The sequence below is a fragment of the Streptomyces sp. NPDC107521 genome (assembly GCF_055598485.1).
Genome location: NZ_JBVKAT010000003.1, coordinates 186099 through 239968, shown reverse-complemented (window position 1 = coordinate 239968; position 53870 = coordinate 186099). Strand labels below are relative to the sequence as shown.

Sequence of the window (53870 nt, the reverse complement as noted above, 5' to 3'; positions counted from 1 at the left end):
CCGCCTCCGGCTGTCGCCCGCTGCCCGGCCTGTTGCCTCCGGCTGTCGCCCGCTGCCCGGCCTGTTGCCTCCGGCTGTCGCCCGCTGCCCGGCCTGTTGCCTCCGGCTGTCGCCCGCTGCCCGGCCTGTCGCCTCCGGCTGCCGCCCCGCTGCCCGGCCTGTCGCCTCCGGCTGCCGCCCGCCGTTCCTGACCTCCGCCGACCCCAGCCCGGCCCGGCCGCTCCGGCGGAGGCTCCGGTCGTGGTCCCGGCCCACGCCTTCGGTCGCCCCGTCCGCCCGTCCGCCCGCCCGCCGGTGCCTCGGTCCGGTCCTCCGGGCCCCTGGGGTTGCGTCTTCGGTGTCCCGTCCATCCGCCTCGTGGGTGGGGCCCGTTCAGGCCCCGGGGCTCCGTCGCTGCCCCGGAAGCGGTCCCGTGGTCTCCCGGCCCGCCCTCCCGCGCCGGGCCCCGGGCGCAACACGGGTGCGCCGAACGTGGGGTGGGGCGGGGCCGTTGGAGGGGCCTGCCCCGAACGGCGGTCCCGCCCCTCGCGGTCCCACGGGATGCTCATGGTCTTATGCGACTGTTCACGTCCCCGTCCCCCCGCCGGTCCGCGGCGCCCCTCCGCCGGCCGACGGCAGCCGCTTTCCTCGCCGCCCTCGCCACCGCCTCCGTCGCCGCGGCCACCGCCGCTCCCGTCTCCGCCGCTCCCCGCACCCGGGCCCCCGCCGATCCGGCCCCCCTCGCCCCGCTGCCGGCCTGCGCCGCGTCCGGGGACCGCGGCTTCCCCCTCACCGCACGGCTGCGCGGCGGGCCCGACGGCTACCGGCCCGGTGGCGGACCCGCCGTCTGGTACCTGGACCTCACCAACACCACCTCCCGCTCCTGCGAGGGCGTGCACCCCGTGCTGGTCCTCGTCGACGAGCGGCGGGCGCTGACCCCGTCCCAGCCCCGGCTGGAGTTCGAGGACGGTGCCCGCGCGTACCCCGTGGCCTTCCGCGCCACCGACCGGGACGAACTGATCGGCCCCTTCGACGGCGAGGGCCCCGGGGACGGCGGGACCCCCGGGGACGGCGGGACCCCCGGGGACGGCGGGACCTCCGAGGACGGACGGGCCGACGCGCCCTTCCCCGGCTTCACCGTCCCGTCCGGCCGGACCGTCACCGTGAGGCTGCGGCTCGCCGTCGCCCCCGGCACCCTGCCCAACGAGGTCACCGCGACCGCGGCCGTCGTCCAGCGGCGCGGCGACGACGGCGAGTGGATCGGCCGCTCCAACGACTACCGCTTCCGCGTCGAGGGGACGGAGGCCGCCGCCCGGGACGGCGACCCGATCGCCCCCTCCGTCGCCTCCACCCCGGACCTCCCGGGCGCCGGGCTCCCCTTCGCGGACGAACTCGCCCGCACCGGAACGCGCCGTGCGGGCGCGGCGCCGGCCGCCGGTGCCCTCCTGGTCGCGGCGGGTGCCACGGCCGTCCTGCTCGCCCGCCGACGCCGCTGACCCCGGTACCACCCCCCGGAACGCCGCCGCCCCGGCCGCCGCCGAGCTCCGGCGGTTCCGGTCCCGTCCGGCGGCCGTCCTCCTGTGGCACCGGTCGGCCGGGGCGGCGCCCCGAGGAACGTCCCGGCCCCGGCTCCGGCCGAGGACGCCGCCCACGCGGGCCGTCCCACGGGCCCGTCCGGGCGGACCGTCCGCGAGGAGGACGGCCGCACGGCTCCGCCACCGCGAACCTCCGACGCCACGCGGGCGCGGACACCGCGGACCGCCACCCGCTTCCGCCCCCTCCCGCGCAGGACGACCCCGGTGCGAAGCCCGCCTCCGCCCCCGCCCCCGCCCCCGCCCCCGCACCTTCGCCACCGCCCCTCCGGCTCCTCGGCACACGGTCCCCAGCCCCGGCAATCGGCCCCCCGGCCCCGGCACCCGCACGCCCCGGCGCCGGACACCCCACGTCCCCCGCCCGCCGACGGACCCCGCCCCGCTAACGGACCCCGCCGCCCCGACGGCCGGACCAGCCGCGGTCCCCGCCCTCCGTCCCCGCCCCGCCACCGGCCGGTCACCCCCGCGTCGCCCCCTGTGCGCCGAAGGCTCACAGGACCCGCACCGTTCCCTCAAGATCCGGCTCTGTCTAGGCTGGGGCGCAGGCAGGACCGCGTACGGCAGGAGATCCCGCACATGGCAGACCGCAAGCCCATCGAGTCATGGCTCACCGACATGGACGGGGTGCTCATCCACGAGGGCGTCCCGATCCCCGGCGCCGACGCCTTCATCAAGAGGCTCCGCGAGTCCGGCAAGCCGTTCCTCGTGCTCACCAACAACTCGATCTACACCCCGCGCGATCTGCACGCCCGGCTGCGCCGCATGGGCCTGGAGGTGCCGGTCGAGGCCATCTGGACCTCGGCGCTGGCCACCGCCAAGTTCCTCGACGACCAGCGGCCCGGCGGCTCGGCGTACGTCATCGGCGAGGCCGGTCTCACCACCGCGCTGCACGACATCGGGTACATCCTCACCGACCACGACCCCGACTACGTGGTGCTCGGCGAGACCCGCACCTACTCCTTCGAGGCCATGACCAAGGCGGTGCGGCTGATCAACGGCGGCGCCCGGTTCATCTGCACCAACCCGGACGAGACCGGCCCCTCCACCGAGGGCCCGCTGCCCGCGACCGGCGCGGTGGCCGCGCTGATCACCAAGGCGACCGGCAAGCAGCCGTACTTCGCGGGCAAGCCCAACCCGCTGATGATGCGCACCGGGCTCAACGCCATCGGCGCGCACTCCGAGGCCAGCGCCATGATCGGCGACCGGATGGACACCGACGTGCTGGCCGGCATCGAGGCGGGCATGCAGACCTTCCTGGTGCTCACCGGGCTGACCCGGCCCGAGCAGGTCGAGGACTTCCCCTACCGACCGTCCCACGTGGTCGACTCCATCGAGGACATCGTCGGCCTCGTCTGAACCCCCGGTCGCGGGCCCCGAAACCCGGGGGCCCGCGACCGCACCCGTTCGGCCCAGCGAAGCCCCCGTACCGGATGCGGCGGCCGGGCGGTCGGGGGAGCCTCCAGATGACTGGAGGTGCACGATGGGCTCAACGAAGGTCACTCTCTGTGCCGCGGCCGCGCTCGCGGCGCTGCTCACCACCCCCGCGCACGCCGCGGACGGGGTCTCCGTGACCCCCTCCTCCCCGGCACCCGGCGGCGACGTCACGCTCCGGGTGCCCGGCTGCACCGAGCGGACGGCCGTCGCGGTGTCGGCGGCGTTCGAATCGGACGTACGGCTCACCCTGACCGCCCGGGACGGCGTGCTGACCGGCTCCAGCCGGGTCCGCACCTCGGTGTCGGCCGGTGTCTACGCCGTCCGCGTCACCTGCGGCGACCGGGCCCGCCAGGGCACCCTCACCGTCACCGAACCGCGGCACCGGCCGACCGGCTCCGCCACCCCCGTCGCCCCCGTCGACGCGGGCGGCGGCGGCACCGCCGGGCTGGCCGCCGCGGACGCCGGTGACGGTGCCCGCGCCGACGGCCCCGGCACGTCCCACACCGTGACCGGTCTCGCCCTCGGCGGCCTCGCCGCGCTCGCCGTCGCCCTGCGCGGACTGCGCGGCCGCCGGCGCGGGACGCGCTGACCGTGCCAGGCCCCCGCCCCCCGGCGGCCCCCGCACCGGACGGACCGGCCGCCGCCGGACCGGGCACCCCGGGAACCGCCCCCGCCCGCTCCGGCCGGGTGGTGACCGGTGTCGCCTGGGTGGTGCTGCTGCTCGGGCTCTGGCTCTGGGGCCGGGACGGCGCCGGGCTCCCCGGCGGCCCGTTCCGCCCGGCCACCGGCGACATGGCGGCGGCCGGACGGCCCCCCGGCGTCGCCCTGCCCCCGGCCCGCGCGCCACTCGGCGACGCGGTGCCGCAGCGGCTGGAGATCCCCGGCCTCGACGTCCGGGCCCCCGTGATGGCCCGCGGCCTGAACACCGCGGGCGCCGTCGAGCCCCCGCCGTTCGACCTGCCCGGCACCGTCGGCTGGTACTCCCCGGGCGTCACCCCGGGGGAGGCGGGCACCGCGCTGATCGTGGGCCACGTCGACACCGAGACCCGGCCCGCCGTCTTCTACCGGGTCTCCTCCCTGGAACCCGGCGACACGATCCGCGTGGTCCGCGGCGACGCCGGGGTCGCCGAGTTCACCGTCGACGACGTCCGCGTCCTGGACCGCGACGGCTTCGACGCCCGCCAGGCGTACGGCCCCCGCGCCGAGGGCCGCGCCGAACTGCGGCTGATCACCTGCGGCGGCACCTACGACCGCACCGCCCGCGCCTACACCGCCAACGTCGTCGTCTCCGCCTACCTCACCGCCGCCGACCCCGCGCCGCCGCCCGGCAGGGCCGCCTAGGGCCTCTCGTCCGGATCATGCCGGGCTCGCGGGCCCTGGCACCCACCTCGCCGCGTTGGCGTCGGTCACCGGGGCTCCGCCCCGGCTCCCTCCTCCGCCTCGCGACGCACGGCGCCGGACCCCGCTCCCCGATCCGGCCCGAACGAAAGACCCTGGACCGCCGCGCCCGTGCGGCGCCCGGCGTCCCGGCCCCCGGCGGACCCGGCCCCGACGGCCCGTCGGGCCCGTATGCCAGGATTGGGCACTCGGGACGGCGCGCGGGGGGTTGGATGAACGGCGGCAGGCGGCGGGGCACGGCGTCGGCGGGACGGATGTCCGCAGCGGTGCTCGGGGCGGCGCTGCTGCTCGCCGGGTGCTCGTCGTCCGGCGGCGCGGACGGGGCGGACGCGGGGATCACCCAGCGGCCCGAGGAGACCGCCCCCTACTGGGTCAACCCGGACAGCACCGCCGCCCAGCGGGTGGCGGAGCTGGAGAAGTCCGGCCGGGAGGAGGACGCCGGGCGGATACGCCGGATAGCGGAGCAGCCCACCGGCGAGTGGATCGGCCCGGAGAACCCCGAGGAGCGGGCCCGCGACTTCACCGAGGCCGCCGAGCGGGCCGGACGCACCGCGCTGCTCGTCCTCTACAACATCCCGCACCGCGACTGCGGCCAGTACTCGCGCGGCGGGGCCGCCGACGGCGACGCCTACCGCGCCTTCGTCGACGCCGTCGCCCGGGGCATCGGCGACCGCCCGGCCACCGTGGTCCTGGAACCGGACGCGGTGCTGCACCTGGTGGACGGCTGCACCCCCGAGGAATACCACGGGGAGCGCTACGAACTGCTCAGGGGCGCCGTCACCACCCTGAAGACGCTCGGGAACACCAAGGTCTACCTGGACGCCGGGAACGCCGGCTGGGGCCACCCCGACCAGATCCACGGCCCGCTGACCCGGGCGGGCGTCGGCCGGGCCGACGGCTTCGCGGTCAACGTCTCGAACTACTACGGCACGTCGGAGTCCATCGCCTACGGCAAGCGGCTCTCGGCACGGGTCGGCGGCAAGCCCTTCGTCCTCGACACCAGCCGCAACGGCAACGGCCCCTACGACGGGGGCGACCCCGCCGAGCGCTGGTGCAACCCCCCGGGCCGTGCCCTCGGCGAGGCGCCGACGGTCCGCACCGCCGACCCCCTGGTCGACGCCTATCTGTGGATCAAGCGGCCCGGCGAGTCGGACGGCGAGTGCAAGGGCGGCCCGAAGGCGGGCGAGTGGTGGCAGGAGTACGCCCTGGAGCTGGCGAGGACCGGGGACACCGGCTGAACCGCCGGGCGGACGGCGGGAGGGGGCGCGGCCGGCCGGCCGCGCCCCCTCCCCGTGCTCCGCGCGCACGCCCTACGGCACGCGCACCCACTGCGCCCTGGACGGCGTCCCGTCGCCGTCGACGGCGAACAGCATGTACCAGCCCGACTGGACGAGGTTCTTGCCCCGGGGCACCGTCACGGTCAGCCGGTCGCCCTCGGCGGTGAAGTCCACCGCGACGGACCGCTGGTCGATGTCGGTCACATGGGTCGAGGCACTCGGCCGGATCAGCCGCATCCTCGTGACCGTCGACGCCGCCCGCGAGGTGAACGTCGCCGTGCCGCCCCGCTCGACGGTCTGCGGACCGCCCGCGAGATCGGGCCGCGTATCCCGGTACAGGTACGGCGGGGTGTAGATCTCGACGCGCTGCTCGAACCGGCCCGGCTTGGTGTTGGCCTTGTCGGCGTAGAGCGAGTCCGAGCCGAAGAACATCACGCGCCCGTCCGGCAGCAGGATCGACCCGGCGTGGTAGTTGCGGCCCACCAGCGGGTCCGCGACCCGGTCGAAGGCGTTGCCGCCCGGGCGGTAGAGACGGGCCTCCAGGATGTTGGAGTCGCCGCGGCCCCGGTAGTCCCCGGAGCCGCCGGAGACGAGGACGCTGTCGTCGGGCAGGATCGACGCCTGCGGGTAGCGGGTGCCCTTCGCCAGCGAGGGGCCGTCCTCGAACCGGGGCTCGTCGGCCCGCAGGTCGACGATGCGGGTCTTCTCGCTGGCGAGCCGGGACTCGCCGACCCCGCCGCCGCCGATCACCATGTACCGCTCGTCCTGCGCGGGCGGCAGCAGCACCGTGCCGGACGTCTCCAGCATGTCGGGGTCGCTCAGTCCGGGGACCTCGGTGAACCGGTTGGACTCCACGTCCCACACGCCCGGGTCGCGGCCGACGTCGTCCGGGCCGTACCCGGCGTTGGAACCCGAGTAGAAGACCTTGCCGTTCCGCATCAGGAACAGCGCCGGGTACGTCGGGAACTGGCGGACCGTGTCGGTGTAGGTCCACTTCCCGGTGCCGGGGTCGAAGACCTCGTTCTTGCCCGGGACGAGCTGGCCGATGTCGTCGAGGCCGGAGACGCTGAGCACCTTGCCGTCGCTCAGGGTGGTGAGCGTCGGGTACCAACGGGCCTCGTTCATCGGGTCGACCTTGATGTACTTCTCGGCGACCGGGTCGAACTCGAAGGCGTCCCGGATGCCCTGGAAGTCCTTCTTGTCGAGGGCGAGCTTCTGCGCGATGCCGTAGGTGTTGCGGGCGTCGGCGCCGGTGAGGCCCCCGATGCGGTAGTTGTCCTCGGTGCCCGTCTCGTGCTCGGAGCCGCTCTCCTGGGCCTCGACGTAGATCCGGCCGTAGCCGGGGTCGTTGCGCAGGAACGCGCCGGTCCCCTTGTCGAAGACCTTCTCGGCGCGCGGCACCAGCACCGGGTCCTTGGAGACGAAGGTCTTGCCGTTCTCCTTGCCGGTGAACCTGGTGCCCGCGGGCAGGGTCATCGGCTTGTCCGGGTTCTCGTTGTGGACGATCATCAGGCCGCCGGCCTTGGTGACGTCGCCCTTGAGCTTCTCGTACCGCTTGGTGCCGCCCGCGATCAGCAGGTTGCCGTTGGCGAGCTGGGTGTGGCCGGTGCAGAACAGGTCGCTGGGCGTCGGCACCTTCTTGATGGTCCCGTTGGCGGGGTCCCAGATCCGGGTGTCGTACTTCTTGCGGTCGAAGTTGTCCTGGTTGTTGCCCGACCCGGCGACGAGCAGCACCTTGCCGGTGTGCAGCAGCGCCGCGTGGATGGTGTTCTGCCGGTACTGCTCGGGGAACTCGACGATCTCCCACTTGCCGTTGGCGGCCTTGTACTCCGGCTTGTTGATCTTGTACTGGTGGTATTGCGCGGTTCCGAAGCGGTAGAGCCACGGCCCGTTCATCCCGGCCAGCGCGACTACCACCGCCGTGCCTATCGCGAAGCGACGGGCCCGGCGGCGGCCGGCACGGTCCTTCATTCCTTACGTCCCCCAAGTCCGCCCAGGGCGATTTGCATGGTCTCGTCGTCCCCGCCGGCCGGTCCGGTCCGGGGGGACTGCGGTCGCGGCGCGTACGTCCCCGCGGGCGCCGTGTCCGGCCTCTCGGCACGCGGCTCCGCGGGAGCCGCCGCGGAGGGCTTCTTCCTCGCCTCCCGCAGGGAGTGCCGCCAGGCGAACATCGGGGAGGCGGTGATCAGCAGCGCGAAGGCCGCCCAGACGATCATCGCGGGATGGGCGTGGCCGAGGACCAGACCGGCGGCGATGGAGCCGCCGAAGACCGCGATGAAGTACCAGTGGTAGCGGAAGGTGCCGAACAGGGTGTCCGGGCTCGCGGAGTCGCCCTTGGGCGTCACCACGAACTTGCTCTTGCGGCGCAGCGCCGCGTCGATCAGCGCCTTGGCGTACAGCGGCGCGGAGAGCGCGGACATGACCATGCCGGCCACGCCGCCGGAGCCCTCCGGCTCGTGCGGGGAGACGTTGTGGCGCCGGTTCCAGACGTACAGGCCGATCTGGAGGGCGGAGGCGTTGCCGTAGAGCATCAGCCAGACCACCGGGTCGATGTTGACGCCCGAGGCGCCCGCGCCCAGGAACAGGGCGCAGCTCACCGCGGCGAGCAGCCAGTTCAGCGCCGACATCGGATAGAAGATGATCATCATCGTGTAGTTGAAGAGCTTGCTCGGCGGCAGCGAGTACCAGCCCTTCCAGTACTGCTTGAGGATCGTCTCGTACGTCCCCCGCGACCAGCGCATCTGCTGGGTGAAGAAGTCCGTCCAGGCGTTGGGCCCCTCACCGACGGCGAGCACGTCCGGGGTGTAGACCGAGCGCCACCTGCGGCCGGTGGCCGGGTTCTTGTGGCGGTGCATCTCGAACCCGGTGGCCATGTCCTCGGTGATCGAGTCGTACAGGCCGCCGATCTGCTTGAGCGCCGTGATGCGCACCGCGTTGGAGGTGCCGACGAACATCGGGGCGCCGTAGCGGTTGCCCGCCCGCTGGATGAGGGCGTGGAAGAGGAACTGCTGGGACTCGGCGGCCTTGGTGATCGGGTTGTCGTAGTTGCCGTAGACCTGGGGGCCGATGACGAAGCCGACGTCCGGGTCGCGGAAGAAGCCGAGCATCCGCTCCAGGTAGTTGGGCAGCGGCACGTGGTCGGTGTCGACGGAGGCGAAGAAGTCGTACGCGTCGCCGTGCGCGTCCAGCCAGGCGTTGTAGTTGCCGTGCTTGGTCCTGGCGCGGTGCGGGCCGCTCGGCCGGTTCCACCGGGCGACGCCCTTGCGGGAGAAGTGGTGCACGCCCAGCCGGGCGCAGACCTCCTTGACCGCGGGGTCGTCGCCCTCGTCGAGCAGCCAGACGTGCATCGTGCCCCGGTGGCGGATGCGCACGGCCGCCTCCAGGGTCCGGGTGACCATCTCCAGCGGCTCCTTGCCGGGCACGAAGGAGGTGAGGAAGGCGACGCGGGTGCCGGTCTCGGGCACCACCGGGACGGGGTCGCGGGCGACCAGGGTGGCGTGCGCGTTGGAGAGCACGTTGAGACAGCGGAACAGCTCGATCAGACCGATGGAGACGAGCATCACGATGTCGAGGGCGGGCAGCCAGGCGAAGGACGGGTAGTCGCGCTCGGTCCAGTGCCGGGGCTGGAGCAGCCAGACCAGCAGCACCACCGACAGCAGGGGGGCCGCGACCAGCATCAGGGCGACGCGGAGGCGGTGCGGCTCTTGGGAGAGCAGCGAGCGGTAGCGCACCCGGTACGGCCGGTGCGGATCGGGCTGGGTGAGGGGGCCCGCGAGCCGGCTGTAGTGCTCGTAGTCGTACTTGGGCAGTGTCTTCTTTATTCGCCGGAAGGAACCCGTGTTCCCGCTCCGGGGCGACACCACCCTGAGCCGGGTGGTGTGGGACGGGTCGGTCCGGTCGTCTCCGGCGCCCGACGGCGTCGAGGTCATGAGTCATCCCCCCACACGCGGTCCGCGCGTGATTCGTCGCTTGCTCCGTGTGCGCTTGCCGCGACTGCCCGGGTCCGGGTCCCCTCAGCCGCCGCAGTCGCCTCAGTGGTGCACTGCCGTCACCACGGCATCCACACTTTATCCAGACCTGGAACAGCGCCGACCGGTTGCAGTGGTATGCGTCGCATGGCGCGATCCCGCCCCCGGCCCGGGTCCGGCTCCCCCCGAACGACACAGGGTTCTACGGCCGCGGTCATGATCGCAAGGCGCCCGTCGGCCCCGCATGCCGAAGGCCCCTCGTGGTCGCGAGGGGCCTTCGGTCGTCGTGCGCCGCCAGGGACTCGAACCCCGGACCCGCTGATTAAGAGTCAGCTGCTCTAACCAACTGAGCTAGCGGCGCCTGCCGACCCGGACAACCCTACCCGACGCCGGGGGGTGCTCCGGACCGACGCCCCGGCCGCCTCCCCCGGACGGCACCCGCCGTACATCATTCGGACCGTCAACATGCGCGTGAGGAAGACAGTTGAGAAACTGCCCGGGTGAGTGGCCGCGATGCTTTTCACGCGGACTTTTCCGGCGGGAGCGAGGGGAATCGCATGGAGAATCCGGTATTCGGGAAGACGGTTTCCGGAGTTCCGGTGTTCGAGGAATTCGAACCGGCGGGGGACTGCGGCTGCCGGGGCTGCCGGGCCCTTCCGGGGGCCCCCGCCGGCCGCCTCCCCGGCCGGCCCGCGGCCCGTCCGGTGCTGGTCGTGGCCGCCGCGGCGACCGCCGGGGCCGTCCTCGGCACCGTCCCGGCGGCGGCGGTCCCGGCCGCCTGGACGCCCGCCCCGCCCGGTGTCCCCGCGCCCGGGGAGGGTGCCACGGGGCAGGGGCCGCGGGGCCCGCTGTTCGGGACGGCGGGGCTCCCGGCGGTGCAGACCGCGAGCGCCGCGCTGCCCGCCACCACCCGCGCCGAGATCATCCAACGGGCCGAGAAATGGGTCGCCGCGAAAGTCCCCTACAGCACCACGGCCCACTGGTCGGACGGTTACCGGCAGGATTGCTCGGGCTATGTGTCGATGGCCTGGAACCTTCCCGCGAACGAATGGACGGGAAGCCTCGCGGCATTCGCGGACCGCATTTCCCGGGACGAACTCCAGCCCGGCGACATCCTCCTCTTCCACAATGCGGCCGACCCGCAGAACGGCTCCCACGTGGTGATCTTCGGCGGCTGGACCGACGCCGCCCGCACCCACTACACCGGCTACGAGCAGACCCCGCCGGGCACCCGCCGGCAGACCACGCCGTACGCCTACTGGAGCAATTCGGCGCAGTACGTCCCCTACCGCTACAAGGGCGTCGCCGCCGCCACCACCACCGGCGGCGCCCCGTCCCGCGCCGCCTACCCGGGGGCCCCGGCCTTCGGGCCCGGCGCCGTCAACGCGCACATCACCGAGCTGGGCCGGATGCTCGTCGCCCGCGGCGCCAGGGGCTACTACACCTCGGGGCCGGGCCCGCGCTGGACGGCGGCCGACCGCGCGGCGACCGGGGCCTTCCAGCGGGCCCAGGGCTGGCGCGGCGCGGACGCCGACGGGCTCCCCGGCCCCGCCACCTGGCGGCTGCTGGTGACGGGCGGCGGCCGGGACGCCACCGCCCCCGCCGCGGCGCCCGGGGTGCCCGGCTACCCGGGCCGGGACCACTTCCGCCCCGGCGCCGCCGGCGACCACATCACCCGGCTGGGGCGACAACTGGTGAGGAAGGGATACGGCAGGCACTACACGACCGGGCCGGGACCGCGCTGGAGCGAGGCGGACCGCCGCAACGTCGAGGCGTTCCAGCGCGCCCAGGGCTGGCGCGGCGGCGCGGCGGACGGCCGTCCCGGCCCGGAGACCTGGCGGCGGCTGTTCTCCTGACCGCCCGCCCGGTGATCACCCGTCCATGACGCGTCTGGCGCGGAGGCTGGAGCACGCATGAGCACGACCCCGTCATCGATCCCCCCGTCCGTCCCCACCCCCGATCCCCCGACCACCCCCGTCCCCCCGCCCGCTCCTCCGGCCGCGCCGGCCGCCGCCCCCGCCGCCCCCGCCGGGCCGCCCGCGGCCACCGCGGCCGTCCCGGGCGGCGCCGCCGTGCCCGGGCCCGGCGCGCTCCCCGTGGACGGGGCCGCCGCCCGGCCCGTGCGGCTGATCCACAACGAGGCCACCACCGAGATCCCCGTCCACCTCCTCTTCCGCGACGACCCCGTCCCCGCCCCGGTGCCGCTGCGCCCGGCGGTCGTCGGCCGCCGCCTGGGCACGGGGGAGCAGCCCCGGCTGCGCCGCCCCGCCGCGCCGCCGCCCCGCCCGGCGGCGGCGGTCGCTCCCGGCCCGGCGGAGCACCCGGCGCGGGTGCTGCCCGGCGCGGCCGGGGTGGCCGCCGGGATCTGCGGGGCGGCGGGCTGCGCGGTCACCTCCTGGTGGGCGGGGGTGCTGCCGCCGCCGGTGGTGTCCGCCTCCGGTCTGCCCGCGTTCGCGGGGGCGGGGCTCGGCCCGGCCCAGTGGGCCGCGTACGCGGCGGCCGGGGCGCTGGGGCTGTTCGGCTTCGGCGGGCTGGCCCGCGGTCGCACCGGGCGGGCCTGGGTGCTCGGCCTGTTCGGCCGCTACCGGGGCACGGTGCGCCGCACCGGCCTGCTCTGGGTCAACCCGCTGCTGCTGCGCCGCCGGGTCGACGTGCGGCTGCGGCACTGGCGCGGCGAGCCGGTGCCCGCGGCGGACGGCGACGGGGTGGCGCTGCGCGTGGTGACCCTGGTGGTGTGGCGGGTGCGGGACACCGCGCGGGCCGTGCTGGGGGTCGACGACCACGAGGCGTATCTGGCGGAGTGCGTCGAGGCGGCCCTGGCCCGGGTCCCGGTGGACCCGCCGGGCGCGGCGCGCGGCACGGCGGACCCGGCCGGCGAGGCGCTGACCCGGCTGGTGGCGGCGGACGCGGCGGCGGTCGGCCTGGAGGTGTTCTCGGTGCGGCCGGTGCGGGTGGAGTACGCCCCCGAGGTGGCCGCCGTGATGCACCGGCGCCGGATCGCCGAGCTGGACGCGGCCCGGCGGGCCCGCGCGCTGTCCTCGGTGGTGGACTCGGTGGAGGACACGGTGACCCGGCTGACGGTGCGGGGGCTGGTCGAGCTGGACGACTACGAGCGGAAGGCGCTGGTGAAGGACCTGACGGTGGCGTTCTGCGCGGGCCGCGCCGAGCCGGGAGTGTGAGCGGAGCCGCTCCCGGGGCGGGCCGGCCCTCCGGGTGACCCCGCTCCACCGGGCGGACCCGCTCCACCGGGCGGACCAGCTCCCGGAACTGGAACTGGGACTGGGGCTGGAGCCTTTACGGGGACCCGGGCGGCGGAGGGGACCGACCCGCCCGGCGCTCCGGAACGGCCCCGGCTTCCGTACCTCCCGCACCTCCCGCATCTCCCGGGCCTGGCTCGGCCGTGGGTCTCGGGACCCCCGGAGAGGCGGCCCGCCCGCTCTCCCGGCCCCGGCGCGCGGCCTCCCGGACGGTGGGCTTCCCCGCCCCCGGGCGAAGCGGCTCCCCGGTCCTCCGGCCGCCGGGCATCCCCGGCGGGGCGGCTCCGAACGGCTCGGCGGGGCGGCTCCGGCCTGTCCGGCGAGGAGGCTCCGGACGGCCCCGGAACACCGGGAAGGGGCCCGCCGGGCACCCCCGTACCGTTTCCCTTTTTTTGGTATGGACATGTTCAACTCGCGCCCATAACCTGAGTCTTGGTCTAGACCAGCATGCAACGCCTCACTGCACTTCCCCCACGTCACAGGAGCAGCAGTATGCGCACAAGGACCAAGATGTACGCCGCCGCGGTGGGCATGGCCACCACCGGGGCCCTCCTCCTCTCCTCCGGCGGCGCCACCGGTCACGGCTACACCGACTCGCCCATCAGCCGCCAGAAGCTCTGCCAGAACGGCACCGTCACCGGCTGCGGCGGAATCCAGTGGGAGCCGCAGAGCGTCGAGGGCCCCAAGGGGTTCCCGGCCGCCGGACCGGCCGACGGCCGGATCTGCTCCGCGGGCCGCGGCGGGTTCGCCCCGCTCGACAGCCCCAAGCGGCCCAACGGCCAGGACTGGCCCACCACCCAGGTGAACGGCGGCCAGAGCTACTCCTTCCGCTGGCAGTTCACCGCGCGGCACGCCACCACGGACTTCAAGTACTACGTCACCAAGCCGGGCTGGAACCAGGACCACAACCTGTCCCGCTCCGACCTCAACCTCACCCCGTTCTTCACCGTGCCCTACGGCGGCAAGCAGCCCCCGGCCACCCTCTCCCACAGCGGCACCCTGCCGACCGGGCTGAGCGGGCACCACGTGATCCTCGCGGTGTGGACGATCGCGGACACGGGCAACGCGTTCTACGCCTGCTCGGACGTGAAGTTCTGAGCAACGAACGAGGGCCCCTCGCGTGTGCGAGGGGCCCTCATCTGTGCGCCGCCAGGGACTCGAACCCCGGACCCGCTGATTAAGAGTCAGCTGCTCTAACCAACTGAGCTAGCGGCGCATGACTCCCGCCGTCCGCTTCCCGCGTTCGGCGACAGGAAAAATACTACCCGCTCCCGGGGGGTGCTCCCGACCACCCCGCGGCCCGCCCTCCCGCCCCCGGGCGGGTCCCGCCCGGGGGCCCCGCCGCGCTGCCCCCGGGCGGGCGAGCGCGCGGCCCCGGGACGGCCCCGCGCACGCCGAGGGGGCGCGGGGCCGTCCCGTGCGGGGTCAGAGCACCGCGCTCAGGAACTCCCGGGTCCGGTTGTGCTCCGGCTCGCTGAAGATCTTCTCCGGTGGACCCGCCTCGATGACCCGGCCCGAGTCGAACATCAGGACCTGGTCCGAGATGTCCCGGGCGAAGTTCATCTCGTGGGTCACGCACAGCATGGTGATGTCGGTGCTGCGCGCGATGTCCCGCAGCAGGTCCAGCACGCCCGCGACCAGCTCGGGGTCGAGCGCCGAGGTCACCTCGTCCAGCAGCAGCACCTTGGGCCGCATCGCCAGCGCCCGGGCGATGGCCACCCGCTGCTGCTGGCCGCCGGAGAGCTGGGCCGGGCGGGCATCGCACTTGTCGGCCAGGCCCACCATGTCCAGCAGCCCCCTGGCGCGCTCCACCGCCTCGTCCCGGGACATGCCCAGCACGGTGACCGGCGCCTCGGTGATGTTCCGCAGCACGCTCATGTTCGGGAACAGGTTGAACTGCTGGAAGACCATGCCGATCCGCTTGCGGACCTCGCGCCGCTGCTTCTCGCCGGCCGGGTGCAGCGGCTGCCCGTCGACGGTGATCGTGCCCTCGTCGGGCTTGAGCAGGGTCATCAGCAGCCGCAGGATCGTCGTCTTGCCCGAGCCGGACGGGCCGATCAGGGTGACGTGCCGGCCCGCGTCGACGGAGAAGTCCAGGTGGTCGAGGACGGTGTTGTCGCCGAACCGCTTGGTCACCCCCTCCAGCCGGATCAGCTCGCCGGAACGGCGCTCGGGACTCTTCTCGGGATGGGGGAGGGTGTCAGTGGGCAAGGCGTCGCTCCAGGGCTCGCAGGGCAAGGGAGGCCAGGTAGGAGACGATGACGAAGGCCACGCCGATCACCGTCAGGGGCTCGGTGAACTGGAAGTTCTGCTGCGAGAACAACCGTGCCTCGCCGAGCATCTCCAGCACCGTGATCGCCATCAGCAGGGGCGTGTCCTTCAGCATCGAGATCACGTAGTTGCCGAGGGCGGGCACCACCCGGCGGACAGCCTGCGGCAGGATCACCGCGGTCCACGTCCGGGCGAGCGGCAGGTTCAGCGCCGTCGCGGCCTCCCACTGGCCGGCCGGCACCGCCTCGATCCCGGCCCGGTAGACCTGCATCGTGTACGTCGAGTAGTGCAGACCGATGCCGACCACGCCCGTGGTCAGCGCGGAGAACGTCAGTCCCCACTCGGGCAGCACGTAGAACAGGAAGAAGAGCTGCACCAGCAGCGGGGTGTTGCGGACGAACTCCGTGACCACACCGACCGGCCAGGTCACCCAGCGGGACGGCACCCGCATCAGCAGCGCCCACACCAGGCCCAGCGCGAAGGAGATCAGCGACCCCAGGACCAGGATCTGCAGGGTGACCAGCAGTCCGTCCCAGAGGTGCGGCATGAACTCCGAGACCGCGTTCCAGTCCCAGGTCATCGGACACCTCCGGCCCCGGCCGGCTCGGCGGCGGGGGCGGACCCGCTCCCCGACGCCGTCCTGCCGACACCCGCCTTCAGCCGCTTCTCCAGACCGCGCATCCCCCGCGTCAGCAGGAACGCGATCACGAAGTAGAGCAGCAGGACGTACGTGTAGATCTCCGCGCTCTCCTGGAGCGCCAGGCGCACCAGGTTGCCGCTGAACGCCAGGTCACCCATGCCCATGACCGACACCAGGGCGGTGCCCTTGAGCAGCTCCACCAGCAGGTTGGAGAAGGGCGGGATCATCTCCGGCACCGCCTGCGGCAGCAGGATCAGCCTCATCCGCTGCCAGGGCGTGAAGCTCAGCGCGATGCCGCCCTCCCGCTGCGCCGGATCGACCGCGCCGAGCGCGCCGCGCACGATCTCCGAGCCGTACGCCCCGTAGGTCAGGCCCAGCGCCAGCGTGCCCGCCCACATCGGGACGAGCTGCCAGCCGAAGGCCGGGGGGAGCACGAAGAACACCCAGAAGATCATCACCAGCGCGGAGGTGCCGCGGAACACCTCGGTGTAGAAGCCCGCGAGGAAGCGGACGATCCACAGCCGGTGGGTGCGCGCGACGCCCGCCACGAAGGAGACCGCCGTCGCCAGCAGCGCGCTGAAGAAGAGGAGCTGGACCGTGACCCAGACGCCCCGCCATACGAGTTCCCAGAGTCCCGAAGTCATCCGCCGCACAGCTCCTTCGCGGTCAGATCGGTCATCTCGTCCTCGGTGAACCCGAACGGCCGCAGGATCCGGAGCAGTTCACCGCTCCGCTTGAGCTTGCGCAGCTCGCCGTTGAAGGCGTCCCGGAGGTTGGTCTCCGTCGGCCGGAAGGCGAAGCCGCCCCCGTCGACGTGCGGTTCGCCGTCGACGAGCGGCTTGAACGCCTCCGTCGCCTCGGCCTTCCCGGACTTCCTGACCACCTCGCGGGTGGTCAGCGCCGTCCCCGCGAAGACGTCCACGCGCCCGGCCTCGACGGCGTTGAGACCGGCCACCTGGTCGGGGACGATCAGGATGTCGTCCTCCTCGTACCCGGCCTCCACCGCGTAGGCGATCTCGGCGTAGCCGGTGCCGGTGGCGAACCGGGCCTTCTTCTCCACGACGTCCCGGTAGTCGTGCAGACCGAGCGGATTGCCCTTGCGCACGATGAAGGAGTCGAGCATCTGGTAGTCGGGGTCCGAGAAGATCACCTGCGCGCACCGGTCCGGGTTGATGTACATCCCGGCCGCGACGACGTCGAACTGCTGCGAGGCGAGCCCCGGTATGAGGGAGCCGAACTCCGTCGGCACCGGCTGCACCCGGTCGACCCCGAGGCGCTTGAAGACGACCTCCGCGAGCTTCGGCGCCTCGCCGGTCAGCTCACCGTTCCGGTCGATGTACCCGAAGGGGATCTCGCCCGCGATGCCGAGCCGGGCGACCCCCTGGGCCCGCAGGCGGCCGAGCAGGTCGCCCCCTTCCACGTTCGACGCGGAGGCCACCCGGGAGCAGCCGGCCGCCCCCAGCGCGCCGAGCGCCGCCGCCCCCGCGAGCAGCGTCCGGCGGGCGGGTCCCGGACTCGTTGGTTCTCGGACGGATATTCCCCATGGCGGGGTTCTGTGTGGTGGAGCCATGGCCGCGCAGCTACCCGGAGCCGAACGGGTTATGCCGGTCCTTTCCGGTCCGGTGCGGCGGCCCGGTCCCCGTACGGGGCATCTCGGCCGACCCGGGGACGGAGTGGGGCGCGGTCGCGCCGACGGGGTACCCGTCCCTTGGGACCGCGCCGGGGCACCGGCCCCGCGGGACGCGGACGAGAGCGGAAGGGCGGACATGACAGCACTGGGATTCCTGTACCCGGGTCACCTCGGCGAGGACGACTATCCGCGGATGGAGCAGTTGCTGGGCGGCGATGTCCGGGTGGATCTGGTGCACACCGACATCGACCAGGACGCCCACGAGGTGGACGCCCTGCGGGAGCTGGGCACCCCCGAGCGGATCACGGCCGGTGTGGAGGAGCTGCGCCTGTCCGGCGCCGACGCGGTGGTGTGGGCCTGCACCAGCGGCGGCTTCGTGCACGGCTGGCAGGGCGCGCGGGAGCAGGTGCGCGCCCTCGCCCGCGCGGCCGGGATGCCGGCCTCCTCCACCTCCTTCGCCTTCGCCCACGCGGCCCGGGAGATCGGCGCCCCCCGGGTCGCCGTCGGCGCGCCCTACACCGACGACGTGGCGGAGCTGTTCGCCGACTTCCTGCGCGCCGGGGGCCTGGACGTGACGTCCGTCGCCGGCTTCGGCCCGCTCACCGCCGCCGGGGCCGCGGCCGGCGACTGGGGCGCGGAGCGGATCATGGAGATGGCGCGGGCCGCCGACCACCCCGAGGCCGACGCGGTCCTGCTGCCGGACAACGCCCTGCCCACGGTGGCGCACATCCCGGAGCTGGAGAAGGAGCTGGGCAAGCCCGTGCTCACCGCCAACCAGGTGGCCGTCTGGGAGGCCCTGCGCCTGTCCGACCGCCGGGTCAACGCCCCCCGGCTGGGCGCCCTCTTCACCCGCGAGCCGCTCGTCCAGGCCTGAGCCGCCGGCCGGGACCGGCCAGGGGGACAGGGGGACAGGGGGCGGACACGGCCGGGAGGCGGCCCGACCGCGGCCCGGTGACGGCCCGACCGCGGTCGGGAGACGGGGTGCCCGCGCCCGTGGAGCGGGCGTACCGGGGCGGGTGAGGGCGCCGCCCGCGCGCGGCGGCGCGCCGGGGGCGCCCCCGGCGCGCGGCGCGGCGCCGGGGCCCCGGACCGGAGAGGGAGCGCACCCGGCATATTGTCCGGAAAACGCGTGGCGTACGCCGGTGGTACCCCTGCGGACCCGGAGCCCGGGCGAGCCCCCGGCGCACGCCCCAAGGCCCCCCGAGCGCCCCACCGCCGCCCCGGCCGGGAGCGCCCACGGGGCCCCGCCGCCGCCCCTCCCCGCCCCTCCCCGCGCCGGGGGACGGCACCGCGCCGACGGCGCCCGCCCATCGGTGCGGAGCCCGCCGGCCACCGGTACACGCCGTGCCGCGCGGACCCGCGGCCGCCCCGCGCCCGGGCCCCGGCGGGAATATCCCGGCCCGCGCCCCCGTTGCCCGCGCAGTGTCCGTCGTACCACCCGCCGTACCCACAGGAGGCATCCCGTCATGGCCGCAGACGCCGCAGAGGAGATCCGGGGCACCGCCCACGGCACCGCGCCGGTCCCCCTCTCCGTGCTGGACCTGGTGACCGTCGGCGCCGGGTACACCGCGAGCGACGCCCTGCGCACCAGCGTCCGCATCGCGCGCCTCGCCGAGTCCCGGGGCTTCCACCGCTACTGGGTGGCGGAGCACCACTCCATGCCCGGCGTCGCCTCCTCCTCGCCCGCGGTGATCCTCGCCCATCTCGCCGCGCACACCGGCCGGATCCGGCTCGGCTCGGGCGGCGTCATGCTGCCCAACCACGCCCCCCTGGTGATCGCCGAGCAGTTCGGGACGCTGGAGGCCATGGCCCCGGGCCGGATCGACCTCGGCCTCGGCCGGGCGCCCGGCACGGACGGCGCCACCGCCGCCGCGCTGCGCCGCACGGAGCGGCTCCACGAGGGCGCCGACGACTTCCCCCAGCAGCTCGCGGAGCTGATCCGGTTCCTGGACGACGGGTTCCCCGACGGGCACCCCTACAGCCGCATCCACGCCGTCCCCGGCCCCGTCCAGGCGACCTCCCCCGGGGGCGTCCAGTCCCCGCACCGGCCGCCGGTCTGGCTGCTGGGGTCGTCCGGGTTCAGCGCCCGGCTGGCCGGCACCCTCGGGCTGCCGTTCGCCTTCGCCCACCACTTCTCCGCCCAGAACACCGTCCCGGCGCTGGACCTGTACCGCGAGTCCTTCCGCCCGTCCGCCGTCCTGGAGGCCCCCCACACCCTGATCGGCGTCTCCGCGCTGGCCGCCGACGACGAGCGGGAGGCCCGCCGCCAGGTGCTCGCCGCCGCGCTGAACATGGTCCGGCTGCGCACCGGCCGCCCCGGCCTGGTCCCCACGCCCGAGGAGGCGGAGGCGTACGACTTCAGCCCGGTGGAGCGGGACTTCGTCACGTCCTGGAACGCCAACGTGGTGCACGGCACCCCCGACGAGGTGCGCGCCGGACTGGACCTCCTCCAGAAGCGCACCGGCGCCGACGAGCTGATGCTCACCGCCAACGCGCACGGCCCGGACGTGCGGCTTCGCTCCTACGAGCTGATCGCCGACGCCTACGGCTTGCCGACGCCGGCCTGAACCCCGGCCGCGCCCGGCCCGGCGGCGGCCAGCAGCGCGGAGATCCGGTCCGGCGCCACCGGGCGGGAGTACAGCCAGCCCTGCCCGGTGTCGCAGCCGATGCGGCGCAGCCGTGACGCCTGGTCCGAGGTCTCCACGCACTCGGCGGTGACCGTCAGGCCCAGGCGGTGGGCGAGCTGGACCATGGCCTCGACGATCACCTCGTCGGCCGGGCTCGCCGCGCGGGCGGTGCCGTCGGCCGGGCCCCCGCCCGCCCCGGCGCCGTCGTACTGGAAGCCCCGCACGAAGGCGCCGTCCAGCTTCAGGGCCGACACGGGCAGCCGGCTGAGGTAGGCCAGGTTCGAGTAGCCGGTGCCGAAGTCGTCGATGGCGATCTGCACGCCCATGTCGCTGAGCGCCTTCAGCACCTGGAGCGGCCGGCCGGCCGAGCCCATCACCGCGGACTCGGTCAGCTCCAGCTGCAGCAGCCCGGGGGCGAGGCCGGTCTCCTCCAGGACCGCGGCCACGTCCGCCACCAGGTCCGAGTCCCACACCTGGCGGACGGCCACGTTGACGCTGACGAAGATCGGCGGTTCGCCGGGGTGCGCCAACTGCCAGCGGCGCGCCTGTGAGCAGGCGGTACGCAGGATCCAGCGGCCCAGGGGAACGATTGAACCGTCCTCCTCCGCCAGTGCGATGAACCGATTCGGCGCCAGGACGCCGAACTGGGGGTGGTTCCAGCGGATCAGCGCCTCCACCCCCCGGACCCGGCCGTCCTCCATGCCCACCAGCGGCTGGTACTCCAGGGCGAACTCGCCCCGGTCGATGGCCGGGCGCAGGGTGGCGGCCAGCGCCTGCCGGGTCATCCGGTGGGCGTTGCGCTCGGGGTCGAAGAGGGTCCAGCGGGCCCGTCCGTCGGCCTTGGCCCAGTACAGGGTGGTGTCGGCGGCCTGCATCAGCGCGGTCGCCGTGGTCCCGGCCGTGTGCCGCTCGACGACGCCGACGGAGGCGGTGACCGACAGCCGCCGGTCGCGGATCTCGAACGGCTCCTGGAGCGCGGCCAGCACGCTCTCCGCGAGGTCCGCGAGCTGCTCGGTGCCGGTGGAGTCCGCCACCAGCAGCGCGAACTCGTCCCCGCCCAGCCGTGCCACCAGGGGGGCGCCGGAGCGGGCGTGGGCGGCCTGCTCGGCGCAGCGCGCGAGCCGTTCGGCGACGGCGGCCAGCAGCCGGTCCCCGATCCGGTGGCCCAGGGTGTCGTTGACCGCCTTGAAGCCGTCCAGGTCCAGGTAGCACAGGCCGATCCGGCCGGTGCCGCCGTGCTCGTAGCCGTCGTTCTCCAGCGCGGCCGTGAGGCGTTCGAAGAACAGCGCGCGGTTGGGCAGCCGGGTCACCGGGTCGTGCATCTGGAGGTGGCGCAGCCGGGCCTGGAGCTCGCGCCGGGCGCTGATGTCCGCGACCGAGAGCAGCAGCCCGGGCGTCTCGCCGGACGGGTTCAGCGGCGAGAGCGTCACCTGCGCCCACAGCGCGTGGCCGTCGGCCCGCTTCAGCCGCCGGGTGCAGCGCATCCGGGAGCGGTCGCCGCGCAGCACCTCGCGGTAGGCGTGCCAGGTGCCGGCGTCGGAGGCCAGGTCGACGAGGTCGGCGGCGGCCCTCCCGGGCAGCCCCGCCGGGTCGGTGCCGAGCAGGGCGCCCAGGGTGTCGTTGGCGCTGACCACCAGGCCCTCGGGGTCGACGACGGCCATGGCGAGCGGCGCTGCGGTGAAGACGGAACGGTACGGCGCGCCGCCCGCGCAGGGCGGCGGCACCGACGGCCGCGGGCCCCCGGGCACCGCGGCGCCCGGGGGCTCCGCGCCCGCTCCGGGCTCCGCGCGTCCCGTGGTGTCCGTACCTGTAGCCAGGTCCTCGTCACTTACCGTGACGGCTGTGGCGGCTGACCGGTAGAGGTCTGCCGCGGGCGCCGGCCCTTCGGACGTTCCGCTCACCGCTCGCTCCCGCAGTGCCTCGATCTCTGTTCGTATCTGTCCGTGCAGGAAAGTGTGCCGATCATAGAGGCTGGCCTTCCGGCCTTCCAGCCGCCGTACCGCCCCGAGGGCCGGGTGATCTTCACCGCGGACCGTTTGTGTCCGTGCGTGGACTGCCGCTTTACGCCTCCGACCAGTTGTGACGATCCGTGAGTGCAATCGGGTGACGCTCCGTGCGGGCACCGGAGGGATGACGACTCGCTCACCCGTCCGGTTCAGGCGAACAGGGCGCGATATGACAAATATGCACAAGCTGGGTGCGGTGTTCCCGCGAGCCGCATCCGGAGGTCCCCGTGCCCCGCCAGCGTCCCCTGAGGCGACCCGTCCGCGAGGCCCCCGGGGCACCCGGCGCGGGCCGCCGCCCGGCCGGTCCGGGGGTGTTCGGGCCCCGGCTGCGCGGGACGACCGCGGTGTGCACCGCCCTGTCGGCGGTCGCCGCGACCTGCCTGATCACCGTCCCCGCGGAGGCCCGGCCGTTCTCCCCGGACCCCTGCGCGCTGGCGCGGACCGCCGCCCACCACTCGGAGGGGCTGGCCACCTGGAACACCGCCTACCCGCGGCCCACGCGCGCCCTGGACGCGGTGATGGTCTTCCTCTCCTTCCCCGACTCCCAGCCGCTGACCACGCCCGCGGAACTGGCCGCCGACCACTTCCCGGCCACCACCGGCTTCTTCCGCCGTGCCTCCTACGGCAGGTTCACCCTCCGTCCGCACCCGCTGCGGCACTGGGTGTCCATGCCCCGCCCCTCCACGGCCTACGCCATACGGCGCGACTGGAGTCCCGGGCGCCGCTCCGCCTATCTGCGCGACGCGCTGGCGGCGGCCGACCCGCACGTGGACTTCCGGCGCTACGGCGTCGTCTACTTCGTGGCCGACCCGGACGCGCCCGGGGTCGACTCCGACGCGACGAAGGTCGTCAACCTGGACACCCCGCTGCGGGCCGACGGCGCCGACATCCGGCGGGTGGTCACCGTGTTCGAGGACCATCCGCCGGACCGGCTGGTCCTGGCCCACGAGACCGGTCACGTCTTCGACCTGCCCGACCTGTACCGGCGGCCGGTCGACGGCGACGGGGACTGGGACACCCACGTCGGCGACTGGGACCTCATGGGCAGCCAGTTCGGACTGGCCCCGGACCTCTTCGGCTGGCACAAGTGGAAACTGGGCTGGCTGGAGCCCCGGCAGGTGGCCTGCGTCCGCGGCACCGGGCCGGTCCGGCTCACCCTGGAGCCGCTGGGCGCCGGGCCCGGGGTGCCGGTGGCGGGCGCCGCGGGCGCGCCGTCGTTCGGGCTGGGCCGGGGGACCAAGCTGGCGGTGGTGCGCACCGGGGCGGACACGGCGCTGGCCTTCGAGGCGCGCGGTCCGGTGGGCGACGACGCGGCGGCCTGCCGGGCGGGGGTGCTGGTCTACCGGGTGCGCGGGGGCACGGAGTCCGGCGCGGGGCCCGTCCGGGTGATCGACGCCCATCCGCACACCGAGGCGTGTGGGCGGGACTCGGTCTACCCGCCGCTGGCGGACGCGCCGGTCGGCCTCGGGGAGAGCTTCACGGTGCCCGGCGACGGTGTGCGGGTGGAGGTGCAGGGGCGGACCCCCTCGGGCGCCTGGACGGTGAGCATCACCCCGGGGGCGGGGGCGCCGGGGCGGGGATGAGGCGGGGGATGAGGTGCGGGACGGGCGGCGGACCCGGGTGGCGGGGCGGGCGCGGGAGCGGTGCGGAACGCGAGGGGGGATGAGGCGCCGTACCGGGTGCCGGCCGGGTGCCGGGCGCCGTGCCGGGTGCGGAGTGCGTCCCCGGGAGCGTGGCCGGACATGAGGAAGGGCGTTCCCGGAGACCGAGAACGCCCTTCGCCAGTCAATCCTGGCTTTCGCCGGTGCGCCGCCAGGGACTCGAACCCCGGACCCGCTGATTAAGAGTCAGCTGCTCTAACCAACTGAGCTAGCGGCGCCTGCTGACGTCGTAGACCTTAGCACCCTGGTCGGCGGGAGGAAAAATCGAAATCCGCACCGCCGCGCGGGCCGCCCGCACGGCCGCCCAGAGCAGGATCTCGGGGCCCGGCAGCCACGGCCGCCGGGTGTCCGGGGCGACCAGCCAGCGGTCCCCGGGATGGTCGGTCCCGGCCTCCGGTGCCGGAACGGTCACCGTGTCGCCGACGCCGTGGCACAGCAGGGGCGGGACCCCGCCGGTACGGCCGCCCGCCCGGCCGCGGGTGCCCCACTCCTCCCACTCCAGCAGCGACGGCAGCCGCTGGGCCGTGCCGGGGGCGGCGAACACCAGGAGACGCCCGCGCACCTCGGCCACCGGCCCCGAGCCCGGGCCCTCCTCCCACATCCGGTCCAGCATCCGGCGGCCGAACAGCGTGGGGGCGCTCACCACGTCGAAGACCGGGCCGCAGGGGAGGGGGACCGGGACCGAGGGCCGTTCCCGCCACGAGGCGAGGGCGCGCCGGGCGCGGGGGTCCGCCGAGGCCAGCCAGGCGGCGCCGTCCGAGGTGAGGTCCGAGGCGTTCCGTGTGCTGCTCATGCCGCCCAGATCTACCGTCGGTAAGCGAACCGTTTCACCGTGTTGCGGGAAACCGGGACAGAGGGCGTGGGGGAGGGGTATCGTGCCCGCCTGGCATATGCCCTGGTGGTACGGCCCGGGGCACGAGGCACGGCGCGGGGTCCGCCGCGGGGCCGGGGAACGGGGCCGAGACGGTCGGGCAGCGCCGGGGGTCCCGGCCGACGGGCACTCCGTCGCTGCCGCGGAGACGCCGATGCCCCGGAGGCCGGGGGCCGCGGGGCGCGGGCGGGCCGGCGCGGCAGTCGGGCCGCGGGGGCCTCGGGGCCGATGGGCCTCAGGACGTGGGCCGGACCGCCGGCCGCCGGGTCAGACCGGGCCGACGAGTCCCGGGCCGCCGCGCTCGGCCCCGCTCAGCAGGTCACGGCCGAACTCCACCATCTTCTTGGCGTAGTCCTCGGTCCACTCGGCCCGGTTCGCGATCTCCGCCGCCGTCAGCCGGTCGAACCGCCGGGGGTCCGCGAGCTGCGCGGCGGCCATCGCCTGGAACTCCACCGCCCGGTCCGCCGCCGCCCGGAAGGCCCGGGTCAGCTCCGTGGACCGGTCCAGCAGGGCGCGGGGGTCCTCCATGGACTCCAGGTCGAAGAAGTGCTCGGGGTCGGTGGCGGCCTCCGCGGGCTCGAAGAGCAGGGGCGCGGGGCGCAGCCGCCGTTCGTTCCGGTGCGGCGCGGGCTCCGCCATGGTGTCGCCTCCTGGCTGGGCCGTTCACGACCCGTCGGGGAAAAGGTCCACCGTCCATTCTCCCGCGCCCGCGCAAGAGCACGGAAACCTTTCACCCCACCCGCGCGCGTCCACCCGCCCCCGCGCTCCGCCCGGCTCCGGGCCGCACCGGGACGCGGCCCCGCGTCCGAGGCGGTCCCGCGTCCGAGGCGGCCCCGCACCCGGAGGCGCCGCCCGGCCCGCCCCCGGTCAGGGCCGCCAGGACACCCGGTGCTCCGCCAGGTGGGAGAGGACCGCGTGGTTGGCCTCCCAGCCGTCGGGGAACTTCACCAGCGTCCCGAGCTGCACCGGTTCCGTCGACGGGTAGTCGTCCAGCAGGGCGTCCACCCCCGCGCGGCACACCACGACGCAGGCGTGCCGGTGGCGCGAGGCCAGCACACACAGCCGCCCCGTCTCCAGGTGGAAGGCGGTGGCGTCGGGGCGGCCGGACAGCGGGTGCAGCACGACCGTCACGTCGTACTCACGGCCCTGGAGCCGGTTGGCCGTGTCGACCGTGACGTCCCGCACCCCGAGCCCGGCCAGCGCCTCCCGCACGGCCGCGGCCTGGTCGCGGTGGGCGGTGCCGACGGCGACGCGCGCGGCGGTCAGCGGCACCGGCTCCGGTCCCCGCTCCGAGACCGCCGCCCCGCCCCGCTCCAGGAGCCGCCGGACCACCGCCGCCACCGCCCCCACCGCCTCCGGGTCGGTGCGCGGGGTGTGCCGGGCGGGCAGCTCCAGCAGGCCCCAGCCCGAGGCCGCCGCCTCGTCGATCACCCGGTCGGGGCCCGAGCCGTCCGACGGCACGGCGAAGAACAGCCGCCGGTCGCCGGGGCCGGTGCCGCTGCGGAACGGCGTGTACGGGTAGAAGGCCTCCGAGACCAGCGGCGCCGCCGACGCGGGCAGCCGCCACGACACCGGCAGCCGGTGCTGCGGCAGGGACGGGTTGTGGGCGAGCAGGGTGCTGACCGCGGAGGCCGAGGGATCGTGCGACAGGCCCGCCCACTGCTCACCGCCCACCGTCGAGAACGGGTCGAGCTGGCCCGGGTCGCCCACGAACAGCGCCCGCTCGAACAGCCCGGCCACCGCCAGCAGCGCGTCCGAGCGCATCTGGTACGCCTCGTCGACGATCGCGTGCGACCACGGCTCGTCCACCTCGACATGCGCCCACTTGGCCGCCGTCGACAGCACCACCGGCACCCCCGCGAGCTGGTCCGCCCTCGTCGACGTCCGCACGTTCGGCAGGTCGTCCAGCGCCCGGTCGTACGCGTCGGTGTCGCTGCTGTGCAGCCGGCCCACCGGCAGCTCCGGAGCCTTCTCGGCCAGCCGCAGCACCAGATCGTCGACCTGCGCGTTGGTCTGCGCCACCACCATCAGCGGGCGGCCCGCGTCGGCCAGTTCCAGCGCGGCCCGCACCACCAGCGTGGACTTCCCGGCACCGGGCGGGGAGTCCACGACGACCCCGCGCTCCGTGCCGCCCAGGGTGTCGGCGAGGATCGCGGCGGTGGCCCGGGCGGCCTCCGCGCCCGGGTCGAAGGCGGCCCGCGGGCGGACGTCCTCGGCGGTCACCGCGGAACCTCCCCGGTCCGGTGCTCGGCGGTCACAGCAGATCCTCCTCGGTACGCGCGTCGGCGGGCTCCGGCAGGAGCGCGCCCGTCGCCTCGGGCGGCCCGCCGTGGGTCCACGGCGTGTGCTCCGGGTCGGGCAGCTTCGCCCCGCCCCGCTGCTCGTGCTCGAAGAGCGTGAAGGTGACCGCGTCGCCCTTCCCGGGCACCGAGCCCGGCTCCGGCTCCCGGCCGCGCCCCATCTTGTCCACGATCCGCAGCACCACGCCGCCGTCCCCGTCCCGGCCCGCGAACTCGGCCGCCTGCGGGCGCCCGCCCAGCGACCGGTACACCTTCACCCGCTCCGCCAGATGGGGCAGGTCGTCGGTCCGGACGGTGACCAGCGGGCGCGGGGCGGGCCGCTTCCCCTCGCTGTACGCCATGACCACGTCGGTGACCTCCCCGGCGAACGCGTCCCCGGCCAGCCGCCGCCCCGCCATCACCAGCGGATCGTCCAGCGCCTCCTGCGCGTCCAGCCGGGCCTGCTCCCGCTCGCGGGTGGCCAGCTTGTTCGCCGCCGTCACCGCGTCGTCGCGGCGAGGCTGCGGCGGCTCCCCGGCGAGGACCCGGTCCCGGTGCGCGGTGAACGACCAGCGGTCGCGGGTCCACCGCTCCTCCGTCCGCGCCCCGGCGGGCAGCTCCCGCAGCAGGTCCAGGCCCCGCCACACCGCGTCCCAGGTGGGCCGGGTGCGGCTCTCCACCAGCTCCCGGATCTCCCGCTCGGCGGCGGTGAGCGCGCCCATCCGGTCGTCGGCCTCCAGACCGTCCTCGGCGGCGGCGAACGCGGTGCGGGCGCGGTCGTAGCGCTCGATGGCGGGGGCGAGCAGATCGTTGTCGAAGGCCGGGTCGGTGGCCGGACCGGCGGGCGGGCACAGCAACTGGCCCCGGTCGTCCCGGGCCAGCTCCGCGCGCAGGGCCGCCGCCGCGCCGGACGGCGCGTCCCCGGGCGGGGCGATCCAGGCGAGCAGCTTCCCAAGGTGCTGGTCCTCCGGCGAGGACTGCCCCGTCGCCCAGTGCCGGCCCAGCAGATCGGTCATGGCCAGCAGCAGCGACGAGCCCGGCACCCGCGCCCGCTCCCCGTAGTGGGTCAGCCACCGGCCGAGCAGCGGCACCCTCGGCGGCGCCGGGTGCGGGGTGTCCGGGTCCTCCTCCGCCGTGCGCCGGAACCGCATGGCCCGGCCCAGCAGCCGTACGAACTCCAGGCCCGCCCGGCTCGGCACGATCACCTGCGCGGCGTCCGCGCACAGCTCGACCTCGACCTTGACCCGGCGGCCCGTCCCCGGGTCCGTCCCGGTCCGCTCGGCGGCCTCGACCGCCTCCGCGCACGCCTCGATGTGCGGCAGCACCAGATCCGCCAGATCGGCGAGGAAGGCGAACCGCAGGTCCCGGTCCCGGGGCTGCGGCACGACCAGCAGCCGCGGCGCCTTCCGGTCGGTGCCGACCAGCGCCCCCAGCGGGGCGCCGGCCTCACCGGCGGTGGTCAGCGGCACGAACACCAGGGGGCGCTCGGACAGGTGCCGGTGGCGGACGGTCGCGGCGGGCTGGGCACGCCCGGTGCGCACGGCCTCCAGCCGGGCCAGCGTGGTGATCAGCGACATGCCGCCCCCAGGGCCTCCGCGCGCAGCAGCGCCGCGCGGCGCAGCGCCGCCACCGCGGGATCACCCGCGTCCCCGGACTCGCCGCGCGCGGCGGCGAGCACCTCCGCCACCCGGGTCAGCCCGCCCAGCTCGGCGCGGACCGGGCGGCCGAGCGCGGTCACCGCGTCGGCCTCCCGGGCGCGGGCCCGGCAGTGGAAGGCCAGCTCGCAGGCGGACAGGCACTCCGGCGCGTACGACGCGGGCACCGCCTCGACGGCGGCGGCCAGCTCCTCGGCCGGCAGCCCGGGGGAGAAGCAGACGCCCTCGGGCAGGGCGTCGGCGATCTCCTCGATCCGGGTGAGCCGGGCGAGCTGGCGGGCGGTCACCGCGCGCTGCCTGCGCACGTCGACGGCGGAGGCGGTGGGCAGGTTGGTGAAGTCCTTGGGGCACACCAGCAGCACCCGGTGGCGCACCCGCGGCACCGGGTCCAGCCGGGCCGCGATCCGCTCCAGGGCCAGCACGTAGACCGCCGCCTGCCGGGCGGCGGCGCCGACCTTCGCCGGGTCCGCCGAGCCGTCCAGCATCGGGAAGGACTTGATCTCGACGACCGACCAGCCGCCGTCGGGGTGCACCACGACCGCGTCCGGCTCCAGGAAGGCGGGGGAGCCCGCCACGTCGAGCGCGACCATCGGGTGGTCCAGCAGGGCCCAGCCGCCCGCCGCGGTGGCCTCCCGCAGGGTCAGCGCCGTGCGGGCCGCGCGGCCCTCGGGGCCGGTCGCCGACAGGTCGGGCACCCGCGCCCCCGCGGGCGGCTCGGCGCCCGGGTCCAGCCGCTCGTGCACCAGCCGCAGCAGCTCGGCGCCGCCGTCCGCCTTGACCCGGGCCTCGAAGGCGTTGCCGCGCATGAAGGCGAACTGGGACATGCCGAAGACCGAGGGCGCGCCCAGCGCGCTCGCGAGCGACGCCTTGTCCACCCCCGCGCCGTCGAGGATCGCGCGGCGCCCGCACCCGGGGTTGGCGGCGAGGGCGGCCAGGGCGCGGGCGTCCAGCGCCTTGGCGGGGACATCGGGACCGCGCAGCTCAGCGAGCCGGTGCCGGAGCCCCGTCGTCCGCGTCCGAGGGGGAGGCGTCCGGCCCGGCTCCCGCCGCGACCCGCTGCTCGCGCTGCCGTGGAAATCGCTCACCCGCGGAAGTCTGGCATCCGCCACTGACAATCGGGGACACCACGTCGACCGGGCCGCCCGCGGAAGGTGCGCCGGCGGGCGCGAGCCGCGCCGTGACGGAGGCCGGCAGCCGGGCGGCGAGCCAGGTCCACGCCCGGTCCGCGCCGCGCATCGCCAGCGGCGTCAGCAGCAGCCCCGCGCCCATCACGGCGGCACCGGCCACCGCGTCCAGGAAGTAGTGGTTCGCGGTGCCCATCACCACGATCGTGGTCACCAGCGGATAGACGACGCCCGCCGCCCGCGCCGTGCGGGTGCGCCCGTGCCGCCAGAGCAGCACGCCGCACCAGAGGGCCCAGCCCACGTGCAGGCTCGGCATGGCCGCGTACTGGTTGGTCATCCCGCCCAGTCCGCGCGGCGCGCTCGCCTCGCCGCCCCACCAGCCGTACGAGCTGTACTGCGCCATGGTGTCGACGAAGCCGTGGCCCGCGTCCAGCAGCCGGGGCGGGCAGGTGGGCAGCAGGGTGAAGCCGATCAGGCCGATGAACGTGGAGACCATCAGCCAGGTGCGGGCCGCCCGGTAGCGCACCGTGTGCGAGCGGAACAGCCAGACCAGCACCGCCGGGGTGACCACGTAGTGCAGCGAGGCGTACCAGAAGTCGGCCGGCACCCCGATCCAGGGCTCGCGGGTGAACAGCCGGTTCAGCGGGTGCTCGGCGTTGAGGAACAGCGCCTTCTCGATGTCCAGGATCGCCAGGCCGTGGTCCACGGCGTCGGAGATGTCGCCGCGCACCAGGAGACGGCCGGCCGAGTAGCAGGCGTACACCAGGGCGATCAGCGGCAGCTCGGTCCACCAGCGCGGACGGGTCCGCGGGGTCGCCCCAGTACCCGGTGTCTCGGTATGAGGCAATCCGATCGCCCTCCCCTTCCGTTCCCCCACGCGTCCTTGCGCGGACACGGGCGTGCCACTCTACGGCCTTCGCGCACCCCCTCACCGGGTGGCCCCGGCCCTGATAGACGCCGGTATCGCCCCCCGGGTTGCGTGCCCGGGGCGTACGCGATGATGGAGGGGTTCCCGCCTCGCATTCCTCCCGGAGGGTCCCTTCCCATGGCACCGCGCATCCTGCTGGCCCGGCACGGACAGACCGAGTGGTCGCTGTCCGGCAAGCACACCGGCAGGACCGATGTGCCCCTCCTGGAGGAGGGCCGCCGGGGCGCCGGACTGCTGGGGGAGCGGCTGCACCGGGCGCCGCTGGACGGACTGCCCGGCGTAGAGGTGCGCACCAGCCCCCTCTCCCGCGCGCGGGAGACCTGCGACCTGGCGGGCTTCGGCGAGCGCGCCACCACCTGGGACGCGCTCCTGGAGTGGCACTACGGGGAGTACGAGGGGCTGAAGCCGGAGGAGATACAGGCGCTCCGGCCGGGCTGGCTGATCTGGCGGGACGGCGTCCCCGGCGGCGAGAGCCCGGCCGAGGTGTCCGCCCGCGCTGACGAGGTCGTCGCCTGGGCCCGGGAGGCGGACCGGGACGTGCTGGTCTTCGCCCACGGCCACATCCTGCGCGCCATGGGCGCCCGCTGGCTCGGCCTCCCCATCGACTTCGCCGCCCGCATCCGTCTCAACCCGACCTCCCTGTCGGTCCTGGGCTGGGCCTACGGGGACCCGGCCATCGAGGCGTGGAACGACCTGGGCCACCTGGCGGCGTAGACGGCGCCCGACGGGTGGGCAGCCCGGTGGGATCACCACGCCGACGACGAGGGGCCCTGTCCCGTCATCACCCACTGAGCAGCGACGTCACCCGCCGGCACAGGACGAAGGAAGCCCGGCGCGATCGGCCCGCGGACAACCTCTTGCTCTCAGCCTGCCTCGACCGAGTCGGACCGCGTCGTCACGACGTCACCGGTAACGGCGTCCAGTGTGATCACCCGGATGGAGGGAGCACTCGTGGACGGTGAGGAGTCGTCGTCGGGAGGGCCGTCCTGGGCAACGCCGTCCTGGGAGGGGACCGCCTCCGCGCCGGGTGGGCCGACACTCAGCATCCAGTACGGGTGCCAGCGGCCGATGCCGTCGGTGCGGGCGAGCAGTTCGCCGGAGTGGACGATGTCACCGGGGAACTTGTGCGTGGCGATGGCCTGAGCCTGTTGTCGGCCGATACGCGCCGAGGGCAGTTCGGGGTCGGGTATGTGACGTGCGGTGAATGAGGTGATCTTGAGGTCGGGCCCGACAAGGACGTCCATCCGCATGGGCATCAGCACGCCGTTCTCACGAGAGCGCCAGGAGACCAGTTTCGAGGCTTGTCGAGGCCCGGCGGCACTGACATGGGTGTCTCCGGCGAGGGCCCAGGGAAAGTGGGCTCGCACGAAGGTGGTGCCGGCCTTCAGGGCGGCGTCATCACTGACGGGTGCGGTATCGGGTCCGACGGCCGGGCCGATGGGCTGCAGCAGACCGGAGGTCACTTCGCGGGAGGGCCACTCGATGTCGAGTACCCCGCGGTCGGTGTTGGCCGAGATCCGTCCGGGACCTCCTGCCGGCCCGGGGAAGAACTGCACCGACGTGGCTCGGGCCCGCTCACCGAGGAAATCGGTGATCGCCTTCCGGGCGGTCTCCCGCTGTTCGGGGGAAGCGGCATCCGCCGATGCCACCTCAGCCATCACAAAGGTGACGGTGAAGGCGCTGATCAGACCGAGTACGGCGATTCCGGAGGTGAAACCGATGAGGGAACGGCGCACCTGATGCCTGCTGATGAGGATGACGGTGTCCTGTCCGCCGCGGGTCGTTTCCCAGTGCAGTCCGGCGCCCACGACCAGGGCACCGGAAAAGGCGCCGAGGCTGTTGGTCCACAGATCGGTGCTGTCACACGCGCGCCCCATGCCCGGTGTAAGAGCCTGCGTCACCTCGATGGCGGCCGAGAGAGCGACACAGGCCAACGCGACCGGAATCGGACGCCGTGTCAGCCAGGTGGCCAGGGCGGCCAAAGGAATGAAGAGGAGAATATTCAGCAACCCTTGGGCGGTGAACGTTTCCGTGACAATATTACGTTCAATGAAGCACGTTGCCGAGGCGGGCGCGTCCGGGGAAATGGGATAGAGCGTGGCGCTCATGACGGCCGCGAGCGCGGCACCCGTCAGGGCGCACAGGGTTCCGGGCTTCCCGAGACGGCGTCCCAGGAAAAAGGACATCAGAGCCGCAATCATGGAGAAGGTGACGGCGGTCACCAGCATTCCTTGATTGCCATTGAATACTGCCTGAATCATGCGGTCGTTTCCTGGGCTCGCGCGGGAGGATCGGTGCAGGTGCGGGGCCCGCTCGTGAGCGGGCCCCGCGTTCAACGTTTCAGCACTGGGTGACCGGCGCGTTGTTGAAGGTCTGCTGACCCTGAACCTCCATCCAGCCGATCACGGCGTTGCAGCCGCTGAGGTTGTAGTTGGACCACTTGGTGCTCTTGGTCGTGCCCGACGACTGGGAGAACCACGATCCGGTGTGTGCGGTGCCGACGTGAGTCCATCCGAAGCGTGCGGTGATGGTCCCGCCACCGGTCTTGTCGTACGCGTCCGTCACGTTCCAGGAAGAACCGGTGCCACTGGTCAGCGAGGTCCACAGGACGCCGTTGCTCAGCTTCGTGCGGGATGTGCCGTAGTCGAAGTTACCGCCGGCCACTGCGGCCGGGGCGATGACCCCCATGCCAATGAGTACAGCTGCCGAAGTGGCGACGACGCGTCGGGCTGCGGCCATTTCCTGAACCTTCTTTCCGATGGATTTAGTGAAGATCATCTTCTCGGACATGAAGAAATCTAAAGGATTCAGCAAGAAGGTCGCAGCGATTTTGTCGATATGTGACCCGGTTCACACAGGACAGTCGAAGATGTGCGACTTGACGCACTGTTGGTCATAAGTCTTTCTTAATCTCGATTCGAGGAGCCGTCTTTCCGGTTTTCGCCCCGAAATGTGTCCTCAATGAGTCTTGCCTCACCAGAAACAATAGACTATTGATCGCTCTGGTTATGAGCCGGCCGTCGCCTCCCATCGAGGTGGACCCATGATGTCGATCCACTTTTTCGGGCGTTGATCCGAACCGGTTCGAGTTCCGGGGTCATGAGCTGCGGGCGATGCGGGGCCCGGCGTTCTTCGCGCCGGTCCTGGCCTCGCGGGTGCAGGGGTGGGCGATGCCGCGCATCGCGGACCCTGGCGGGTGGGCGACCGGCGTCCCGATCGTCGGCCAGGGGGAGGGGACGGCGGCAGCGGACCGTCCGTTACCGCCGGGACGATGCCGAACGTGGACGTCGGCTCTTCGAAGGCGGCCCGCCCGAGCCGAAGCCCGATCGCCGTGGCGGGTCGTCCCCTTGGATTCCGGTGTGTGGTGCGAAGCCGCTGACGCCCAGCACCTGCCGGTTCGGCATCGACTTCCGTTCAGGGTGCCGAGACCGGTGCTCCCTTGCGTGGCAGCAGGGCTCCGCGCGCTTCACGGGCCGTCCGGCGCGGTCCACGACGAAGCGCCCGAACACCGTTTGTCCGGGCGCTTCGGTGACCGAACCTCCCGCGCGTGCGCGGGAACCGCGGCCGGGGGCGGGCCACGCGCGGGAGTAGGGGGCGGCCTCGTCGTCCGGGCCGGTCACGGCTGCGCCGGTACCCCGTGCCCGCGCGCGGGAGGCGCGGCAGGCGGGCGGCTCGCATGGGTCGGACCCCGCGCCCGCGGGCACCCGTCCCCTCGCCCCGGGAAGGGGGCCCCTCCCCGGCGCGGGGCGGCGGGTCCGTGCGGAGGCCCGTGCGGCGGTCCGGGCCGCCCGTGCGCGTTGGGCGTGACGACTCTCACGCCGTGCGGGGCAGCGCGGCGTGCCGGTCCAGGAAGGCCGAGACGCCCGGGACCCGGCGGTGCGGGAGCAGCACTCGCGCGGTGCCCGCCAGCATTCCGCGGACGCGGGAGGACTGGACCTCGCCCAGCAGGTCCAGGACCCGCATCCCGGCCCCCGCCGCCTCGTCGGGCCGCCCGCCCCGGGCCAGGTCGTCGGCCAGCTCGGCGGAGTACAGGGCGAGGTTGCGGGTGAAGTGCGGCTCCTGGAGCTCCGCCGCCCGCCGCGCGTGCCGGGCCGCCCGGGACCAGTCGCCCAGCGTGGACCAGCACTGGGCCTCCAGGCCCTCCAGCTCGGCCTCCCCGTAGAAGCTCATCCACTCCGGGTCGGCCGCGGAGGTGCCCCGCCCGAACAGGGCCTGGGCGCGGATCAGCGCCTGCTCGCAGCCGACGCGGTCGGCCATCCCCGCCCAGCCGCCCGCCTCGCGCAGCGCCAGCAGCGACATCAGCCGGTCGGAGCCCAGCGTCCGCGCGACGCGCTGCGCGGCCTGCGCCGCCCGCACCGCCTCCCGGGGGCGGCCCGCGTCCCGGGCCAGGAACGCCGTGTTGCAGAAGGCGTGCGCCTCCACCCCCGCGTCACCGCCCGTCCGCGCCGTGGCCAGTGCCTCCGCGTAGTGCGACCGGGCGTCCTCGAAGCGGCCCGAGTCATGGGCCAGCCAGCCCACCGAGAGGGCCAGTTCGCCGGCGCCCGCGCAGAGCCGGTCGGCCGTCGCCCGCCGGGTCACACCGGCGTCCAGCAGCGCGTACGCGGCGCGCAGCGGGGCCGCCGCGCGCCGGTAGAGCCCGTCGGCCCCGTGCCGGTCGTCGAGCAGCCGGATGCGGCGGACGGCCTCCTCCACGGCGCCCGCGCCGCCCGTCCCGGGGCCGCCCGCGGTGCGGGGGGCCGCCGAGGCGTCCGGCGCGGCTGCCAGGGGGGCCAGCGAGGCGGCCGCCATCGTGGCCCCGCCCGTCATGAATGCGCGACGCAGCACGTCGCTCTCCTCGTGGTCGTCGTGCGGTCCGTACGGTGCGTACGGCTCATGCGCCCCGGCCGGCCCGCGCGGGGGGCGCGGGCGGCGGTCGGGACATGCCGGGGGCGTCTCCTCGGCGGCGCGCGCCCTCCGCCCGCGGACGGACGAACGGGGCGCGAAGCCCAGGTCGGTGAGCGTGCGTCCGGGGAACATGTGCAGGAACACCCGTTCGTACGCGTAGTTGGGGCAGCGGATCTCGCCCGCCTCGACCCGCCCGACGTACCGTGCGTCGCAGCAGACCCGCTCGCCGATCTCGCGCGCGGCCCGCCGGACGGCCGCGGCGAACTCGGCGGGCGAGCGCCGCCCGCGCAGCCGCCGGAAGACGAGGTTGGGCCGCGGGGGCCGGTCGGGCCGTGCGGAGTCCGCCGATGCGGTCGATGCCGTCGCCATGGCCGGGTCCTCTCGTGCGAACCGTCGAACCCCGCCGGGCCGGGGCGGGTCGCGCCGACTCCGCTCGCCGTCCCGTTCCCGGCGACCCCGAACGTACCGGTTGTGACGGAGCGGACACAGGGAGTTTGGTGACAAAGCGGATATCCCCTCCACGATCCGCCATGAAGTGCCATCCTTTGCGGCCCACTTCGCCCGTAGCCGTTGACGCCCCCGCGCGTTGAACCCCGTGGCCCCGGAAGCCGGGGAGGCGGGGGAGGCCGAGGAGGATTCCGTGGGAGAGGCCGGGATGGAGATCAGCCGGTTCGGTGCGTCCGAGACCGTCGGCGCCGTGTGCGGGGCGGACACCCTGTGCGAGGTGGTGACCGTGCCGACCCGGCACGGACTGGAGGCGGTCGACATCCTCCGGCGGGGGCCCGGCGAGGGGATCGGCCCGGTGCTCCACGACGGCCGCGGCGAGACCCTCGGCTTCCTGGTGCCGCCCGGTACGGCCGCCGCGTGGGACGTGCCGGGGAGCACCTGCACGGAGACGGACCGCCGGGGCGCACGCCTCCCGCTCGCGCCGGAGCCGCCGGTGCGCGGCTCGGACTGGCTGCTGCCGCCCGCCGCCGCCGCGGACCCGGCGACCGACCCGGCCGTACTGCGCGCCGCCCTGGGCGAGGCGGCCCGGCTGCTCGAAGTGGCGGACAGCTGCTGCTGATCCCCGGGCCGCACCGGGCCACCCAGACCCGGGCCGGCCCCGCCGCCCGACCCCCGCTCCGGCCCCGGGTGGGCGGCCCGGTCCGGGCCGGCGTGGCTCGGTCCGGTCCGTTCGGTGCGGCTCGGCGTGACCCGGTCCGGTCCGGCCGGGAGCCCGCCCCCGTTCCGTCCTCCGCCGCGTTCCGCGTCCGGGATCGGTGGCCCGTGCCGTACGGGCACGTCAGGGGCGCGGGGCGCGGTCTGCCCCGGGCGGGACCGGCGGACGGCCGCTTCGTGCGCGCCCCGATAATGGGGGGATGGGAAAGGCCAGGAACCCCCGCCGAGGGCGGGCCGCGGTGGAGTCCGTCGTCGAGGACGTCGACGGCGGCCGTGCCGAACTGGTGCCCGACCGGGAGCGGGCCAGGGCCTGGACGCTGCTGATCGACGGCGCCCCGCAGTCCCACGTCGACCTGGACGACCCCGCGCACCTCTCCTTCGAGTACCAGCGCCGCATGGGCCACGTCATCGACCTGGCCGCGCCGCCCGGCAGGCCCGTCCACGCGATCCACCTCGGCGGCGGCGCCCTCACCCTCGCCCGCTACACCGCCGCCACCCGCCCCCGCTCCACCCAGCAGGTCGTCGAACGCGACGCCGCCCTCGTCGCCCTGGTCCGCCGCGCCCTGCCGCTGGACCCCGGCGCCCGGATCCGCGTCCGCTCCACCGACGCCAGGGCCGGGCTGGCCAAGGCGGCCGACGGCTGGGCCGACCTCGTCGTCGCCGACGTGTTCAGCGGCGCCCAGACCCCGGCCCATCTGACGTCCACCGAGTTCCTCGACGAGGTCGCGCGCGTGCTCCGCCCCGGCGGGCTCTACGTCGCCAACCTCGCGGACGGGCCGCCGCTGGCCCATCTGCGCGGCCAGATCGCCACCGCCGCGGCCCGCTTCCCCGAACTGGCCCTGATCGCGGACCCCGCCGTGCTGCGCGGACGGCGCTTCGGCAACGCGGTCCTCGTCGCCGGCCACCGACCCCTGCCGGTCGCCGAACTCACCCGCCGCGCGGCCTGCGACCCGCACCCCGGACGGGTGGAGCACGGGCGCGCCCTCACCGACCTCACCGGCGGCGCGGCGCCCGTCACGGACGCCTCGGCCGTGGACTCACCGGCCCCGCCGCCGTCCGTCTTCGACCGGGCTCAGTAGGTCCCGATCTCCACCCGGGGCGCGCTGTCGTGCCAGGTGCAGAACACCGACACCCGCTGCTCGCCCGAGGCGAACTCGACCCTGATCCACTTCTCCGTCTTCCACACCTGCATCGACCAGCCCGCCGCGGGCGCCGCCGACACCAGCGACGCCGACGACGGCCCCAGGTCGAACACCGCCCGCCCGCCCTCGGTGTCGTAGCCCTTGACCCGCCCGGTCGCGGACGCCGAGGGGGAGGGTGAGGAGGACATGGCGGCGGGACCGGAGGGCGGCTCGGTGTGCGGGGCCGCCGGGTCGGGCGTGCCCACCGGCTCCTCCGGCGACGGGGCCGCGTCGCCCGGGGGCGTGTGCGACGGCTCGGTGGCGGACGGGGTGGGAGTGCCGGCCGGGGTGACGGCGGGGGAGTGGCCCCCGGCCCCCTCCGAGGCCGTGATCGGCAGGGCGCGCGGGGCGTCGTACGCGGTGCCCGCCAGCACCGTGCGGACACCCCACCAGGACAGCGTGACCGCCGCACCCGTGGCGAGCAGCCAGGCCAGTACGTGTACGAGTCCTCTGCGCATCGCGGCCATACTGCCTCACAGGTCACCGGCCTGTCGCCCCCTGTGCGGAGCTCTTCCCGGACGTCCGCGCGGGCGGGGCGGAAGCCATCCCTCCGGTGGCGCGGAACGCTGGAGTCCGGGCGCGGAGGAAGTGATTCCGGGGCCCTCGCGGGGGCCGCCGGGAGCCCCTCCGGGGCCCGGTTCGCGTTCTGCGCGGCGGGAGGCGGTGCCGCTGCCCGAAAGCGGGTCGGATCCGGCTGCCGGAGGGTGGTCGGGGCGCGGTCCGGAGCCCGGTGGGCCGCCCGCGCGGAATCCGGACAACTGCTGTCCGGAACGTGGCGGTCGAGACCGTCGGGGCCATGGGGAGGCCGTCCGACGGACGGTCGGCCGTGGGCGGTGGACGGTGCTCGGACGGCGGTGGGCCTCCGGGCCGGGCCCGGGGGCGCCGCTCGGACGGGGGTGGCCTCCGCCCCGGTCCCTTCGACCCCGATGCCTTTGGCCCCGGTTCCTCCGGCCCCCATCCCTTTGGCCCCGGTTCCTCCGGGAGTGCCGCGCGGGGCCGTGCCGGGGGATGCGTCTCCGCCCCGGGCCCGCCGGGGGACGCGGCCCGGGGACGGTGGACTCCAGGCCCGCTGGGGCCGGTCGGGGCGCCGTGCGACGGACGGCGCGGCTCCGCTTGGCTGGAACGCCCTCGTCCCACTGCCCGGACGGCGGGTGACGCCCCGTCGGCGGCCCCGCCGGGCGGCCGGCCGCGAGGCCGCGGACGGCCTCGCCGGAACCCGGCCGGGCCGCTGGTCGGACCGCTTCACACGGTCTTTCCACAGGCTCCTCACGGAGTTGTCCACAGGCCCGCCGCGGCCCGGTCCGCATGGCGTACGGTGCGGCGCATGGCAAGTGTGCTCGTGGTCGAGGACGACCAGTTCGTACGCTCGGCGCTCATCCGGCATCTGACCGACGCCACGCACCTGGTGCGCAGCGTCGGCACGGCGCTGGAGGCGCTGCGCGAGGTCGCCCATTTCCGTTTCGACGTGGTGATACTCGACCTCGGACTCCCCGATCTGGACGGGTCCGAGGCGCTGAAGATGCTGCGCGGCATCACCGACGTCCCGGTGATCATCGCCACCGCGCGCGACGACGAGACGGAGATCGTCCGCCTGCTCAACGCGGGCGCCGACGACTACCTCACCAAGCCCTTCTCCGTCGAGCACCTCTCCGCCCGGATGGCAGCCGTGCTCCGCCGCGCCCGCTCCGGCACCGCGGGGGCACCGCCGTCCACGGTGCTGAGGGTCGGCGGCCTCACCGTCGACCCCCTGCGCCGCCAGGCCGAACTGGACGGTGAGCGGCTGGACCTGACGCGCCGCGAGTTCGACCTGCTCGCCTTCCTCGCCGGCCGCCCCGGCGTCGTGGTGGCCCGCAGGGACCTGCTGGCCGAGGTCTGGCAGCAGTCCTACGGCGAGGACCAGACCATCGACGTCCATCTCTCCTGGCTGCGGCGGAAGCTGGGCGAGACGGCCGCCCGGCCCCGCTATCTGCACACCGTGCGAGGCGTCGGCGTGAAACTGGAGCCGCCCGCGCCGCGGCCCCCGGACGAGGAGCCGCCCCGATGAGATGGGCCCTGGTCAAGGTGTCGCTGGCGGTCACCGCGATGGTCGTGGTGGCCTTCGCCGTGCCGCTCGGTCTCGCGGTCCGCGAGCTGGCCCGCGACCGCGCCTTCTCCAACGCCGAGCGGGAGGCCACCGCCGTCGCCCCGGCGCTGTCCATCACCACCGACCGGGACGAGCTGGAGCGCGTGGTGGCCTCCGCAGGGATGGGCGACGGCATGGCCGTGCACCTGCCGGCCACCGGTACCGACCCGGTCCGCTCCCACATCGGCCAGCGGCGCGCCACCGACGAGGACATCGCCGCCGTGCGGAGTGTGGGCCGCGCCTCCAGCACCGAGGTGCGCGGCGGCTCGGCGCTGCTCCAGCCGATCGCGCTCAGCTCCGGCGAGATCGCCGTCGTCGAGGTGTACGTGCCGGAGTCCGAGGTGACCAACGGCGTCGGTACGGCCTGGGCGGTGCTCGCCGCCGTCGGCGTCGCCCTGATCGTCGGCTCGGTCGCCGTCGCCGACCGGCTGGGCGTGCGCATGGTGCGGCCCGCCCAGCGCCTCGCCGAGGGGGCGCACGACCTGGGGGAGGGGAAGCTGGCGGCGCGGGTGCCCGAGGAGGGCCCGCCCGAACTGCGGCGCGCCGCGGTCGCGTTCAACTCCATGGCCGACCAGGTCGTCCAACTCCTGGCCAACGAGCGGGAGCTGGCCGCCGACCTCTCGCACCGCCTGCGGACCCCGCTGACCGTGCTGCGCCTCAACGCGGCCTCGCTCGGGGACGGCCCGGCCGCCGACCAGACCCGGGCCGCCGTCGAGCAGTTGGAGCGGGAGATCGACGGCATCATCCGCACCGCCCGGGAGGCCAAGCCGCAGACCGGCGCGGCGGGTCCGGTCACCGGGTGCGACGCGATGGAGGTGGTCCGCGAGCGGATGGGCTTCTGGTCGGCGCTGGCCGAGGACCAGGGGCGGGAGTGGCGGCTGGCCGGCGGCGACCGGACGGCGCGGGTCCCGGTGGCGCCCGCCGACCTGGCCGCGGCCCTCGACGCCCTGCTCGGCAACGTCTTCCAGCACACCCCCGAGGGGACCGCCTTCGTGGTCGACGTCTGCGAGGGCGAGGACGCGGTGACGGTACGGGTCTCCGACGCGGGCCCCGGCATCACCGACCCCGAGGCGGCCGTGGCGCGCGGCCGGGGCTCGGGGACGGACGGCTCGACGGGGCTGGGGCTGGACATCGTGCGCCGCCTCGCCGAGTCGGCCGGTGGCAGCCTGCGCATCGGCCACTCCGCGCTCGGCGGGACCGAGGTGCGGCTCCGCCTGCGGCTCGACGGGCGGACCGCGCCGGCGCGCCGGGGGCAGCGGGGGACCGTCCGGCGCCGCAGACCCCTCCGACGGGCGGTCGTCACCGAGGGCTCCTGACCTCCCGCCGGTGACCTCCCGCAGGGCAGGACGGGGGAGGAGCCCACTCCGGCGGGGACGGCGTCAGGTGGGCACGGCGCCCGGCCGGGAGGGTACTTGGCAGGAAGAGGGCACCCGGCGCCTGGGCAGGGAGCGGCACCTGGTGGGCAAGGGCACTGGGCGGGTACGGCACCCGGCGGGGACGGCACCTGGGCAGGGAGCGGCGCCCGGCGAGGGACGGCGCGCCCGGAGGCGAGAGGCAGCCGCGACGGCCTACGGGGCGCCGGAGCCCCGCGTTGCCCGGGAACTGCCCGGGCGCGCACCCTCGGTGAGGTCCCCGGGCGGTGTCCGCCCCGTTGTCGGCGCGGACGTGGCCGAGGGGCGACTTCACTCCGCGCCGGGCCGCGCCGGGCCGCGCCGGGCCGTGCCGGGCCGGGCCGCGCCGGGCCGGGCCGGGCCGTGCCGGGCCGTGCCGGGCCGGGCCGTGCCGGGCCGGGCCGTGCCGTGCCGTGCCGCGCCGGGCCGCGCCGTGCCGTGCCGCGCCGGGCCGTGCCGCGCCGTGCCGCGCCGGGCCGTGCCGCGCCGTGCCGCGCCGCGCCGTGCCGCGCCGCGCCGGGCCGGGCCGCGCCGTGCCGCCCGCCCGCCCGGCACGGTCGGGGAGGGCGAGCGACTCCGACCGGTCGGGCCCCGTGTCGTCGTCGCGCACCGCGATCACCGGCACCCCCGTCGACGCGCTGCCCGGCCGAGGACAGCGGGGCAAGCCGCGCTTGCTCCCGCTCGTCGAGCACCGTCACCAGCGGCAGGCGCATGCCGGCGCCCGCGAGTCCGGCGGAGGCGCCCCGACCGGACGCTCGCTCCCGGAGAAGTAGGGCTCGGGGGGACAAGCGGGACCGTGCCTCGGTGACCACGACGGCCACGGAGCCGTGCGCCGGGTGACCGGGGAGCGGGCGGTGGGGTGGGGGACGTGCCCGAGTTGCGTGACGGCGCGCTCCCCGGTGGCCCGGGAGCGGTCGCTGCCGCCGGGGTGAGCCGTTGATGACCCGGGAGACCGTGCCGAGGTCGACGCCGACACGGGCGGTCACACCGTTCAGGGCCAGTACCGGCAAGGCCCGGCAGGGCCCGTTCAGGATGGCCCAGTTCGGGGTGTGGGGCGGCGCCCGACGGCCCACCCCGGACGGGCGGGCGGTGCCGGACCGCCCCGGGGGCGGACGGCGAAGCGCCCCGGGGGCGGACGGCCGCTCGGCGGGGATCACCGTTCACCTTCCGGTGGGCGGTGGGGGCACCGGCCCGATTCCGGCCCAGCGGCCCCATGCGCCGCCCGCGAGGCTCCCCGCCGACCGCCCCAGGGCACCGGACCGGTCCTGACCTGCCGGGACACCGGGCGGCCGGAACCGGTGGCGGTCGAGGGCCGGGCAGCGGCGCGAAGCGTTCCCGTGCCGTGCCGCACACGCTCGCGCAACAACGCCGTCTTCAACTCTTGACACCCGCCCCCGGCACCGAGGAGTCTTCGGGGCAAGCCGCGTGGGAGCGTTCCCATGAAGTTCGGGGCCCTCCTTCCGCGCGGACCGAAACACCGTCGGTCCTTCCCTCCACCTCGCACCGCACAGCGCTGACCTGCCACTTCGCACCGTGCTCCGGGGCGCGCGGCTCCGGTCGGCGCGCGCCGGGAGGCGGGCCGGACCGCCGGACCCGGCGGCCCGATTCCTGAGGTCCCCGTTCCCCCCTGGAACAAGGAGTAGTGGAATGCGCATCACCCGAACCGGCGGTCGCGGCCGCAGAGCGGCGGTCCTGGCCACGTCGGTCCTCACGGCCTCGGCCCTGCTGCTGACCGGTTGCAGCGGCGACGACCCGGACTCCCCGGACTCCGACGGGAGGATCACCCTCAAGGTGGCCGACTTCGGGCAGTTCGGCTACAAGGAGGCCGGACTGTTCCGGAAGTACCAGGACCTCCACCCGGACATCGTGGTGAAGGAGGAGACCACCGCCAACGAGCAGGACTACTACCCGAAGCTCCTCCAGCAGCTCAACACCGGCAGCGGGCTGGGCGACGTCGTCGGGATCGAGGTGGCCCGCGTCAAGGAGGTCGTCGACACCCAGGCGGACCGGTTCGTGGACCTCAGGGAGAGCATCGACGTCGGCCAGTGGGTCGAGTGGAAGGCCCGGCAGGCCACCGCGCCCGACGGCAGGGTGATAGGCGCCGGGACGGACATCGGCCCGATGTCGCTCTGCTACCGCAGGGACCTGTTCGAGAAGGCCGGCCTGCCCGCCGACCGCGAGAAGGTCGCCGAGGCCGTCGCCGGCGGCTGGGAGGACTACCTCGCGCTCGGCGAGAAGTACCGGGAGAACGCCCCCGGCGGCACGTACTTCATGGACTCGGCCAGCGCCATGTTCAACGGCGTGGTCAGCTCCTCCGAGCAGCAGTACTACGGCTCCGACGGCAAGCCCGTCTACAAGGACAGCCCCGCCGTGCGGAAGGGCTGGCGCCTGGCCGCCGAGGCCGCCGAGAAGAAGCTGAGCCAGGGCCTCCCGCAGTTCCAGGACCCGTGGAAGGCGGCCCTGCGCAAGGGCAGCGTGGCCACCGTCGTGTGCCCGGCGTGGATGGCCCTGCAGATCGAGAACTACTCCGGCGACGACTTCCGGGGCAAGTGGGACATCGCCGCCGCGCCCGGCGGCACCGCGGCCAACTGGGGCGGTTCCTTCCTGGCGGTGCCCAGGAGCGGCAAGCACGTCAAGGAGGCCACCGAGCTGGTCGAGTGGCTGACCGCGCCCGAGCAGCAGGCCGCCGTCTTCAAGGCCGTCGGCGTCTTCCCGTCCAACCGGGGCGCGTACGAGATCGCGGACGTCAAGGACGCCGAGCTGCCCTACTTCAGCGACGCCCCGGTCGGCCGGATCTACGCCGAGGAGGCCGGGACCATCCCGGTGGCCGTGCTCGGCCCCAAGGACGGCGTGATCAAGGACACGATCTCCACCCAGATCACCAACATGGAGCAGCGCGGCACCAAGCCGGACGACGCCTGGAAGGCCGCCACCGAGGCGATCGACAAGGCCATCGGCTGAGGCGGGCCGCCGGCCGACGAGGGGCCGCCGACGGGCGCGCGGCCCCGCCCGCAGTGCCCCGGAGCCCGCGGCCCGCAGCCCGGTTTCTCCCCGGCGGGGGCCGCTCCCGCCGTCCTCTCTCCTCCCGCCCGCCTCCCCGCGGGGACCCGGTGCCGGAGCCGCCATCCGGGCACCGCCCCACCGGCCGCCATCCGCCCCCACCGGCGGGGACACCGACGCCCACGCCCCCGCCCCCGCCGATGCCCCGCCCCGCCGCCGCACCCGGCCCGCCTCCGCCGCCGTACCCGCCCCGCCGCCGTACCCGGCCCGTCCCACCCGGCCCGACCTCCCAGGGAAGGACCCCCTCCGTGGCAACGACCACCCCCGCACGGGGTGCCCACACCCCGCCCCGCCGCGGGCCCCGCGCGTGGCGCACCCGCCTGTGGCGACTCGACGACAAGGTCTCGCCGTACGCCTACATCGCCCCCTTCTTCCTCGTCTTCGGCGCCTTCGGGCTCTACCCGCTCCTCTACACCGGCTGGATCGCCCTGCACCGGGTGGAGATGACGGGCCTCGACCGGTCCGAATGGGTCGGCTGGGACAACTTCGCCAGGATCCTCCAGGACTCCGAGTTCTGGACGGCGGTCTCCAACACCTTCGTCATCGGCGTCCTGTCGACGGTGCCGCAACTGCTCGTCGCCCTGGGCCTGGCCCATCTGCTCAACTACAGGCTGCGCGCCAGCGCCTTCTGGCGGACCGTCGTCCTCACCCCCTACGCCACCTCGGTCGCGACCGCCGCCCTGGTCTTCGCCCTGGTCTTCCGGGCCGACGGCGGCCTCCTCAACTGGGTGCTCGGCTCCGTCGGACTCGGCGACACCGACTGGGGCAACGGCACATGGACCTCCAAGATCGCCATCTCGGTCATCGTGATCTGGCGCTGGACCGGCTACAACGCCCTGATCTACCTCGCGGCGATGCAGGCGGTCCCCACCGACCTGTACGAGGCGGCCTCCCTCGACGGGGCCTCGCGCTGGCAGCAGTTCCGCAGGGTGACCATCCCCTCGCTGCGGCCGACGATCCTGTTCACCGTCGTCATCTCGACCATCGGCGCCATGCAGCTCTTCGGCGAGCCGCTGCTGCTCCAGGGCGGCACGCTCGGCGCCGTCGGCGGCAGCGAGCACCAGTACGAGACGCTCAGCATCTACCTCTACAACTACGGCTGGAAGCTGGGCCATCTGGGACCGGCCGCCGCCGTGGCCTGGGCCATGCTCGCCCTGCTGCTGCTCATCGCCCTCATCAACTGGATCGTCGGCCGGGTCGCGCGCAGGAGCGCGGCGTGACGGGAGCGACAACGATGACCACGACCCACACCCCCGCCCCGGCCGGAACGGGCGCCGCCCCCCTGCCGCCCGTCCCCGCGCGCCGGGGCCCGCGGCTGCGGATCGGCGCGGGCCGGCAGCTCGACGGCGGCCCGCTCACCTATCTGGCGCTGGCCGTCGTCGGCCTGGGCTCCCTCTTCCCGCTGTACTGGACGCTGGTGGCCGCCTCGCACGACCAGCAGCGCGTCCTCGACGACCCGCCGCCGTTCGTGCCGGGCGGCGGACTGGGGAGCAACCTGGAGGCGGCCTGGGAGCAGGCCGGTCTCGGCAGGGCCATCGTCAACAGCGCCGTCGTGGCCGGCTCCGTCACCGCCGCCACGCTGCTGTTCTGCACCCTCGCCGGGTACGCCTTCGCCAAGATGCGCTTTCGCGGGCGGAACGCGCTGATGACCGCGGTCATCGCCACGCTCACCATCCCGCCGCAGCTCAGCGTGGTGCCGCTGTTCATGCTGATGTCCGACATCGGCTGGGGCGGACGGCTGGAGTCGGTGATCTTCCCGACCCTGGTCGGTGCCTTCGGCGTCTTCTTCATGCGCCAGTACCTGCTGGAGGCCCTGCCGTACGAGCTGATCGAGGCGGCCCGGGTGGACGGGGCGAGCAACCTCCGCATCGTGCGCAGTGTCGTGCTGCCCGCCGCCCGGCCCGCGATGACGGTGCTGGGCATGCTCACCTTCGTCCAGGCGTGGAACGACTTCTTCTGGCCCTTCCTCGCCCTCAGCCAGGAGAACCCCACCCTCCAGGTCGCCCTCGGCCAGCTCAGCGCCTCCTACACCCCCGACCAGAGCATCGTCATGGCCGGCGCGCTGATCAGCACCCTGCCGCTGCTGGTGGTCTTCGTGGTGTTCGGCAAGCAGATCGTCGGGGGGATCATGGCGGGCGCCGTCAAGGGGTGACCCGGCCGCCCGGCCCGTCCCCGTCCCCGTCCCCGCCCCGCCCCCGCCCCCACCCCCGCACCCGCACCCGCACCCACCCTCGCCCTCACCCCCGCGCCCGCCCCGCCGGGCACCCGCCCCGGCCCGCGCCGGAGCCGCCGGTCCCCACCGCACCGTCCCGCCGGCGCCCACCGGTGCCGACCGGCGCCCGGCATCCGCGCCGTCCGCACCACCACCGTCCGCACGAACCCGGCCGGGCCCCGCCGCACGGACCCGCCGGGCCCGCCGGGCCCGCCGGACCGGGCGCGCACCCCGCGCCCCCGTGCCGTCCCGTGTCCGGGCCACACCGCCCGGCCCTCCTCACGCCATTTGGGAGCGTTCTCACCATGACCGCCGTACGACCCGAGACCACCGCCCGCCCGGCCTCCGGCACCCCCTTCCCCGCCGGCTTCGTCTGGGGCACCGCCACCGCCGCCTACCAGGTGGAGGGGGCCGCCGCCGAGGACGGCCGCACCCCCTCCATCTGGGACACCTTCAGCCACACCCCCGGCAAGGTCCGCAACGGCGACACCGGCGACATCGCCGCCGACCACTACCACCGCTACCGCGACGACGTGGCCCTGATGAAGGACCTCGGACTGAGCGCCTACCGCTTCTCCGTCTCCTGGTCCCGGGTCCAGCCCACCGGCCGGGGCCCCGCCGTCGAACGCGGACTGGACTTCTACCGCCGCCTCACCGACGAACTCCTCGCCGCGGGCATCACCCCCGTCGCCACCCTCTACCACTGGGACCTCCCCCAGGAGTTGGAGGACGCGGGCGGCTGGCCGCACCGGGACACCGCCGACCGCTTCGCCGAGTACGCCGGCATCATGGCCCGCGCCCTCGGCGACCGCGTCGGCGTCTGGACCACCCTCAACGAGCCCTGGTGCAGCGCCTTCCTCGGCTACGGCTCCGGTGTGCACGCCCCCGGCCGCACCGACCCGGCGGCCACCCTGCGCGCCGCCCACCACCTGAACCTCGCCCACGGCCGCGCCGTGGGTGCCCTGCGCGCCGCCCTGCCCACGGCCGCCCAGGTCTCCCTCACCCTCAACCTGCACCAGGTGCGCCCCCTCACCGGCGCCCCCGGGGACGTCGAGGCGGCCCGCCGGATCGACGCCGTCGGCAACCGGATCTTCACCGGCCCGGTCCTCGACGGCGCCTACCCCGAGGACCTCCTCGCCGACACCGCCCACCTCGTGGACTGGGACGGCCTGGTCCGCGACGGCGACCTCGCCGAGACCGCCCGCCCCCTCGACCTGCTCGGCGTCAACTACTACGCGCCCACCGTGGTCTCCCGCCCCGCCGAGGGCTCCGGCGCCACCCGCGACGACGGCCACGGGGCCGCCGACCACTCCCCGTGGACCGGCTGCGACGACATCGCCTTCCACCTCGCCAACGACGATCTCACCGCCATGAACTGGGCCATCGACCCCGACGGGCTGCACACCCTGCTCACCGGGCTGGCCGCCGCCCATCCCGGACTGCCCCTGATGGTCACCGAGAACGGCGCCGCCTTCGACGACTACGTCTCCCCCGAGGGCGTGGTGAACGACCCCGAGCGCATCGCCTACCTCCACGCCCACCTGGACGCCGTACGGCGCGCCATCGCCGACGGCGCCGACGTCCGCGGCTACTTCCTCTGGTCGCTGCTGGACAACTTCGAGTGGTCCTACGGCTACTCGAAGCGCTTCGGCACCGTGTACGTCGACTACGCCAGCCAGCGCCGCATCCCCAAGGCCAGCGCCCACTGGTACGCCGGGGTGATCCGCCGCAACGCCCTGCCCGGCTGACGCCCCGGGGCCCCGGCCCCGCGCCGGCACGGCGGGCGGCCGGACCGTGCCGGCGCGGGGACGGGGGCGGGGACGGCGGGATGGGGAGAGCGGGGCGCGCGGGGCGGCTGCTGTTACATTCCAGGCCTCATTGCTGCGAGGGGAAGGCGACGGCCATGGCGGTCAACGGTGGGCGGAGCCGGGGCGCCAGGCGCCCGACCCTGGAAGAGGTGGCCGCCCGCGCCGGGGTCGGCCGCGGCACGGTCTCCCGGGTGATCAACGGCTCGCCCCGGGTGAGCGACACGACCCGGGCCGCCGTCGAGGCCGCCGTCGCCGAACTGGGCTACGTCCCCAACACCGCGGCCCGCGCCCTGGCCGCCAACCGCACCGACGCCATCGCCCTGGTGGTGCCCGAACCGGAGACCCGGTTCTTCGCGGAGCCGTACTTCTCCGACATGCTGCGGGGCGTGGGAGCGGAGATCTCCGACAGCGAGCTGCAACTGCTGCTGATCTTCGCGGGCAGCGACCGGGAGCGGCAGCGGCTCGCCCGGTACCTCGCCGCCCACCGGGTGGACGGGGTGCTGCTGGTCTCCGTGCACGCCGACGACCCGCTGCCCGACCTGCTGGCCCAGCTGGAGATCCCCGCCGTGATCAGCGGCCCCCGCTCCGCCGGGGAGACGCTGGCCTCGGTGGACTCCGACAACTACGGCGGCGCCCGCTCCGCCGTGGAGCACCTGCTCTCCCGGGGGCGCGACCGCGTCGCGCACATCACCGGCGCCCCCGACGTCTACGGTGCCCAGCGCCGCGTCGACGGCTACCGGGACGCGCTCAGGGAGGCGGGGCACGCCGAGGACGACGGGCTGATCGAGCCCGGTGACTTCACCGAGGAGGGCGGCCACCGCGCGATGGCGGAACTGCTGCGCCGCCGCCCGGGCCTGGACGCGGTCTTCGCCGCCTCGGACGTGACCGCCGCCGGTGCCCGCCGGGCGCTGCGCGAGGCGGGCCGCCGCATCCCGGAGGACGTGGCGCTGGTCGGCTACGACGACTCGGTCATCGCCCGCCACCTGGACCCGCCGCTCACCAGCGTCCGCCAGCCGATCGTGGAGATGGGCCGGGCCATGATCGACCTGCTGCTCGCGGAGATCGCCGCGCCCTGTCCGCCGGTGCCCGGCGCCGAGGCCCGCAGCCGGATCGTGCTCCCGACGGAACTGGTGGTCCGCGCCTCGTCCTGACCCGCCCCGGCCCGTGCCCCTGCCCGCCCCGGTGGGACGGGGCAGGGCATCCACGCGGACGAAAGCGAGGGGCCGGTGATCTTCTCGCGAAGATCACCGGCCCCTCGACCAGGGTGAGTGACGGGACTCGAACCCGCGGCATCCTGGACCACAACCAGGTGCTCTACCATCTGAGCTACACCCACCATGACCGGTGCTCGAACCCCTCGGTGAGAGGTCCGCGGGTTTCCCCGACCAGCCGAGAAAAAGTGTACAGGGTCCGAAGGGGTGCTCGCGCCCGCCTTTCCGCCGCCCCTACCCGGCGGGCAGGACGTGCCGCGCGGCGATGGTCCGGGCGGTGTCGCCGTCCGGACCGGGCTGCGGGACGAAGACGGCCTCGCGGTAGTAGCGCAGCTCCGCGATGGATTCGCGGATGTCGGCGAGCGCGCGGTGGTTGCCGTTCTTCTCGGGGCTGTTGAAGTACGCCCTCGGGTACCAGCGGCGGGCCAGCTCCTTGACGGAGGAGACGTCGACGATCCGGTAGTGGAGGTAGCCCTCCAGCGTGGGCATGTCGCGCAGCAGGAAGCCCCGGTCGGTGCCGACGGAGTTCCCGCACAGCGGCGCCTTGCCGGGTTCCTTCACGTACTCCTCGATGTACGCCAGGACCCGGGCCTCGGCGTCGGCGAGGGTCGTGCCGCCCTCCAGCTCGGCCAGCAGGCCGGACGCGGTGTGCATCTCCCGCACCACCTCCGGCATCGTCTCCAGGGCCCGGTCCGGCGGGCGGATGACGATGTCGACACCGTCCCCGAGCACGTTCAGTTCGGAGTCGGTGACGAGGGCGGCCACCTCGATGAGAGCGTCGTCGGACAGCGAGAGGCCGGTCATCTCGCAGTCGATCCAGACCATGCGATCGTTCATGCCGCAACCTTACGGCGCCCGTAGCGCCCTGTGACCGGGGCGTGCGGGGCCCGCCGCCCCGGGCCGGGGTGCGGAAGGGGGCGCGGGCCCGGCCGGGTCCGCGCCCCGGGCACGCCGGCCGGGCCCCGCGGGGCCCGGCCGGCGCCGCACCTGCCTAGGGCGCGCTGCGCTGCCCCGGCACGCTCGCCGCCGGGACGGGCACCGGGCTGCGGCGGGTCTGGAACGGCACCCCGTTCTCCGCCGTCAGCAGCGGCGGCATGCTCTCCGTGGGCAGGGCCACCCGCGCGGCGGCCTCGGCGTCGGCCTGCCGGTCGCCCTGCGGACGCCGGGCCCGGTAGGCGGCCCGGTAGGCGGCCGGGGACGAGCCGAGCTGGCGGCGGAAGTGCCCGCGCAGCGCCACCGGCGAGCGGAAGCCGCAGCGGCCCGCCACCTCGTCCACGGAGTAGTCGGAGGTCTCCAGGAGCCGCTGCGCCTGGAGCACCCGCTGGGTGATCAGCCACTGGAGCGGCGCGCTGCCGGTCAGCGACCGGAAGCGCCGGTCGAAGGTGCGGCGGCTCATGTACGCCCGCGCGGCCAGCGTCTCCACGTCGAACTGCTCGTGGAGGTGCTCCAGCGCCCAGGCGACGACCTCGGCGAGCGGGTCGGCGCCGATCTCCTCGGGTAAAGAGCGGTCGAGGTAGCGCTCCTGGCCGCCGTTGCGGCGCGGCGGGACCACCAGGCGGCGGGCCAGCGCGCCGGCCGCCTCGTTGCCGTGGTCCGTGCGCACGATGTGGAGGCACAGGTCGATACCCGCCGCGGTGCCCGCGGAGGTGAGCACGTCGCCGTCGTCCACGAAGAGTTCACGCGGATCGACGTGCACCGACGGATAGCGCTTGGCCAGCGTCGGCGCGTACATCCAGTGGGTGGTGGCCGGCCGGCCGTCCAGCAGTCCCGCCGCCGCCAGGACGAAGGCGCCGGTGCACAGCCCGACGATGCGGGCGCCCTCCTCGTGCGCCCGGCGCAGTGCGTCGAGCGCCTCCTCCGGTGGCGGTGAGGTGATCGACCGCCAGGCGGGCACCACGACGGTGCCTGCCCGGGAGATCGCCTCCAGCCCTTGTGGCGCGGTGAGTTCGAGACCGCCCGTGGTGCGCAGCGGGCCCTCTTCACCCGCGCACACCAGCAGGCGGTAGCGCGGTACGCCGGCGTCCTGGCGGTCGATGCCGAACACCGACAGCGGTATGGAACTCTCGAAGATGGGGCCGCCGCTGAACAGCAGCACCGCGACGATCTCCTTGCGGCGTCGCCCGGAAAGCTTCCGGGCCGCGGCTTCCGGCGCGGCAGTGGAGTCGTGGCTCATCCTGCTAAGCCCCCCTCGGTGGTCGCGGCTCCTCGGTCGTGTCGCTCCTGCACGTTTCCCCTTGGTCCTGCACGAGTCCCCCGCCGTAACAGTCAAGATCGAATCTACTGCGTCCCGTCATGCCCGGATGGCCGGTTCGGCACTTGGGACATTGCCGACATGGCAACTTGGCGTGAAGCATTCGATCACGAAGCGTTGCACTCCCGGACGCCGCAGGGAAGTGCGCCGTACGGCAGTGGCCAATCCCCGTAGGGTGCGCGGGGTCGCCGGGACCCTTTTTGTGCAGGTGGAACGGGGGTTGGGGGGCGGTCGGGGCAGGAGTTGGGCCACATGCGGAAGTTGGCTGAAAAGAGGCGTGTGCGTGCGCGGAAACCGGTCAGTCGTCCGGTCTGTTTTCCCGAATCCGCTGCTCCCGGGCCTCCGTTGCGAGGGTCCGGCGCTCCGTCCGGCGCAGCAGCAGCCGGCAGGCGCCCGTGACCGCGGCCAGTCCCACGGCCGTTCCCGCGGTACCCGCGAGCGAGGCGCCGTACCAGAGCAGCGCGACCGGGATCAGGAAGCAGCTGAAGGCCGCCCAGCGGACGGCGTCGGTGGTGCCGTACCGCGCGGAGGGGACCCGGCGGCCCGCAGGGGGCGCTGCCGGGGGGTCGCGCGGAGCGCACTCCGGGCGGCCGGGCGGCTCCCGTCCCGGGGGGCCGGTAGGGCAAGGGGCGCACGGGCCGGGACCGGACGGCAGGGGGTCCGGGGGCGGCCCGGAGTGCGGCGGTCCTGACGGGGGTGCGGGACGGCGGGGGTCGGGCGGCGGCTCGGCGGGCCGGTGCGGTCCGGGCATGAGGGCTCCCTGGGGCGAGGCTCACCCGGTTCAACGGCCGGGCGGCGCCCGGGTCACGACGCCGTGATCGCCACAGATTGTTGAATCCTGTGCAAACCGCCTGTACAGCACAGCAACCATTGCGTTACGGGCGCGGCCTCGGGCATGCTCCGGTGGACCCCACGACCGGGGGCCGCGGGATCAGGGCGAGGAGAGGAGTGCCGCCGTACCCTTGGGGGTATGGGGTTGGGAAGACGATTCCCGGACACAGCTCAGCCGCACCCTGTGGTCCCACCCAAAAAGGATTGACACGCCGAGACAGCCATGGCCGGTCACGAATTCTTCGACCCCGCGGACCGCAAGCGGCCCGTCGCCGAACCCACGGCGGCCGAGCCCCAGGCGGCCGAACAGCCACGTCAGCGATGCGACCCGGCCTTCAAGCACGGTGTCGTCGTCGGCTTCGACGGTTCCACGTCCAGTGAGCGCGCCCTCGCCTACGCCGTGGGCATGGCCCGCAGGCTCGCCGCCGGGCTGGTGATCGTGCACGTGGCCAACCGCCTGCCCACCACGGTCTGGGCGGGCTGCGAGCCCCCCGTCTTCGTCGACGTCCCGGACCACCGCACCGAGGTGCTCGGGCTGGAGCTGGCCTGCGCCGACCACCTCTGCGAGATCCCCTGGATCCTCGTCGAGCGCGGCGGCGACATCTGCCACGAACTGGAGGAGGTCGGCCGGGAGTACGAGGCGGACGCCATCGTCGTCGGTTCCAGCCACGGACTGGTGGGCCGCCTCTTCGGCTCCGTCGCCGGACGGCTCGCCAAGCGGGCCCGGCGCCCGGTCGTGGTCATTCCCTAGGGGGCGCCTCCTCCGGGCCGCGAGGGCCGTCCCCTCCGGGCCGCGAGAGTCGTCCCCTCCGGGTCGCGGTGGCCGTCCCGCCGGACCGTGCGGGCCGCCTCACGCCCGGCCGCGTCACGCCCCGGAATCCCCTCGCCGGGGGAGCCCCGGAGGGGGAGGTCCGGGGCCCCGGGGGCCCTTCCCCGAGGGGGCGGGCCCGGATTCCGCCGCGTCTCTCCTCCGGTGCCCGGCCGCACCCGCGCACCCCTCCCGCCCTGCCCGCCATCGCCCCCACCCCGTCCGGCCCGCCCGGCCCCGAGGCCACTGGGGCCACCGGTGTCACCGGGGCCCCGGGCTCGGGCGGGGCTCCCGTGCGCGCTCCCGGCGCGCCCCGGCGTGCGCTTCGCCGCCCCCGGTGAACCTACCGATGC

Annotated in this window: 41 protein-coding genes and 4 tRNA genes; 22 read left to right on the top strand and 23 right to left on the bottom strand. The window is 74.9% G+C overall.

Translation table 11 applies throughout. The features are described 5' to 3' along the window. Positions 1-554 precede the first annotated feature (554 nt). The 5 genes from ACZ7LB_RS07065 (at position 555) to ACZ7LB_RS07045 (ending at position 5641) form a co-directional block, all read left to right on the top strand. A complete protein-coding gene (locus tag ACZ7LB_RS07065) occupies positions 555-1475 on the top strand; it encodes a hypothetical protein (protein WP_471465850.1) in 921 nt (306 codons plus the stop codon). A 672-nt stretch (positions 1476-2147) separates the two neighbouring features. Then, positions 2148-2927: an HAD-IIA family hydrolase gene (locus ACZ7LB_RS07060; protein WP_161225792.1), complete on the top strand. Its 780-nt coding sequence runs from the start codon at positions 2148-2150 to the stop codon at positions 2925-2927. Between the two features lie 124 nt (positions 2928-3051). Continuing rightward, positions 3052-3594, top strand: coding sequence for a hypothetical protein (locus tag ACZ7LB_RS07055; RefSeq protein ID WP_471465848.1), 543 nt, complete (start codon positions 3052-3054; stop codon positions 3592-3594). Positions 3595-3596: 2 nt separating this feature from the next. Continuing rightward, the gene (locus tag ACZ7LB_RS07050; protein ID WP_471465846.1) at positions 3597-4346 is read left to right on the top strand and encodes a class F sortase; all 750 of its coding nucleotides are present in this window, start codon (positions 3597-3599) and stop codon (positions 4344-4346) included. Between the two features lie 311 nt (positions 4347-4657). Further along, positions 4658-5641, top strand: a complete 984-nt coding sequence (locus tag ACZ7LB_RS07045) for a glycoside hydrolase family 6 protein (RefSeq protein WP_471465845.1) — start codon at positions 4658-4660, stop codon at positions 5639-5641. 72 nt (positions 5642-5713) lie between these two features. On the opposite strand, the gene glxA is transcribed toward ACZ7LB_RS07045, so the two are convergent. The 3 genes from glxA to ACZ7LB_RS07030 form a co-directional block, all read right to left on the bottom strand. Then, complete coding sequence (gene glxA, locus ACZ7LB_RS07040) at positions 5714-7651, bottom strand: radical copper oxidase GlxA (protein WP_471465843.1); 1938 nt, start codon at positions 7649-7651, stop codon at positions 5714-5716. Beyond that, positions 7648-9609: a glycosyltransferase family 2 protein gene (locus ACZ7LB_RS07035; RefSeq protein ID WP_471465841.1), complete on the bottom strand. Its 1962-nt coding sequence runs from the start codon at positions 9607-9609 to the stop codon at positions 7648-7650. Before ACZ7LB_RS07035 ends, glxA begins: the two co-directional genes overlap by 4 nt. A 326-nt stretch (positions 9610-9935) precedes the next feature. Further along, a tRNA-Lys gene (locus ACZ7LB_RS07030) sits at positions 9936-10009 on the bottom strand. Positions 10010-10205: 196 nt separating this feature from the next. Here ACZ7LB_RS07030 and ACZ7LB_RS07025 point away from each other — a divergent pair. The 3 genes from ACZ7LB_RS07025 to ACZ7LB_RS07015 all read left to right on the top strand — a co-directional run bounded on the left by ACZ7LB_RS07025 (position 10206) and on the right by ACZ7LB_RS07015 (position 14003). Then, positions 10206-11504, top strand: coding sequence for a peptidoglycan-binding protein (locus ACZ7LB_RS07025; RefSeq protein ID WP_471465839.1), 1299 nt, complete (start codon positions 10206-10208; stop codon positions 11502-11504). A gap of 57 nt (positions 11505-11561) precedes the next feature. Then, positions 11562-12827 carry an SPFH domain-containing protein gene (locus tag ACZ7LB_RS07020; protein WP_471465837.1) on the top strand — a complete coding sequence of 422 codons (1266 nt, stop codon included), beginning with the start codon at positions 11562-11564 and terminating at the stop codon, positions 12825-12827. Between the two features lie 570 nt (positions 12828-13397). Continuing rightward, positions 13398-14003: a lytic polysaccharide monooxygenase auxiliary activity family 9 protein gene (locus ACZ7LB_RS07015; RefSeq protein ID WP_161225803.1), complete on the top strand. Its 606-nt coding sequence runs from the start codon at positions 13398-13400 to the stop codon at positions 14001-14003. 44 nt (positions 14004-14047) lie between these two features. On the opposite strand, the gene ACZ7LB_RS07010 is transcribed toward ACZ7LB_RS07015, so the two are convergent. From ACZ7LB_RS07010 to ehuB, 5 genes are all read right to left on the bottom strand, one after another. Next, positions 14048-14121: transfer RNA gene (locus ACZ7LB_RS07010), tRNA-Lys, on the bottom strand. Positions 14122-14330: 209 nt separating this feature from the next. Continuing rightward, on the bottom strand, positions 14331-15116 hold the full coding sequence (ehuA, locus tag ACZ7LB_RS07005) for an ectoine/hydroxyectoine ABC transporter ATP-binding protein EhuA (protein WP_471465835.1): 786 nt from the start codon (positions 15114-15116) through the stop codon (positions 14331-14333). After that, complete coding sequence (gene ehuD, locus ACZ7LB_RS07000; RefSeq protein ID WP_471465833.1) at positions 15106-15756, bottom strand: ectoine/hydroxyectoine ABC transporter permease subunit EhuD; 651 nt, start codon at positions 15754-15756, stop codon at positions 15106-15108. The genes ehuA and ehuD overlap by 11 nt, the downstream gene beginning before the upstream one ends. Next, entirely contained in the window at positions 15753-16460 is a 708-nt protein-coding gene (ehuC, locus tag ACZ7LB_RS06995; protein WP_471465831.1) for an ectoine/hydroxyectoine ABC transporter permease subunit EhuC, read from the bottom strand. The genes ehuD and ehuC overlap by 4 nt, the downstream gene beginning before the upstream one ends. Then, the gene (gene ehuB / locus ACZ7LB_RS06990) at positions 16457-17386 is read right to left on the bottom strand and encodes an ectoine/hydroxyectoine ABC transporter substrate-binding protein EhuB (RefSeq protein WP_471465829.1); all 930 of its coding nucleotides are present in this window, start codon (positions 17384-17386) and stop codon (positions 16457-16459) included. Before ehuB ends, ehuC begins: the two co-directional genes overlap by 4 nt. Before the next feature lie 196 nt (positions 17387-17582). Between ehuB and ACZ7LB_RS06985 the strand changes: the two genes are divergently transcribed. Next, complete coding sequence (locus ACZ7LB_RS06985) at positions 17583-18320, top strand: maleate cis-trans isomerase family protein (protein ID WP_471465827.1); 738 nt, start codon at positions 17583-17585, stop codon at positions 18318-18320. Between the two features lie 592 nt (positions 18321-18912). Then, complete coding sequence (locus ACZ7LB_RS06980; protein WP_471465825.1) at positions 18913-20013, top strand: LLM class flavin-dependent oxidoreductase; 1101 nt, start codon at positions 18913-18915, stop codon at positions 20011-20013. On the opposite strand, the gene ACZ7LB_RS06975 is transcribed toward ACZ7LB_RS06980, so the two are convergent. Further along, positions 19989-21974: a putative bifunctional diguanylate cyclase/phosphodiesterase gene (locus ACZ7LB_RS06975; RefSeq protein WP_471465823.1), complete on the bottom strand. Its 1986-nt coding sequence runs from the start codon at positions 21972-21974 to the stop codon at positions 19989-19991. The genes ACZ7LB_RS06980 and ACZ7LB_RS06975 overlap by 25 nt on opposite strands. A gap of 332 nt (positions 21975-22306) precedes the next feature. On the opposite strand from ACZ7LB_RS06975, the gene ACZ7LB_RS06970 reads away from it, so the two are divergent. Next, positions 22307-23662: a M6 family metalloprotease domain-containing protein gene (locus ACZ7LB_RS06970; protein WP_471465821.1), complete on the top strand. Its 1356-nt coding sequence runs from the start codon at positions 22307-22309 to the stop codon at positions 23660-23662. Positions 23663-23884: 222 nt separating this feature from the next. Here ACZ7LB_RS06970 and ACZ7LB_RS06965 read toward each other — a convergent pair. The 7 genes from ACZ7LB_RS06965 to ACZ7LB_RS06935 form a co-directional block, all read right to left on the bottom strand. Then, a tRNA-Lys gene (locus ACZ7LB_RS06965) sits at positions 23885-23958 on the bottom strand. After that, positions 23949-24533, bottom strand: a complete 585-nt coding sequence (locus ACZ7LB_RS06960) for a hypothetical protein (protein ID WP_471465819.1) — start codon at positions 24531-24533, stop codon at positions 23949-23951. The genes ACZ7LB_RS06965 and ACZ7LB_RS06960 overlap by 10 nt, the downstream gene beginning before the upstream one ends. Positions 24534-24878: 345 nt before the next feature. Next, entirely contained in the window at positions 24879-25250 is a 372-nt protein-coding gene (locus ACZ7LB_RS06955) for a hypothetical protein (RefSeq protein WP_471465817.1), read from the bottom strand. 228 nt (positions 25251-25478) lie between these two features. Next, positions 25479-26834: an AAA domain-containing protein gene (locus tag ACZ7LB_RS06950; protein WP_471465815.1), complete on the bottom strand. Its 1356-nt coding sequence runs from the start codon at positions 26832-26834 to the stop codon at positions 25479-25481. Positions 26835-26865: 31 nt separating this feature from the next. Then, a complete protein-coding gene (locus tag ACZ7LB_RS06945) occupies positions 26866-28467 on the bottom strand; it encodes a hypothetical protein (protein ID WP_471465813.1) in 1602 nt (533 codons plus the stop codon). Then, the gene (locus tag ACZ7LB_RS06940; RefSeq protein ID WP_471465811.1) at positions 28458-29630 is read right to left on the bottom strand and encodes a hypothetical protein; all 1173 of its coding nucleotides are present in this window, start codon (positions 29628-29630) and stop codon (positions 28458-28460) included. The genes ACZ7LB_RS06945 and ACZ7LB_RS06940 overlap by 10 nt, the downstream gene beginning before the upstream one ends. After that, on the bottom strand, positions 29527-30516 hold the full coding sequence (locus ACZ7LB_RS06935) for a phosphatase PAP2 family protein (RefSeq protein WP_471465809.1): 990 nt from the start codon (positions 30514-30516) through the stop codon (positions 29527-29529). The genes ACZ7LB_RS06940 and ACZ7LB_RS06935 overlap by 104 nt, the downstream gene beginning before the upstream one ends. Before the next feature lie 198 nt (positions 30517-30714). Here ACZ7LB_RS06935 and ACZ7LB_RS06930 point away from each other — a divergent pair, with 198 nt between their 5' ends. Further along, on the top strand, positions 30715-31311 hold the full coding sequence (locus ACZ7LB_RS06930; RefSeq protein WP_471465807.1) for a histidine phosphatase family protein: 597 nt from the start codon (positions 30715-30717) through the stop codon (positions 31309-31311). A gap of 149 nt (positions 31312-31460) precedes the next feature. Here the strand turns inward: ACZ7LB_RS06930 and ACZ7LB_RS06925 are convergent, their stop codons facing one another. From ACZ7LB_RS06925 to ACZ7LB_RS06915, 3 genes are all read right to left on the bottom strand, one after another. Beyond that, positions 31461-32858, bottom strand: a complete 1398-nt coding sequence (locus tag ACZ7LB_RS06925; RefSeq protein WP_471465805.1) for a VanZ family protein — start codon at positions 32856-32858, stop codon at positions 31461-31463. Between the two features lie 79 nt (positions 32859-32937). Continuing rightward, positions 32938-33387 carry a hypothetical protein gene (locus tag ACZ7LB_RS06920; RefSeq protein ID WP_471465803.1) on the bottom strand — a complete coding sequence of 150 codons (450 nt, stop codon included), beginning with the start codon at positions 33385-33387 and terminating at the stop codon, positions 32938-32940. A gap of 1023 nt (positions 33388-34410) precedes the next feature. Next, entirely contained in the window at positions 34411-35850 is a 1440-nt protein-coding gene (locus ACZ7LB_RS06915) for a hypothetical protein (protein ID WP_471465801.1), read from the bottom strand. A gap of 286 nt (positions 35851-36136) precedes the next feature. On the opposite strand from ACZ7LB_RS06915, the gene ACZ7LB_RS06910 reads away from it, so the two are divergent. Together ACZ7LB_RS06910 and ACZ7LB_RS06905 are read left to right on the top strand one after the other, a co-directional pair. After that, positions 36137-36547, top strand: a complete 411-nt coding sequence (locus ACZ7LB_RS06910; RefSeq protein ID WP_471466061.1) for a hypothetical protein — start codon at positions 36137-36139, stop codon at positions 36545-36547. A gap of 295 nt (positions 36548-36842) precedes the next feature. Next, entirely contained in the window at positions 36843-37721 is an 879-nt protein-coding gene (locus tag ACZ7LB_RS06905) for a spermidine synthase (protein WP_471465799.1), read from the top strand. On the opposite strand, the gene ACZ7LB_RS06900 is transcribed toward ACZ7LB_RS06905, so the two are convergent. Then, positions 37715-38281 carry a hypothetical protein gene (locus ACZ7LB_RS06900; RefSeq protein ID WP_471465797.1) on the bottom strand — a complete coding sequence of 189 codons (567 nt, stop codon included), beginning with the start codon at positions 38279-38281 and terminating at the stop codon, positions 37715-37717. The two genes, ACZ7LB_RS06905 and ACZ7LB_RS06900, sit on opposite strands and share 7 nt — an antisense overlap. Positions 38282-39147: 866 nt before the next feature. Between ACZ7LB_RS06900 and ACZ7LB_RS06895 the strand changes: the two genes are divergently transcribed. The 7 genes from ACZ7LB_RS06895 to ACZ7LB_RS06865 all read left to right on the top strand — a co-directional run bounded on the left by ACZ7LB_RS06895 (position 39148) and on the right by ACZ7LB_RS06865 (position 49567). Beyond that, a complete protein-coding gene (locus ACZ7LB_RS06895) occupies positions 39148-39867 on the top strand; it encodes a response regulator transcription factor (protein WP_471465795.1) in 720 nt (239 codons plus the stop codon). Further along, positions 39864-41261: a sensor histidine kinase gene (locus ACZ7LB_RS06890; RefSeq protein ID WP_471465793.1), complete on the top strand. Its 1398-nt coding sequence runs from the start codon at positions 39864-39866 to the stop codon at positions 41259-41261. The genes ACZ7LB_RS06895 and ACZ7LB_RS06890 overlap by 4 nt, the downstream gene beginning before the upstream one ends. 1722 nt (positions 41262-42983) lie before the next feature. Then, entirely contained in the window at positions 42984-44297 is a 1314-nt protein-coding gene (locus tag ACZ7LB_RS06885; protein ID WP_471465791.1) for an ABC transporter substrate-binding protein, read from the top strand. 347 nt (positions 44298-44644) lie between these two features. Then, positions 44645-45616, top strand: coding sequence for a carbohydrate ABC transporter permease (locus tag ACZ7LB_RS06880; RefSeq protein WP_471465789.1), 972 nt, complete (start codon positions 44645-44647; stop codon positions 45614-45616). A 14-nt stretch (positions 45617-45630) separates the two neighbouring features. Next, on the top strand, positions 45631-46548 hold the full coding sequence (locus ACZ7LB_RS06875; protein ID WP_471465787.1) for a carbohydrate ABC transporter permease: 918 nt from the start codon (positions 45631-45633) through the stop codon (positions 46546-46548). A 365-nt stretch (positions 46549-46913) separates the two neighbouring features. Next, positions 46914-48356, top strand: coding sequence for a GH1 family beta-glucosidase (locus ACZ7LB_RS06870; RefSeq protein WP_471465785.1), 1443 nt, complete (start codon positions 46914-46916; stop codon positions 48354-48356). 155 nt (positions 48357-48511) lie between these two features. Beyond that, positions 48512-49567 (top strand): LacI family DNA-binding transcriptional regulator, encoded by a 1056-nt coding sequence (locus tag ACZ7LB_RS06865; protein WP_471465783.1) that lies wholly within the window; start codon positions 48512-48514, stop codon positions 49565-49567. Between the two features lie 112 nt (positions 49568-49679). Here ACZ7LB_RS06865 and ACZ7LB_RS06860 read toward each other — a convergent pair. From ACZ7LB_RS06860 to ACZ7LB_RS06850, 3 genes are all read right to left on the bottom strand, one after another. Beyond that, positions 49680-49752, bottom strand: a tRNA-His gene (locus ACZ7LB_RS06860). A 109-nt stretch (positions 49753-49861) separates the two neighbouring features. Continuing rightward, a complete protein-coding gene (orn, locus tag ACZ7LB_RS06855; RefSeq protein WP_471465781.1) occupies positions 49862-50464 on the bottom strand; it encodes an oligoribonuclease in 603 nt (200 codons plus the stop codon). Between the two features lie 154 nt (positions 50465-50618). After that, positions 50619-51800, bottom strand: coding sequence for a helix-turn-helix domain-containing protein (locus tag ACZ7LB_RS06850; RefSeq protein ID WP_471465779.1), 1182 nt, complete (start codon positions 51798-51800; stop codon positions 50619-50621). 1132 nt (positions 51801-52932) lie between these two features. On the opposite strand from ACZ7LB_RS06850, the gene ACZ7LB_RS06845 reads away from it, so the two are divergent. Beyond that, positions 52933-53460 (top strand): universal stress protein, encoded by a 528-nt coding sequence (locus tag ACZ7LB_RS06845; RefSeq protein ID WP_471465777.1) that lies wholly within the window; start codon positions 52933-52935, stop codon positions 53458-53460. Positions 53461-53870: the final 410 nt, after the last annotated feature.

Bases quoted from the DNA above. Each gene is read 5' to 3' on its own strand.
- ACZ7LB_RS07065 (WP_471465850.1), top strand. From the start codon at position 555: ATGCGACTGTTCACGTCCCCGTCCCCCCGCCGGTCCGCGGCGCCCCTC.
- ACZ7LB_RS07060 (WP_161225792.1), top strand. From the start codon at position 2,148: ATGGCAGACCGCAAGCCCATCGAGTCATGGCTCACCGACATGGACGGG.
- ACZ7LB_RS07055 (WP_471465848.1), top strand. From the start codon at position 3,052: ATGGGCTCAACGAAGGTCACTCTCTGTGCCGCGGCCGCGCTCGCGGCG.
- ACZ7LB_RS07045 (WP_471465845.1), top strand. From the start codon at position 4,658: ATGTCCGCAGCGGTGCTCGGGGCGGCGCTGCTGCTCGCCGGGTGCTCG.
- glxA (WP_471465843.1), bottom strand. From the start codon at position 7,651: ATGAAGGACCGTGCCGGCCGCCGCCGGGCCCGTCGCTTCGCGATAGGC.
- ACZ7LB_RS07035 (WP_471465841.1), bottom strand. From the start codon at position 9,609: ATGACCTCGACGCCGTCGGGCGCCGGAGACGACCGGACCGACCCGTCC.
- ACZ7LB_RS07025 (WP_471465839.1), top strand. From the start codon at position 10,206: ATGGAGAATCCGGTATTCGGGAAGACGGTTTCCGGAGTTCCGGTGTTC.
- ACZ7LB_RS07020 (WP_471465837.1), top strand. From the start codon at position 11,562: ATGAGCACGACCCCGTCATCGATCCCCCCGTCCGTCCCCACCCCCGAT.
- ACZ7LB_RS07015 (WP_161225803.1), top strand. From the start codon at position 13,398: ATGCGCACAAGGACCAAGATGTACGCCGCCGCGGTGGGCATGGCCACC.
- ehuD (WP_471465833.1), bottom strand. From the start codon at position 15,756: ATGACCTGGGACTGGAACGCGGTCTCGGAGTTCATGCCGCACCTCTGG.
- ehuC (WP_471465831.1), bottom strand. From the start codon at position 16,460: ATGACTTCGGGACTCTGGGAACTCGTATGGCGGGGCGTCTGGGTCACG.
- ehuB (WP_471465829.1), bottom strand. From the start codon at position 17,386: ATGGCTCCACCACACAGAACCCCGCCATGGGGAATATCCGTCCGAGAA.
- ACZ7LB_RS06985 (WP_471465827.1), top strand. From the start codon at position 17,583: ATGACAGCACTGGGATTCCTGTACCCGGGTCACCTCGGCGAGGACGAC.
- ACZ7LB_RS06980 (WP_471465825.1), top strand. From the start codon at position 18,913: ATGGCCGCAGACGCCGCAGAGGAGATCCGGGGCACCGCCCACGGCACC.
- ACZ7LB_RS06960 (WP_471465819.1), bottom strand. From the start codon at position 24,533: ATGAGCAGCACACGGAACGCCTCGGACCTCACCTCGGACGGCGCCGCC.
- ACZ7LB_RS06955 (WP_471465817.1), bottom strand. From the start codon at position 25,250: ATGGCGGAGCCCGCGCCGCACCGGAACGAACGGCGGCTGCGCCCCGCG.
- ACZ7LB_RS06945 (WP_471465813.1), bottom strand. From the start codon at position 28,467: ATGTCGCTGATCACCACGCTGGCCCGGCTGGAGGCCGTGCGCACCGGG.
- ACZ7LB_RS06930 (WP_471465807.1), top strand. From the start codon at position 30,715: ATGGCACCGCGCATCCTGCTGGCCCGGCACGGACAGACCGAGTGGTCG.
- ACZ7LB_RS06925 (WP_471465805.1), bottom strand. From the start codon at position 32,858: ATGATTCAGGCAGTATTCAATGGCAATCAAGGAATGCTGGTGACCGCC.
- ACZ7LB_RS06920 (WP_471465803.1), bottom strand. From the start codon at position 33,387: ATGTCCGAGAAGATGATCTTCACTAAATCCATCGGAAAGAAGGTTCAG.
- ACZ7LB_RS06915 (WP_471465801.1), bottom strand. From the start codon at position 35,850: ATGGCGACGGCATCGACCGCATCGGCGGACTCCGCACGGCCCGACCGG.
- ACZ7LB_RS06910 (WP_471466061.1), top strand. From the start codon at position 36,137: ATGGAGATCAGCCGGTTCGGTGCGTCCGAGACCGTCGGCGCCGTGTGC.
- ACZ7LB_RS06905 (WP_471465799.1), top strand. From the start codon at position 36,843: ATGGGAAAGGCCAGGAACCCCCGCCGAGGGCGGGCCGCGGTGGAGTCC.
- ACZ7LB_RS06900 (WP_471465797.1), bottom strand. From the start codon at position 38,281: ATGCGCAGAGGACTCGTACACGTACTGGCCTGGCTGCTCGCCACGGGT.
- ACZ7LB_RS06895 (WP_471465795.1), top strand. From the start codon at position 39,148: ATGGCAAGTGTGCTCGTGGTCGAGGACGACCAGTTCGTACGCTCGGCG.
- ACZ7LB_RS06890 (WP_471465793.1), top strand. From the start codon at position 39,864: ATGAGATGGGCCCTGGTCAAGGTGTCGCTGGCGGTCACCGCGATGGTC.
- ACZ7LB_RS06885 (WP_471465791.1), top strand. From the start codon at position 42,984: ATGCGCATCACCCGAACCGGCGGTCGCGGCCGCAGAGCGGCGGTCCTG.
- ACZ7LB_RS06875 (WP_471465787.1), top strand. From the start codon at position 45,631: ATGACCACGACCCACACCCCCGCCCCGGCCGGAACGGGCGCCGCCCCC.
- ACZ7LB_RS06870 (WP_471465785.1), top strand. From the start codon at position 46,914: ATGACCGCCGTACGACCCGAGACCACCGCCCGCCCGGCCTCCGGCACC.
- ACZ7LB_RS06865 (WP_471465783.1), top strand. From the start codon at position 48,512: ATGGCGGTCAACGGTGGGCGGAGCCGGGGCGCCAGGCGCCCGACCCTG.
- orn (WP_471465781.1), bottom strand. From the start codon at position 50,464: ATGAACGATCGCATGGTCTGGATCGACTGCGAGATGACCGGCCTCTCG.
- ACZ7LB_RS06850 (WP_471465779.1), bottom strand. From the start codon at position 51,800: ATGAGCCACGACTCCACTGCCGCGCCGGAAGCCGCGGCCCGGAAGCTT.
- ACZ7LB_RS06845 (WP_471465777.1), top strand. From the start codon at position 52,933: ATGGCCGGTCACGAATTCTTCGACCCCGCGGACCGCAAGCGGCCCGTC.